This is a genomic window from Corynebacterium cystitidis (assembly GCF_900187295.1).
GTDB lineage: Bacteria > Actinomycetota > Actinomycetes > Mycobacteriales > Mycobacteriaceae > Corynebacterium > Corynebacterium cystitidis.
Genome location: NZ_LT906473.1, coordinates 460,208 through 517,878, shown reverse-complemented (window position 1 = coordinate 517,878; position 57,671 = coordinate 460,208). Strand labels below are relative to the sequence as shown.

Annotated in this window: 53 protein-coding genes and 1 pseudogene (2 of these 54 running past the window's edge); 31 read left to right on the top strand and 23 right to left on the bottom strand. The window is 59.7% G+C overall.

From position 1 onward, the window contains the following. Positions 1-2,033 carry the 5' portion of a M3 family metallopeptidase gene (locus CKV99_RS02405; protein ID WP_092260718.1) on the bottom strand. 31 nt of this gene lie to the left of the window's left edge, so 2,033 of the gene's 2,064 nt are visible here — the first part of the coding sequence; its start codon is at positions 2,031-2,033; its stop codon lies beyond the left edge, outside the window. Between the two features lie 183 nt (positions 2,034-2,216). Here CKV99_RS02405 and CKV99_RS02400 point away from each other — a divergent pair, with 183 nt between their 5' ends. Together CKV99_RS02400 and CKV99_RS02395 are read left to right on the top strand one after the other, a co-directional pair. Next, a complete protein-coding gene (locus tag CKV99_RS02400) occupies positions 2,217-3,512 on the top strand; it encodes a carboxylesterase family protein (RefSeq protein WP_092260716.1) in 1,296 nt (431 codons plus the stop codon). Positions 3,513-3,578: 66 nt separating this feature from the next. After that, a complete protein-coding gene (locus CKV99_RS02395) occupies positions 3,579-4,700 on the top strand; it encodes a phosphotransferase (RefSeq protein ID WP_092260714.1) in 1,122 nt (373 codons plus the stop codon). Between the two features lie 43 nt (positions 4,701-4,743). Here CKV99_RS02395 and idi read toward each other — a convergent pair whose 3' ends face one another. Further along, on the bottom strand, positions 4,744-5,292 hold the full coding sequence (gene idi / locus CKV99_RS02390) for an isopentenyl-diphosphate Delta-isomerase (protein ID WP_092260712.1): 549 nt from the start codon (positions 5,290-5,292) through the stop codon (positions 4,744-4,746). A 34-nt stretch (positions 5,293-5,326) separates the two neighbouring features. Then, the gene (locus tag CKV99_RS02385) at positions 5,327-5,911 is read right to left on the bottom strand and encodes a hypothetical protein (RefSeq protein WP_092260710.1); all 585 of its coding nucleotides are present in this window, start codon (positions 5,909-5,911) and stop codon (positions 5,327-5,329) included. A gap of 154 nt (positions 5,912-6,065) precedes the next feature. On the opposite strand from CKV99_RS02385, the pseudogene CKV99_RS02380 reads away from it, so the two are divergent. The 6 genes and pseudogenes from CKV99_RS02380 to CKV99_RS02355 all read left to right on the top strand — a co-directional run bounded on the left by CKV99_RS02380 (position 6,066) and on the right by CKV99_RS02355 (position 14,636). After that, a pseudogene (locus CKV99_RS02380) lies at positions 6,066-7,931 on the top strand (ABC transporter ATP-binding protein). 33 nt (positions 7,932-7,964) lie between these two features. Then, entirely contained in the window at positions 7,965-9,119 is a 1,155-nt protein-coding gene (locus CKV99_RS02375; RefSeq protein ID WP_092260709.1) for a MalY/PatB family protein, read from the top strand. Between the two features lie 10 nt (positions 9,120-9,129). Beyond that, positions 9,130-10,887, top strand: a complete 1,758-nt coding sequence (gene treS / locus CKV99_RS02370) for a maltose alpha-D-glucosyltransferase (protein ID WP_092260707.1) — start codon at positions 9,130-9,132, stop codon at positions 10,885-10,887. A gap of 9 nt (positions 10,888-10,896) precedes the next feature. Beyond that, positions 10,897-12,030, top strand: a complete 1,134-nt coding sequence (locus tag CKV99_RS02365) for a trehalose synthase (protein ID WP_092260705.1) — start codon at positions 10,897-10,899, stop codon at positions 12,028-12,030. Positions 12,031-12,127: 97 nt separating this feature from the next. Beyond that, entirely contained in the window at positions 12,128-13,507 is a 1,380-nt protein-coding gene (gene brnQ / locus CKV99_RS02360; protein ID WP_092260703.1) for a branched-chain amino acid transport system II carrier protein, read from the top strand. Positions 13,508-13,610: 103 nt separating this feature from the next. Further along, positions 13,611-14,636 (top strand): LLM class flavin-dependent oxidoreductase, encoded by a 1,026-nt coding sequence (locus CKV99_RS02355; RefSeq protein ID WP_092260701.1) that lies wholly within the window; start codon positions 13,611-13,613, stop codon positions 14,634-14,636. 74 nt (positions 14,637-14,710) lie between these two features. Here CKV99_RS02355 and CKV99_RS02350 read toward each other — a convergent pair whose 3' ends face one another. The 3 genes from CKV99_RS02350 to CKV99_RS02340 form a co-directional block, all read right to left on the bottom strand. Further along, positions 14,711-16,333, bottom strand: coding sequence for a hypothetical protein (locus CKV99_RS02350; protein ID WP_092260700.1), 1,623 nt, complete (start codon positions 16,331-16,333; stop codon positions 14,711-14,713). Between the two features lie 140 nt (positions 16,334-16,473). Continuing rightward, positions 16,474-17,154 (bottom strand): DUF3558 family protein, encoded by a 681-nt coding sequence (locus CKV99_RS02345; protein ID WP_092257876.1) that lies wholly within the window; start codon positions 17,152-17,154, stop codon positions 16,474-16,476. Between the two features lie 112 nt (positions 17,155-17,266). Beyond that, the gene (locus tag CKV99_RS02340; RefSeq protein ID WP_092257873.1) at positions 17,267-18,181 is read right to left on the bottom strand and encodes an AEC family transporter; all 915 of its coding nucleotides are present in this window, start codon (positions 18,179-18,181) and stop codon (positions 17,267-17,269) included. 538 nt (positions 18,182-18,719) lie between these two features. Between CKV99_RS02340 and CKV99_RS02335 the strand changes: the two genes are divergently transcribed. Continuing rightward, the gene (locus tag CKV99_RS02335; protein ID WP_092257870.1) at positions 18,720-20,267 is read left to right on the top strand and encodes a glycosyltransferase; all 1,548 of its coding nucleotides are present in this window, start codon (positions 18,720-18,722) and stop codon (positions 20,265-20,267) included. Positions 20,268-20,461: 194 nt separating this feature from the next. Here the strand turns inward: CKV99_RS02335 and CKV99_RS02330 are convergent, their stop codons facing one another. Beyond that, positions 20,462-21,631: a nucleotide sugar dehydrogenase gene (locus CKV99_RS02330; protein ID WP_092257867.1), complete on the bottom strand. Its 1,170-nt coding sequence runs from the start codon at positions 21,629-21,631 to the stop codon at positions 20,462-20,464. 350 nt (positions 21,632-21,981) lie between these two features. Between CKV99_RS02330 and CKV99_RS02325 the strand changes: the two genes are divergently transcribed. The 3 genes from CKV99_RS02325 (at position 21,982) to CKV99_RS02315 (ending at position 25,698) form a co-directional block, all read left to right on the top strand. Continuing rightward, positions 21,982-22,884, top strand: a complete 903-nt coding sequence (locus tag CKV99_RS02325) for a UTP--glucose-1-phosphate uridylyltransferase (protein WP_092257864.1) — start codon at positions 21,982-21,984, stop codon at positions 22,882-22,884. Positions 22,885-22,947: 63 nt separating this feature from the next. Then, entirely contained in the window at positions 22,948-24,198 is a 1,251-nt protein-coding gene (locus CKV99_RS02320) for a polysaccharide deacetylase family protein (protein WP_092257861.1), read from the top strand. 705 nt (positions 24,199-24,903) lie between these two features. After that, positions 24,904-25,698 carry a GntR family transcriptional regulator gene (locus tag CKV99_RS02315; protein WP_092257858.1) on the top strand — a complete coding sequence of 265 codons (795 nt, stop codon included), beginning with the start codon at positions 24,904-24,906 and terminating at the stop codon, positions 25,696-25,698. A 34-nt stretch (positions 25,699-25,732) separates the two neighbouring features. Here CKV99_RS02315 and CKV99_RS02310 read toward each other — a convergent pair whose 3' ends face one another. Next, positions 25,733-26,590, bottom strand: a complete 858-nt coding sequence (locus CKV99_RS02310; RefSeq protein ID WP_231910216.1) for an alcohol dehydrogenase catalytic domain-containing protein — start codon at positions 26,588-26,590, stop codon at positions 25,733-25,735. A gap of 300 nt (positions 26,591-26,890) precedes the next feature. Between CKV99_RS02310 and CKV99_RS14665 the strand changes: the two genes are divergently transcribed. The 10 genes from CKV99_RS14665 to CKV99_RS02275 all read left to right on the top strand — a co-directional run bounded on the left by CKV99_RS14665 (position 26,891) and on the right by CKV99_RS02275 (position 34,835). Beyond that, positions 26,891-27,142: a GntR family transcriptional regulator gene (locus tag CKV99_RS14665; protein ID WP_231910144.1), complete on the top strand. Its 252-nt coding sequence runs from the start codon at positions 26,891-26,893 to the stop codon at positions 27,140-27,142. Continuing rightward, entirely contained in the window at positions 27,076-27,261 is a 186-nt protein-coding gene (locus tag CKV99_RS14940; protein ID WP_331712843.1) for a UTRA domain-containing protein, read from the top strand. The genes CKV99_RS14665 and CKV99_RS14940 overlap by 67 nt, the downstream gene beginning before the upstream one ends. A 20-nt stretch (positions 27,262-27,281) precedes the next feature. Further along, complete coding sequence (locus CKV99_RS14935; RefSeq protein ID WP_256232202.1) at positions 27,282-27,431, top strand: hypothetical protein; 150 nt, start codon at positions 27,282-27,284, stop codon at positions 27,429-27,431. Between the two features lie 35 nt (positions 27,432-27,466). After that, positions 27,467-28,981, top strand: coding sequence for an ABC transporter substrate-binding protein (locus CKV99_RS02300; protein ID WP_092257852.1), 1,515 nt, complete (start codon positions 27,467-27,469; stop codon positions 28,979-28,981). Further along, the gene (locus CKV99_RS02295; protein WP_092257849.1) at positions 28,978-29,919 is read left to right on the top strand and encodes an ABC transporter permease; all 942 of its coding nucleotides are present in this window, start codon (positions 28,978-28,980) and stop codon (positions 29,917-29,919) included. Before CKV99_RS02300 ends, CKV99_RS02295 begins: the two co-directional genes overlap by 4 nt. Continuing rightward, positions 29,916-30,761 (top strand): ABC transporter permease, encoded by an 846-nt coding sequence (locus tag CKV99_RS02290; protein WP_092257846.1) that lies wholly within the window; start codon positions 29,916-29,918, stop codon positions 30,759-30,761. The genes CKV99_RS02295 and CKV99_RS02290 overlap by 4 nt, the downstream gene beginning before the upstream one ends. Further along, positions 30,748-32,127: an ATP-binding cassette domain-containing protein gene (locus tag CKV99_RS02285; protein ID WP_092257843.1), complete on the top strand. Its 1,380-nt coding sequence runs from the start codon at positions 30,748-30,750 to the stop codon at positions 32,125-32,127. The genes CKV99_RS02290 and CKV99_RS02285 overlap by 14 nt, the downstream gene beginning before the upstream one ends. A gap of 176 nt (positions 32,128-32,303) precedes the next feature. Continuing rightward, positions 32,304-33,482, top strand: a complete 1,179-nt coding sequence (locus CKV99_RS02280) for a hypothetical protein (RefSeq protein WP_143063418.1) — start codon at positions 32,304-32,306, stop codon at positions 33,480-33,482. A gap of 528 nt (positions 33,483-34,010) precedes the next feature. After that, positions 34,011-34,172 carry a hypothetical protein gene (locus CKV99_RS14205; RefSeq protein WP_157728345.1) on the top strand — a complete coding sequence of 54 codons (162 nt, stop codon included), beginning with the start codon at positions 34,011-34,013 and terminating at the stop codon, positions 34,170-34,172. A gap of 303 nt (positions 34,173-34,475) precedes the next feature. Beyond that, positions 34,476-34,835 carry a VOC family protein gene (locus CKV99_RS02275; protein ID WP_092257837.1) on the top strand — a complete coding sequence of 120 codons (360 nt, stop codon included), beginning with the start codon at positions 34,476-34,478 and terminating at the stop codon, positions 34,833-34,835. Between the two features lie 127 nt (positions 34,836-34,962). On the opposite strand, the gene thpR is transcribed toward CKV99_RS02275, so the two are convergent. Continuing rightward, entirely contained in the window at positions 34,963-35,556 is a 594-nt protein-coding gene (gene thpR / locus CKV99_RS02270) for an RNA 2',3'-cyclic phosphodiesterase (protein ID WP_092257834.1), read from the bottom strand. Then, entirely contained in the window at positions 35,553-35,822 is a 270-nt protein-coding gene (locus CKV99_RS02265) for a hypothetical protein (RefSeq protein WP_143063417.1), read from the bottom strand. The genes thpR and CKV99_RS02265 overlap by 4 nt, the downstream gene beginning before the upstream one ends. A gap of 21 nt (positions 35,823-35,843) precedes the next feature. On the opposite strand from CKV99_RS02265, the gene CKV99_RS02260 reads away from it, so the two are divergent. The 4 genes from CKV99_RS02260 (at position 35,844) to CKV99_RS02245 (ending at position 39,035) form a co-directional block, all read left to right on the top strand. Then, positions 35,844-36,773: a ribokinase gene (locus CKV99_RS02260; protein WP_092257828.1), complete on the top strand. Its 930-nt coding sequence runs from the start codon at positions 35,844-35,846 to the stop codon at positions 36,771-36,773. Positions 36,774-36,834: 61 nt separating this feature from the next. Continuing rightward, positions 36,835-37,572 carry an aldose epimerase family protein gene (locus CKV99_RS02255; protein ID WP_092257825.1) on the top strand — a complete coding sequence of 246 codons (738 nt, stop codon included), beginning with the start codon at positions 36,835-36,837 and terminating at the stop codon, positions 37,570-37,572. Between the two features lie 31 nt (positions 37,573-37,603). Continuing rightward, on the top strand, positions 37,604-38,242 hold the full coding sequence (locus tag CKV99_RS02250; RefSeq protein WP_092257822.1) for a hypothetical protein: 639 nt from the start codon (positions 37,604-37,606) through the stop codon (positions 38,240-38,242). A gap of 100 nt (positions 38,243-38,342) precedes the next feature. Beyond that, positions 38,343-39,035 (top strand): YoaK family protein, encoded by a 693-nt coding sequence (locus CKV99_RS02245; protein ID WP_143063416.1) that lies wholly within the window; start codon positions 38,343-38,345, stop codon positions 39,033-39,035. A 14-nt stretch (positions 39,036-39,049) separates the two neighbouring features. On the opposite strand, the gene lepA is transcribed toward CKV99_RS02245, so the two are convergent. Then, on the bottom strand, positions 39,050-40,906 hold the full coding sequence (gene lepA, locus CKV99_RS02240; RefSeq protein ID WP_092257815.1) for a translation elongation factor 4: 1,857 nt from the start codon (positions 40,904-40,906) through the stop codon (positions 39,050-39,052). A 193-nt stretch (positions 40,907-41,099) separates the two neighbouring features. Between lepA and CKV99_RS02235 the strand changes: the two genes are divergently transcribed. The 3 genes from CKV99_RS02235 (at position 41,100) to CKV99_RS02220 (ending at position 43,210) form a co-directional block, all read left to right on the top strand. Continuing rightward, the gene (locus tag CKV99_RS02235; RefSeq protein WP_231910143.1) at positions 41,100-41,702 is read left to right on the top strand and encodes a hypothetical protein; all 603 of its coding nucleotides are present in this window, start codon (positions 41,100-41,102) and stop codon (positions 41,700-41,702) included. 280 nt (positions 41,703-41,982) lie between these two features. Beyond that, on the top strand, positions 41,983-42,246 hold the full coding sequence (rpsT, locus tag CKV99_RS02225) for a 30S ribosomal protein S20 (RefSeq protein ID WP_092257809.1): 264 nt from the start codon (positions 41,983-41,985) through the stop codon (positions 42,244-42,246). Between the two features lie 73 nt (positions 42,247-42,319). Next, the gene (locus tag CKV99_RS02220; RefSeq protein WP_231910142.1) at positions 42,320-43,210 is read left to right on the top strand and encodes an alpha/beta hydrolase family esterase; all 891 of its coding nucleotides are present in this window, start codon (positions 42,320-42,322) and stop codon (positions 43,208-43,210) included. Between the two features lie 38 nt (positions 43,211-43,248). Here the strand turns inward: CKV99_RS02220 and CKV99_RS02215 are convergent, their stop codons facing one another. The 12 genes from CKV99_RS02215 to CKV99_RS02160 all read right to left on the bottom strand — a co-directional run bounded on the left by CKV99_RS02215 (position 43,249) and on the right by CKV99_RS02160 (position 53,597). Next, positions 43,249-43,896 (bottom strand): LysE family translocator, encoded by a 648-nt coding sequence (locus CKV99_RS02215; RefSeq protein WP_092257925.1) that lies wholly within the window; start codon positions 43,894-43,896, stop codon positions 43,249-43,251. Between the two features lie 5 nt (positions 43,897-43,901). Continuing rightward, a complete protein-coding gene (locus tag CKV99_RS02210) occupies positions 43,902-44,303 on the bottom strand; it encodes an ankyrin repeat domain-containing protein (protein ID WP_092257807.1) in 402 nt (133 codons plus the stop codon). 27 nt (positions 44,304-44,330) lie between these two features. Beyond that, the gene (gene holA, locus CKV99_RS02205; RefSeq protein WP_092257805.1) at positions 44,331-45,263 is read right to left on the bottom strand and encodes a DNA polymerase III subunit delta; all 933 of its coding nucleotides are present in this window, start codon (positions 45,261-45,263) and stop codon (positions 44,331-44,333) included. A 16-nt stretch (positions 45,264-45,279) separates the two neighbouring features. Beyond that, on the bottom strand, positions 45,280-46,920 hold the full coding sequence (locus CKV99_RS02200) for a ComEC/Rec2 family competence protein (RefSeq protein WP_331712842.1): 1,641 nt from the start codon (positions 46,918-46,920) through the stop codon (positions 45,280-45,282). Positions 46,921-46,965: 45 nt separating this feature from the next. Next, positions 46,966-47,643 (bottom strand): ComEA family DNA-binding protein, encoded by a 678-nt coding sequence (locus CKV99_RS02195; protein ID WP_092257804.1) that lies wholly within the window; start codon positions 47,641-47,643, stop codon positions 46,966-46,968. An 84-nt stretch (positions 47,644-47,727) separates the two neighbouring features. After that, positions 47,728-48,543 (bottom strand): DegV family protein, encoded by an 816-nt coding sequence (locus CKV99_RS02190; RefSeq protein WP_092257801.1) that lies wholly within the window; start codon positions 48,541-48,543, stop codon positions 47,728-47,730. Further along, positions 48,544-49,212 (bottom strand): histidine phosphatase family protein, encoded by a 669-nt coding sequence (locus tag CKV99_RS02185; protein WP_092257798.1) that lies wholly within the window; start codon positions 49,210-49,212, stop codon positions 48,544-48,546. A 2-nt stretch (positions 49,213-49,214) separates the two neighbouring features. Beyond that, on the bottom strand, positions 49,215-49,691 hold the full coding sequence (gene rsfS / locus CKV99_RS02180; RefSeq protein WP_092257775.1) for a ribosome silencing factor: 477 nt from the start codon (positions 49,689-49,691) through the stop codon (positions 49,215-49,217). An 80-nt stretch (positions 49,692-49,771) separates the two neighbouring features. After that, complete coding sequence (nadD, locus tag CKV99_RS02175; protein ID WP_231910215.1) at positions 49,772-50,347, bottom strand: nicotinate-nucleotide adenylyltransferase; 576 nt, start codon at positions 50,345-50,347, stop codon at positions 49,772-49,774. Between the two features lie 195 nt (positions 50,348-50,542). Continuing rightward, positions 50,543-50,983 (bottom strand): hypothetical protein, encoded by a 441-nt coding sequence (locus CKV99_RS02170; RefSeq protein WP_092257772.1) that lies wholly within the window; start codon positions 50,981-50,983, stop codon positions 50,543-50,545. 132 nt (positions 50,984-51,115) lie between these two features. After that, complete coding sequence (locus tag CKV99_RS02165) at positions 51,116-52,051, bottom strand: hypothetical protein (RefSeq protein WP_231910141.1); 936 nt, start codon at positions 52,049-52,051, stop codon at positions 51,116-51,118. 241 nt (positions 52,052-52,292) lie between these two features. After that, positions 52,293-53,597, bottom strand: coding sequence for a glutamate-5-semialdehyde dehydrogenase (locus CKV99_RS02160; protein WP_092257769.1), 1,305 nt, complete (start codon positions 53,595-53,597; stop codon positions 52,293-52,295). Positions 53,598-53,699: 102 nt separating this feature from the next. Here CKV99_RS02160 and CKV99_RS02155 point away from each other — a divergent pair, with 102 nt between their 5' ends. Further along, positions 53,700-56,507, top strand: a complete 2,808-nt coding sequence (locus tag CKV99_RS02155; protein ID WP_092257766.1) for a PD-(D/E)XK nuclease family protein — start codon at positions 53,700-53,702, stop codon at positions 56,505-56,507. Next, positions 56,507-57,671, top strand: partial view of a UvrD-helicase domain-containing protein gene (locus CKV99_RS02150; RefSeq protein WP_092257763.1) — the 5' portion only. Its footprint extends 2,195 nt past the window's final position; 1,165 of the gene's 3,360 nt are visible here — the first part of the coding sequence; it begins with the start codon at positions 56,507-56,509; its stop codon lies beyond the right edge, outside the window. The genes CKV99_RS02155 and CKV99_RS02150 overlap by 1 nt, the downstream gene beginning before the upstream one ends.

The window sequence follows — 57,671 nt, the reverse complement described above, 5'->3', positions numbered from 1 at the left end:
ACGAGCAGCGGGCGAACGTCCTTGGAGCGCCCGCGGAACGCCTGGTAGGCCTCAGCATAATCGCTAGCCGCACCGCGCGAAAGGATTGTGTCGCGGAAGAGTTGCCCAGTCTCGCGGTTGATGCCTTGTTCTTCTACTAGTTGGTAGCCGTCGGCGTCCAAGGCCTCAGCCCAGAGGTAGGAGTAGTATCCTGCGGAGTACCCACCAGCAAAGATGTGATTGAACCACGTGGAGCGGTAGCGCGGTTCCAGTCCTTCCACGTCCAGTCCTACCTTCCGCAGAGCTTCCTGCTCGAAGGTGGCGATGGCATCAGTACCGGTGGGGATGTCGTCGGAAAGCGAATGCCAAGCCAAGTCGATGGCGGACGCTGCGAGGTACTCGGCGGTGGCAAAACCTTGGCCGAATTTCCGCGACTCGGTCACTGCGGTGAGCAGCTCGTCGGGCAGCACCTCGCCGGTGTCGATGTGGCGGGCGTAGTTGCGCACGATTTCGGGCGCGAACGCGTAATTTTCGTTGATCTGGCTGGGAAATTCCACCCAGTCGCGGGGCACGTTCGTGCCGGACATGCTGGGGTAACGCACATCAGACAGCAGGCCGTGCAGCGCGTGGCCGAATTCGTGGAAGACGGTGGTCACCTCGTCGATGGACAAAAGCTCGTCGGTCACACTCATCACATTGACTACTACTGGTTTGGTGCCGGCCAGCCGCGATTGCTCCACGAACGAACTCATCCACGCCCCGCCGCGTTTCGAGGGCCGCGCCTGGTAATCCGTCAGCAGCAGGCCAAGCCCCTCACCGGCGCGGTCACCGTCGCCTTCGAGCACTTCCCACACCTGCACGTCTTCACGGTATCCGTGCAGGTCGTCGCGCTTTACGACGTCCACTCCGTACAGCTTCTTCGCGGCAAAGAACACCCCATCGCGCAACACTTGTTCCAGCGGGAAGTACTTGCGCAGTTCTGCTTCATTGATGTTGAGCTCTTCCTCGGCGCGCTTGGCCTGCCAGTACGGCCAATCAGCGCCATCGAGCTCAGCGGCGTCCTGTTTGCCGGCTTCTGCTGCGAGCTCGGCGGCTAGTTTACGCTCTGCCTCAGCGTTTGCTGCGGCAGCAGGTGCCAGATCAGCTATGAGGTCGCGGGCGGCTTGTGCGCTGCCAGCGGTTTCTTCAGCAATCACATAGTCTGCGTGCGTTTCATAGCCGAGCAGCTGCGCGCGTTCTAGTCGCAGTCGCACAGATTCCAGCACGATGTCGTGGTTGCTGTCCTGCCCGCGTTTACGCGAGGCTTCAAATAATGCGCGCCTGCTTTCCGACGATTCCAGCTGCGACTGCGCCGACTGGGTGGTTGGCAGCTCAATGGGCAGTATGTATCCCTCGAGGCCTTTGTCAGCTGCAGTCTGGCGGGCCGCGTCGATGCGTGCCGACGATAACCCCGCCAACTTGTCTGCCGTGTCAAAGTGCACCGCGAGTTTCTTGGTGTCTGCCAGTAGGTTGCGGCCGAACAGCTCAGACAACTCAGAGAGCCGCTGGTTGATCGTCGATAAGCGTGCTTTGCCTGCGTCGTCGAGGTCGGCGCCGCGGCGTTTGAAGGCGCGCAGTAACTTATCGTGCAGGCGCTGGGCCTCAGCAGCATCGGCGGCCTCAGCAGCATCGGCGGCATCGGCAGGGTGATCTGTACCTGGAGGGGTGACTGCCTGGATGCGTCGGTATAGCTCGGCGTTGTGGTACATGGCATCCATGTGGGCGGACAGCTCAGGCACCCAGCGGTCGGCTACGCGATCAAACTCGTCGGAACCGTCGGTACCTTGCAGGTTGAAAAACCAGGAGGTCACACGATTAAGGTCCCTACCAGACAGTTCGAGAGCCTCGACAGTATTTTCCCACGTCGGCTCGGCCTCGGCTAAGATCTCGGCAACTTCATCACGGTGGCGCTGCAACGCGGTAGGGAATGCGGCATCCGCATCGGCCACTGTAATTGAGGCGAAATCGGGGAGATTGTAGGGAAGGGTCGAGTCCTGCAGCAGTGGATTAGTCATACGGCCATGGTACGCGGGTGGTGATGGAACCTCGTTCTAAATCCTCGTCAGTCCGCTAGCTTACCCGGGAAGCTAGCGGTGCGGCCACTGGCTACAAAGCTGGCCGCCCACTCCAGGCCCACCAAGAACGCAGCAGGCTAGAACGACCACGCCAACAGCACTGCCACACTACAGTGTGATGGTATGCACACCGCTGAAGTGACCTGCCCAGCCGGCACCATTATCGGCCGTTCCGACGGCACCGTGGACATCTTCCACTCAGTGCCCTACTCACACATCTCCAGCGACTTTGCCGACGCGGAACCTGCCCCACGCGGACTCTTCATCGATACCACCGCGCCACAGCCAGACACCATCGCACTCACCATCACCCGGCCGGCCAGCGCGAATGACTCCGACGACCTACCCGTCATCGCCTATATCCACGGCGGACGCTTCGAACACGGCACTCATGAAGATCCCCGCGCCGCCGGCTACGCCAACGCCACCCAAGGCATAATCCAGGTTCAAATCGGCTACCGCATCCGCTTCGAAGGATTCGCACGCTTCCACGACGACGAACCCAACCACTACCGTGGCATCGACGACTGCGCCCTCGCTCTGGAATGGATCCAACACAATATCGAATCATTCGGTGGCGACCCCACCAATGTCACCCTCGTCGGCCAGTCCGCCGGCGCTACTGCAGCGCTCTGGCTCACCCGACGCGACCACTATCGCGGCGCGTTCCGGCGCGTACTCGCCATGAGCCCCAGCTTCCCCCGCGCGTCCTACGAGCAACGCCGCCCGAGTGTCCAAGCGGCCTTTTTCGGCATGGTGGTCACCCGCCACAACCTAGAGAAGACATCGAAGGCTCGTCGAAAAGCGGCGTACAAGCGATACCGGACACGCCATATCCTCGACATCGCGCTCGGGCCTGCGCCACTGACCCCACGCGATATGGCAGAAGTAGACGTGGTGGTGTCGTCGACGCGCGACGAGTTTTATACCCAGGCCTTCGCCGCCCAGGCCGACCGGCTGGGTCAAGGAGCCGCGATGGTTCGAGCCATCGGCCCCGCTATGGGCCTGAAACGCGACACCGCCAGCTACTGGCTCGACCACGCCCGCGCCATCGACCCGAAACACCTCGCGGGACGGTTCGTCGGCGACGCATCCGTCCGCCGCTGGGTCGACCACGTCGCTGAACACGCGCCGGGCAGGGTGTGGCAGATGGAGCTTGTCGACGACGCTGTGACGCCCGCCTACCACTCCCGCGACATCAGGCCAATGTTTGGTAACAACCCCTACGTTGCCGGCGATGGACTCAATGGTTGGCTTGTCCACTACGCCCGAACGGGGGCACCAGGCTGGCCTTTTTATGACGCTACAGGCGCAAGACTCGTACGACGCGTCAACCTTTCAGGTAAAAATGACACAGAAACCAAAAATCCGTTGGGATATATCCGTGACTCGTTCACGGACCTCCCGCCGGAGGTTTAAATTTCATATAATTCATAACTAACTAAAACAGGTCTCGCAGGCCATAGTGCAAAGTGAAGGAAAAGCATGAATCAGGAGGGCTCGCTCGGAGAATGGCTCCGCAAGCAACGGTTCTACCGAGGAAACCCAAAGGAGGACCCTCAGGTTCGCGTAATCAAGAAAAAGCCATTCCTCACGGGCCACCATTACTTCGTCGACACAGTGGCAGGCGTGTACCAATTCTTCCTCGACGACAACGGCAACGACCTCACCGCCGAAACCGTTGAATGGATGCGCCAAGACGCACACGGCGGAATCCCCCTGTCCGACGGAGCCACATTGCACGGCGAACTTCCTAAGAATTTCACCATCGCGCCCGTGGCCAACCCTACTGGACGCAACCTGCACTACCGCATGACCGACATTGACACCGGCAAGCATTACATGGTGCGCGTCTTCCACTACCTGACAGAGGGCCTCAGCAGTGAAATCGACTTGCTCTCGCAACTAACTGGGGCTCACTTCCCAAAGGTAGAAGGCTACGTCACCATCGAGCTCGACGGGATTGATTACACTCTCTCAGCGATCGAAAGCTACGAATCCGGCGAACCCGGCAGCGTCATCGCGAAGCAAAACGCCAGCGCCGGCTTTTACCACCACACCGAATTAATCAACCTGGGCCAAACGGTGCGCTACATGCATGACGCGCTGGCCATGGCCTTCCCGACCGGGCGTCGGCCCACCAATTTCATGGGCGACGCGTTAAAAGATCTTTTCGAGGAGCTTGCCGACGATTACCCCCACCTCGAGGAGCACCGCCAACGCATTGACCATTTGGTGGCCGCGATGCCCGATGATTTCCCCGTCCAGCGGATCCACGGGGATCTCCGCCTAGAACTGACGCTCTTTCACAAGGGGGTATGGGTCATCGTCGATTTCAACGAGTCCATCCCCCACCCCGGCGCCTACGAACTACGCAGTCCGACCGAGGACGTGGCCGGCATCGTCGCCTCTCTGCGCGAGCACGGTGCTAACAACCCGGTCTGGTGTGAGAATGTCGTCGATAGTTTCCTGGAGGGGTACGGGTTGGACATGATCGACGCAACTTTCAGGGCGTGCCAGGCGCGCCGTGGCCTGCTCATGTTGTCCACGGCAGAAACGGAAGCCCAGCGTGTGCAGGGCAGACGCCTCCTCAGTCTCGAGGGGTGAGTGAGCTGGCGCTCACCGGAGGGGAGGGTGAGTGAGCTGACGCTCACCGGCCCGCGAGGACGGAGCGCAGCCGCGGGTCGAATAGTTCTCCGACCATCCAGTCCGAAAATACCCACGGTGTGGTTTCCACGCTGGCTAATACCTTGCGCGGATCGGCCCAGACGTATGCGTCGATCTCACTGGGTTCCGGGCCGATCAGCGCACCGTCGTGCAGACGGACCACATACACGGGGCAAATCTCATTTTCTACAATGCCGTTGACATCAGTGGCGCGATAACGGTAGTCCGGAATTACCTCACGGATCTCGCCGATATAGTCTGCTGCGATCCCGGCTTCTTCGCGCCCGCGACGACGCACCGCGGCCGTAATCTCCTCACCCGGTGCTGGGTGGCCGCAGAAGCTATTAGTCCACACACCGGCAAAGGTTTGCTTGGCTAGGGAGCGGCGGGTGATAAGCAGGTCCCCGTCTGCGTCGAATACCCACGCAGAAAATGCGAGGTGCAGGGCCGTATCGGTGGTGTGCACCTCCGCTTTGTCGGCTTCGCCGATGGCGGCGCCGTTGTCGTCGAGAAGTACTACACGTTCAGACACAGAAGGTTCCTTTAGCTTTCCACTACTGATTTTGTTAATTGTTCAGGTTGCCGGAGAAGGTGACGTTACCGATGGTGAACTCGGCATCCCACAGGTTGCCGGATGATACGTCGAACGCGTAGTGCACGTTGGTCGTGGCACCCGCGCCGAGCGGGAGGTCGAGGCCAACCTTGTCAATACCCGCTTCCTCCGCTGACTTTGAGTCCACAGTCACGTCATTAGAGGACGCCCCCGGCGAGTATTTCAGTGTTGGTTGTCCGAGCACCTCCGGTGGCATGGGAACCGTATCGTTGTTTTTCACCGCCACGGTCGCTACCGTGCCACCGTTCGGGGCATACGATGTACCCTGCCAGTGGTAGGTGACCTTCATACCAGGATCGTCAACGCCTGTGCCATCAGTTTTTTCACTGACAATTGGGGCTACCTCACGGGTTTCAAAATCCGGTTCGATGGACTCGGTGGGGGTGGCCACGCCTGTGGTGGGGGTGATCGTGTCATCCCCGTTGCCCGCCGCGCCGTTGCCAGTGTCGTCTGCGCCGTCGCCAGAGCATGCGACAGTGCCCGCAGCAAGGCTGAGCGCGGCCAGTACTGTGACGGTGCGGGAAAGTTTCGAAGACATGAGGGCCTTTCGGTTCGCGGGGTTCACGGGGTTCGCGGGGTTTCGCGTTGTCTTCGCACCACTTTAGCTGGTCTTCGGCACGCACTGCGAACCCGGCGCGTGGCGACGCTGCACTGTGGCACCACACAACCTTTGTTGATAGCATCAACATTCTATGCAATCTCTTACCCGTGTCCTTCGTAGTGCGTCCGCCTTGTGGCCGTTGTACGCAGCCATCATTGTCTTCGCGGCCGTTCAGGCGGCGCTGACACTTGTCAGTCCGTTTATCCTGCGTGAGGCCACCGACACAATTGTGGCAGCGGTGTCTGGCCACACCACCGCACAAGCGGTGACGCGCACGATTGTGTGGCTGTCGATCGGCCTGTTTGTGGCTGATCTTGCTTCCACTGTGGCGACGAATATTGGCGGCTATTTCGGCGATGTGATGTCGATGCGTCTGCGCCAGATCTTGTCAACGCGCTACTTCGCTAAGCTTCTTGCACTTCCGCAGCGTTATTTTGATGGGCAGATCACGGGCACGGTGATTGCGCGGCTGGATCGTTCGATCGCGGGCATGACGCAATTTATCCAGTCGGCATCGAACTCGTTTCTGCCGATGATGTTGCAGGTAATCGCGGTGTTGGCGATCACCACGTTCTACTATTGGCCACTGACTGTGCTGCTGGCTTCGCTTTTCCCTATTTATATGTACCTAACGGCGCTGACCTCGAAGCGTTGGCAGCGCATGGAAGACGAGAAAAACGCTGAGATTGACGCGGCGAACGGCCGGTTTTCGGAGGTGATCGGCCAGGTAAAGGTGACCAAGTCATTCGTGGCAGAAATCCGCGAGCTCAACGGCTTTGGCACCCGCTACGGCCGTACTGTCGAGATCACTCGCCCGCAGTCCAGCTGGTGGCATTGGATGGATACTGCCCGTGGCGCGGCGATGAACGTGATTTTCCTGGTGATTTACCTCATGCTATTTCTGCAAACCCTGCACGGTACCTTCAGCCTTGGTGACATGGTCATGCTGATCACGCTGACGAACATGGCGAAGCAGCCGGTGTTTATGATGAGCTGGATCGTGGATACAGCACAACGTGCGATCGCCGGCTCGAAGGATTATTTCGCGGTGCTGGACGAGCGCGTCGAGCCCACCGCGAATTAGCAGCTCGTCGCCGCGACAGAAGCGTCGGGGGTGCCGGAGCTTTCCGACGAGCCCCCTGCCCCGCTGCCACCTGCGTCGCCAGTGGTGCGTTTCGACGACGTTTCCTTCGGCTACGACGACGATGAGATGGTGCTGCAGGGCATTTCTTTTACCGCGCATGAGGGTGAGCGTGTGGCCCTGGTGGGCGAGTCAGGTGGTGGCAAGTCGACGATTATCAACTTGCTTTTAGGCCTCTACCCCATCGATTCAGGCGGGCTTATGGTGTGCGGGCGCGGCGTCGATACGCTCACGAGTGAGCAGCTGCGTGCATCAGTCGGCGTGGTGTTCCAGGAGCCGAACCTGTTTTCTGGCTCGATCCGTGAAAACATCGCCTACGGTAAGCCGGATGCCACCGATGCGGAGATTGAACAGGTCGCGCGCCGGGCCAATGCGCATGACTTCATCATGGGGTTCGCCGACGGTTATGACACGATTATCGGCGAGCGTGGCCTGCGCTTGTCCGGCGGGCAGAAGCAGCGTGTGGCGGTGGCACGTGCAATGCTGAAGGACGCTCCGTTGCTGCTTCTCGACGAGGCCACCTCGGCGCTTGATAATAAGTCGGAGCGCCAGGTCCAGGCCGGATTGGATGAGTTGATGCGTGATCGCACGACGTTGATCATTGCGCACCGCTTGTCGACGATCGCCGATGTGGACACCATCATCACCCTTGATGGCGGCCGCATCGATGAGATTGGTTCTCCGGATCAGTTGGCGGGCTCGGGCGGTATCTATTCGGAGTTGTTGGCGCTGACTGCGTCCACCTCGGAGGCCGACCGCGCCCGATTGAAGAAGTTCGGCTTTGTTACCGACGACGCTGAGGGCGCCGAGGCCTAGCTTCGCTCGCGCACGCGGACTACGCTATTTGCCATGCAGTTTCCCAGCCTTGAGACCTTGAAAGCCCGCGGCACCCGCAAATGGACCCAGTATGCCAGCGCCGATCCTGCGTCCGACGTGCTGCCACTGTTTATCGCCGAAAGCGACTTCCCCACCGCCGCCCCGGTGTTAGAGGCGATCCAGAAGTGCGTGGACAATGAGACCTTCGGCTACACCCCGGCGCACTCGCAGCTTCCGGAGGCCGTAGCGCAGTTCTACAACACCCGCTATGGGTGGCGGCCCGACCCCGCCCGGATTTTTACCTGCGCCGACGTGGTGCGCGGCATGCTGCTGGGCATCCAGTACTTCACGCGCCCAGACAGCCCAGTGATCGTGCCGGTGCCCGCCTACCCGCCGTTTCTCGAGTTGCCGGAAACTGCGGGACGTAAGCGGATTGATGTCAGCGCCAGCGCAACCGGCCTCAACCTCGACGAGATCGAGGCCGCCTTCACAGCTGGTGCTGGCTCCATCCTGCTGGCCGCCCCCAACAACCCGTGGGGGTTCACCTACGGTGAACCCGAACTCAAAGAGTTGACTGAGTTGGCCGCCCGCTACAACGCCCGCGTGCTTGTCGACGAAATCCACGCCCCCATTGTGCTTGATGGCCAGCACGTCTGCGCCGCTGGAATCTCAGAAACCGCAGCCAACGTGTGTGTCACTGTGACTGCCACCTCCAAGGCGTGGAATATTGCCGGGCTCAAATGCGCCCAGATCATCTTTTCCAACGACGCTGACGTAGACACCTGGAACAGCTTGACAGGCGTGGCCAAAGACGGCACCGGCACCCTCGGCGTGTATGCGGCAGAAGCCTGCTACCGCCACGGCACAGAAGCCTTGGAACAGCAGCTGGACCAATTGCGGCAGAACCGCCAGTTGATCGTCGAAAAGCTGCCTCAAGCTGTACCCGGGATCCAATTCACCGAACCTGCTGCAACGTACCTGATGTTGCTTGATTTCTCCGCCACGGCACTGGCGGAGGAAAAACAGCCGGCGGGATGGCTTCGCAGGCACGCGAAGGTGGCCTTGAACGAGGGCACCAGCTTTGGCCCAGGCGGAGAGCACAAGGCACGTCTCAATTTTGCAACAAGTCCGGAAATTTTAAACGAAGCAATCGACCGAATAGGTGCAGCCATCGCGCGTATTGCCTAACCTGGTACGCATGGAAGAAACCATTTACCAATCGGATACTGACCACGAAGGTCGCCTCGTCGAGCCCGACGCCGGAGACTACGACACCCCAGCACCCGCGCCCGGCAACGAACCCTGGCAACGGCCCGACCCCGAATGGTACAAAGATGCCGTCTTCTACGAAGTGCTCGTGCGCGCCTTCTACGACCCCGACAACACCGGCGGTGGCACGCTCAAGGGCGTGATGGAAAAGCTCGACTATATCCAATGGTTAGGCATCGATGCGATCTGGCTGCCACCGTTCTACGACTCGCCACTGCGCGACGGCGGCTATGACATCCGTGACTTCCGCAAAGTCCTGCCCGAATTCGGCACAGTGGAAGACTTTGTGGAACTGGTCGACCAGGCACACCGCCGCGGCATCCGCATCATCACCGACTTCCCCATCAACCACACCTCCGACCAGCACCCCTGGTTCCAGGAATCACGCCGCGACCCGAAAGGCCCCTACGGCGACTACTACGTGTGGAGTGATACCGACGAAAAATATTCGGAAGCGCGCATCATTTTCGTCGATACCGAAGACTCCAACTGGACCTATGACCCGGTGCGTAAACAGTACTTCTGGCACCGCTTCTTTTCCCACCAGCCGGATCTGAACTACGACAACCCTGAGGTCCAAGACGCAGTTCTCGATGTGATCCGGTTCTGGCTGGACCTTGGCATGGACGGCATCCGGTTGGATGCTATCCCCTACCTGTTTGAACGCGATGGCACCAACGGTGAAAATCTTCCGGAAACCCACGAGTTTATTAAACGTGTTCGCCGCATGTTCGACGAAGAATACCCCGGCCGTTTCCTGCTGGCCGAGGCCAACCAGATGCCGGAAGAGGTCGTGGCCTACTTCGGCGCGCCTGAAGCCGGTGGCGACGAATGCCATATGGCGTTCCACTTCCCCGTCATGCCACGTATTTTCATGGGCATCCACCAGGAGTCGGCGCAGCCAATCATTGATATTTTGAACGAAACCCCTGCGATCCCTGACTCGGCGCAGTGGGGCATGTTCCTGCGCAACCACGACGAACTCACCCTCGAGATGGTCACCGATGATGAGCGCGACTACATGTATGAAAACTTCGCCAAAGAGCCCCGCATGAAGGCCAACGTGGGCATCCGCCGCCGCCTTGCCCCGCTGCTGGGCGGCCACCGCGGGCGCATCGAGTTGGCGCACGCGATTTTGCTGTCGCTACCCGGTTCCCCATTTTTGTATTACGGCGATGAGATCGGCATGGGTGACAATATTTGGCTGCCGGACCGCGACGGTGTGCGCACCCCGATGCAGTGGTCCAATGACCGCAACGGTGGTTTCTCCCGCGTGGAGCCGGAGCGCCTCTACCTGCCGGCGATCCGCAACGACCAGTACGGTTTCCAAACCGCTAACGTAGAAGCGCAGATGTCGCGGGATAATTCGCTTTTGCACTGGGTGCGCCAGCAGGTGCACATCCGTAAGCAGTATAAGGCGTTCGGCCGCGGCGACTTGCGCTTTGTGCACCACGACAACGCGGGCGTTTTAGCGTTTATCCGCGAGTATGACGGTGAATCAATCCTGTGTGTGAACAATATGACCTCGCGCCCACAGGCCGTGGAGATGCATCTGGGCGAATTCAACGGTGTGACCCCGCGCGAGTTGAGCGGCGGCGAGCACTTCCCGACGATCGGCGAGCTGCCGTGGCTGGTCACGCTCGGCCCGCACGGTTTCTTCTGGTTCGACATTTCGCAAGGCAGCTAGGTGTTCAGCATGGATATTTCCCAGGAACGTTTTTACGGCGCGAAGAATGAGCCGATCGACAACGTCACTGTCACCGCCTGTGCCGACGCCGGGGCCTACCAGTGGCAACTACTCGAGGTGTCTCACGGCGGGGTGACCGACACGTACCAGGTGCTTGTCGACGAGCACCTGGGCCGCGACGCGCTGGCCACCGAGCAGGGGGCGCAAGCATGGTGGGACCACCGCGAAAAATTTGGTGAGCTCCACGGGGATCTCGTCGGCACGCACGCAACCCCCATGGGCGCTGAACAGTCCAATACCAACCTCATCGTGACCGACGATGATGGCGAAGACTGGGTGGTCAAGGTCTTCCGCAAGCTCGAAGACGGACTGAACCCCGATGTGGAGCTACTCAGCCAGATCGGGGACTGCCCGCATGTGGCGGGAGTACGCGGTTGGCTCACCCGCGACGGGGCGACCTTGGCGATGATGCAGCAGCGCATTGTCGACGGGCGTGACGGGTTCGAATTGCTGCAGGCAACGCCGTCGGAATCAGAAGCCGGCGAGCTGGCGTTTGGCCTGGGCCGCGCGATCCGGGTGGTCCACGACCGCTTGGCCACCGACTTTCCCACCCGCGAGGTAGCGGTGGCAGACCTGTTTGCCACCCTGCACAACCATGCTGACGAACTAGCCGCCCAGTCGCAGGTGCTGCGTGAGCGTCTCGACGACATTCACGCGCTATACCACGACATCCAGCGCACCTACCTCGACGCCTCCGGAGATAAGACTGCCACCGTGCAACGCGTCCACGGAGACCTCCACTTAGGTCAAACGCTGCACACCCCGCAGCGCTGGTACCTCATCGACTTCGAAGGCGAACCCGCCCGGCCCCTGACCCAACGCGTGCTACCAGACCACCCCATCCGCGACGTGGCCGGCATGGTGCGTTCCTTCGGCTACGCAGCAGCAATGTCGGACAAGGGCGCACAGTGGGAACAGGTGGTCGTCGATAAGCTTCTGGAAGGCTATCACCCGGACAGCCTGGCCCTGCTCAACGCATATGTGGTGGACAAAGCGGCCTATGAGGTTGTGTATGAGGAAAATAACCGCCCCGACTGGGTACACATCCCTATGCGCGCAATCACAGAACTTTTACAGGGGTAATCTAGGTCACCCCCAGTTCTAGTGAGAGGAACCTCCAGTACTAGTGTTAGGTGCAACTATTCTCTGCACACGACACGATATTGACTGGAGGTGCGGCATGTCGACAGCAACAACGACCACCGCGAACAAGTCCGGGTTTTTGACCATCGCAGTCACAGCCCTCATGCTCTTTTCCATGTTCTTCGGCGCGGGCAACCTGATCTTCCCGCCGATGATCGGTGTCGAATCAGGCACCAGCTTCCTGCCCGCCATCCTCGGCTTTTTAGGCACCGGCGTGCTGCTGCCGGTGCTCGCCGTGATTGCGATTTCGCTATCGGGCAACAACGTGCGCGACCTCGCACGCCGCGGAGGCGCCATCTTCGGTTTCTTCTTCCCGATCTTGGCCTACCTGTCCATCGGCGCGTTCTACGCCCTCCCGCGAACCGGTGCGGTCTCGATGGAAACGGCCGTCACGCCACTGACCGGCTGGTCGGGGCTGCTGGCATCCGGCATCTTCAACACGCTGTTTTTCGGCATCGCTCTGATCCTGTCGTGGAACCCCAACAAGATCGTCGATACCCTCGGGCGAGTCCTCACCCCTGCGCTGGCGGTGCTGCTGATCATCCTGATCACCCTTGCTGTGACCACCATGAACGGTGAGCCTGGCGCACCAACCGAGAAGTACGCGGAGGCACCATTTGCTACTGGCCTGCTCGAGGGCTACCTGACCATGGACTCCATCGCAGCGCTGGCGTTTTCCATCGTGGTGATCTCCACCCTGCGCTACAAGGGGATCCCTGAGGGCAAACCGCTGGTTCAAGGCACCATCCTGGCCGGTCTCGGTGCCGGCCTGCTGCTGGCCGCGATTTACTTAGGCCTTGGCATGATCGGCCAGGTCATCGAAAACGGCGCCCAGTTCGACAACGGCGCGCCTCTTCTTTCCGACGCCGCCTTGCAAACCATGGGCCAGCCCGGCCAGATCATCTTCGCGCTGATCGTGCTGCTGGCCTGCATGACCACCGCGGTGGGCCTGATCACCTCCACGTCAGAATTTTTCAACACCATCTTCCCGGGCGTGTCCTACAAGGCGTGGGCGATCATTTTCACTGTTGCCTCCATCGCGATGGCCACGCAGGGTCTAGACCAAGTCATGGCGATCGCAGCACCAGTGATTACGTTTTTGTACCCGCCAGCGATCACCCTCATCTTCGTCGCCCTGATTGAGCCTCTGTTCCGCTCACGCACCTACTTCTTCTGGGCCTACCGCCTGCCAATCTGGGTTGCGATCATCTGGTCTGCCATCACCGTGATCATTTCTTTGGGCTGGGGTGCGGATGTTCTGTCACCGCTGGTGGGCTGGTCGCCGATGCAGGATCTGTCACTGGGCTGGGTCCTACCCGTTGTTGTTGCTTTTGTGATCGGCCTTGTTCTGGACTTCGTGCAAAAGCGCGAGGCCCCTACCGACGAACGTTCCTTCCTCGCCCGCATCACCGCATAACGTAGCCGGTTGATGGTGGGGTGGTCGTCGTGAAGCGCTTCAAAGCGCACTACAGGTGGTTTACGTAGGGTGGGAGCTAACCCCCGCGAAAGGAATAATCCCCATGTCACGTTTACCTCTCTCCTTGATCGACTTCTGCACCATCTACGACGATGAGTCCGCCGGAGAGTCCATGCAACGTTCCGTGGAGTTGGCGCAGCGCGCGGAAGAGCTGGGATATTCACGGATTTGGTACGCGGAGCACCACAACATGCCTACGATCGCGTCGAGCTCGCCGGCGGTGTTGATCAGCCACATCGGCGCGCGCACGCAAAAAATCCGCCTCGGCGCCGGTGGTGTAATGCTGCCGAACCATTCTCCTTATGTGATCGCGGAGCAGTTCGGCACCCTCGGCGAGCTTTACCCAGACCGCATCGACCTGGGCTTGGGCCGCGCGCCCGGCACCGACCAGAACACGCTGGGCCGCGCTTTACGACGAGACCCCCGCGCCGCCGAAAACTTCCCCAATGACGTGGTAGAACTGCACGGCTATTTTCGTGGCCGCCCCACAGTGCCGGGAGTAACCGCCGTGCCGGGTGTCGGGGTGAAAATGCCACTGTATATTCTCGGGTCCTCCATGTTCGGCGCCACCCTAGCGGCGAAATTGGGACTGCCATACTCGTTTGCTTCCCACTTCGCCCCGCAACACTTAGTGCAGGCCACGACGTATTACAAGGAAAACTTTGAGCCGTCCGAGGTGCTCGATCAACCCTATGTGATCGCCGCCGTGAACGTTACCGCGGCACCCACCCGCGAGGAAGCCGAGGAGCAAACCGTAGGCGTACACCGGGCGCGGGTAAAACGCATGATGGGCAGGCAGGGACGCGTGCTTAACGACGAACAACTCGACCAAGTAGTCGACTCCTACCAAGGCCAGCAGATCATTGACATGCTGCGCTTTACCGGAATCGGAACTGGTGATGAGGTTGTTGAGTACCTCGAGGAGTTTGCAGAGCTGGCCAAGGCTGATGAGCTGATGATCTCCCTGCAGGGCCGCACCAACGACGAAGCCATGCAATCCATGGAGATCCTGGCCGAGGCGTGGGAGCTGTCGCCGGAAACCATGGTGGGTGCGCCCGGCAACTTCTAGATGGCCTGTTGGGCGCGTTGGCGTGGGGCGCAGCGCTGGTGTGCTGCCCTCGCGCTGTATCTCGCGTTGCTGTGCTAGCGGTCGTTGCGGGGTTCACGCACCCAGGCCCCGATCACACCCGGGATCACTTCGGGGCCTTCACCTAGCAAGGCTTTGAGATTGCCTTTACGCTCGACCGCACTGGTTTTGATACCACGCACAGAACTCGACTTCACACCCTGCTGGCCCGTACCCCTACCTGCGGCTCTACCTGCACCTGCACCCATCATCCCACCGATAGGTGCACCACCACGACCATGACTTCCCACACCAGTAGTCGCACCAGCACCTGAACCAGCACCAGGGCCTGCGCCAACACCAGGGCTAGGACCAGCGCCCACACCAGACCCAAGACCTGGCCGAGACCCTACACCAGAACCACCGGCACCACCCGTGCCACCAGCACCACGCCCGGAAAGCCCCACACCCCCGCCAACACCAGAACCACCACGGTTGCCCGAACCATAGCCAACACCACCCAACGCAGCACCCCTGCCAACAGCACCCCTGCCAACAGCACCACTAGCGCCAGTGCCAGCACCAGCACCCACCCCAGCACCACCAGTTCCTACGCCCCCAACCATGCCTGACCCAACCGTGCCTGACCCAACCACAAACCCTGGAGTCGATCCCACAGTCCCCACCGGATTCACACTCGGCGACAGCGAAGGACCACCCACCGACGCCGTGCTCGTCGGCACAGCACCAGCAACAAGCGCATCCAAATCATCCCGACCCACACGCACAAACTCTTGGGCCAACTCATACGGATTACGCATCCTCGCCTGCTCTACCATCCCCACCTGCTCCATCGCCTCCTGAACTACCGCTGGAAACGGCAAATCCTGCCACATACTCAACCCCACACCCGGATCACCACCACGAAAAGCCCCACCACCACTGCCTGCCGACACCCCCGAAGGATCTAACGCCGACGGCAACAACTGCGTAATCGACGGAATCGACGGCGGCAACGCAGCCGCCACCGTCGCCGGATACGACGCCAAAAACGCCCGCTCAAACACACCAGCCACATCCGGACGCGTCGCCAACAAGATTCCATACGCCTTTGCAGCCATCACCACCTGCTGACCCAACGCAAAACTCCCCGTCCCCAAATTCGTCGTCGCAGCCCCCATCGTCAAGGTATTAGCACCAAACACCGAACCCGCCGACTGAAGAGCCCGCACAGCCCCCATAGCATTAGCAATCGCCTCAGTATCAGACGAACTATCCAAATCCGCCAACACACCATCAAGACACTCAACAGCATCCGACACCTTCGCCGACAACGCCAACCACTGACCCGTCATCGACTCCGGCACCCCAAAATTCGTCGCAGCATACTGCGAAGCCAACACAGACAAACTACCCACACCAGCAACAACCGGGACGGTCATCACAAACGCAGCAGTCTCAGTATCAACCACATCAGCACCATGATCCCTCGTAAAAAAATCAAAACCACCAGAAGCAGGCAACCCCACCGCATCAATCAACTGACCAATACGAGTATCCGCATTAACCACATCCGCCACATTCTGACGCAACTGGGCGGCAATATTAGCAAACCGATCCGCAAACGCCCTCTGCGACTCCACCCCATTAACCCTCAACACCCCACCATGCGCCTCCCCCACCTCACACAACCCCGACACAGGTGAGAAGACTGACGTGGTCGAAAACGCGAACTGGTTCCCCGACTGACCTAGAATCTCTGCTGGCTCCGCTAGTTTGGTGATAGCGGCAGCAACATCCCCTAAAACAAGATTGAGATTATTTCCCCCGACTGACATTTCTAACTCCTTGCTAAATTTTCCAAAGTTTGAATTGCATTTTTACAGTGATCGTCCTGGCTGTATGCGTTGTAACCATCGATCGAAAACGCCATAAAATGACCCCGCTCTGTCGATACCGCCGCGACACAGTTTGATTGTTCTACCCCGTCTTCCCGGTACTTAAACATTCCGGTCACTTCCGAAGAGACATTTTCCCCTAGTAAGGTGGTTGTAAGAGCTAGCTCATCTTTTGTGATCAGATTTCCCGCAAGTATTACGCTCATGTGACTGGTTATCTGGTCTGGCAACAAGACACACGAAAGTGCTGATCCATTGGCTAGCGGAGTGGTGACCCCGTCGGTCTTAAATCCTGCGGCGGCGAACTCTTCAGCCGAGATCTCCTGGCACGGATCAAACACATCCGGATAAACCTCAAGAGGATCAAAAGGCCCAATCTCCAACGTGCCCGAATCAAAATGAAACGCCCCCACCGCCTCACCCGATGCAACCGAATCAGCCTGCCCCCCAGCACCCTCCGGAACACTTGACCCACCTGACTCAACCCCGGCGGGTTCGTCTCCACCAGCCCCAACAGCAGGACCAACCGGCACCAGCCCCACATCAGGCACAACACACGACGACAACAACGCAGCAACCACAACTACCCCCACCACTGCCACAAAACGAGCCCAACAAACCATAGTCTCCCTCCTCGTGCGATGAACCGGCAACAACAATCATGACACACCACACAACACCCCGCAGAACTTACCACAGCAACGCCCTACGAGATTGATCGTCGAAAAGCGAAATCTATACCCCTAACACGAGCCCGATCACGATCAGTACTGGCAGCGCCAGCAAGGTCGAAGCCACACCGGTGTCGCGGGCCAAGTCAGTAGCGGTGCGGAAACGTACGGCATAGGTGTATACGTTCTGCGCAGTAGGCAGCGCGCCTAGGAAAGCGGCAGTGTATAGCGCTTGTCCCTCCATGCCGAAGAGGAAATGTGCGAGAAGCACCGCGATGATCGGGTGCACAATATTTTTGAAACCGGCGGCAAGGGCAACACCGCGGGTCAGGCGCAGCTGCGCGCCATGCAGGCTCATGCCAAACACCATGAGGGCCAGCGGTACGGAGGCGCCAGCGAGGATACCGATCGGCTCCGAAATAAGCGGCGGCACCTCCCATCCGCTCAGCGCCAGCACAAGGCCGACGACAGCTGCGATTAGCATCGGATTTGTTAAAGCGACGGAGATATTGTTCCGCCAGCCAGAATCAGTGGCTTCTGAAGTAGAAATGTCCAGCAACGTCAACGTCACCGGCGCATAAAACGCCACCTGAAACAAGATCACGGGCACAACCACCGCGCCGTCGCCGATTAAATATACAGCCAGCGGAATACCTAGGTTGCCTCCGTTGGCGTAACTGGCGGAGAGCTGGCCCACCATCGACGAGGGCGTGTCCCACCCGCGCAAGCGAAACGCGGCAAACGCAAGCAATCCGACGATCACGGCCGACGCTGCAACGATAGCGAAGTGTGGCCCGAGCACAACACGAGGGTCGGTGTTGAGTAGCTGGTCAATAAGCAGGGCCGGGGTGGCCACGTTATAAACAACGAGAGCCAGCGGACGTGAGCCATCTTTCCCTAGCACATTGCCGCGAGCAAGAAAGTAACCGACGGCGATGACGATGACCACCACGCCGAAACCTTGCAAAACCGCGAACATTGCTCCCTTTCATCGAAAAACAGCCAGCCTAGTTATAGACAGGCATACGCTTAACGACGACGCACTGCCACACCTCTCGATGGTGAGAGAAAAAGGCCTTTGTATTAATCCTAGGAACCCACGGACTCGTAACAAACTGCACTAACGGGGGTAGTGGGAATACCCCCGAATGTTAATGAGCGGACATGTCCCACAATGATGACCCCCGGTCACCTACCGGAGAGAAAAAACGCAACGCTGCAGCTTGTAAGCCTTATCAACGTCGCCAGGATAAATCTGATCCGAAAATGAAAAACACCTTAATAGCTATTAAATAGGAAAGATTGATTTGATCGAAAAGAATGTATGCACAAAAGAAGAAGCCCCACTAGCCTAGTCCCTGATCCACAGAGTTGATTGTATTTATAACTATCGGGTGGGGAGAGATGGCAATCCAAGCCCCAACGATTGCGATACTCGCAGTTAAGCCCGTGCTCGCTCGGATCATTTCGGTACCGCAATAATATCAATACAATTTCTAACCTTAAGGGGTGGTCCCATGCTTGCAGCAGATTCCATCGCGTTTCCGCTCATTGCAACCGCGTTGGTCATACTGGGCGCAATCATCATCAAGCTACTGTTCCAACGGGACAAAGAGCTGCCGAATAGCTCAGACCTCAGGCCTGCCGCCAGGTTCCGCAATGGCATCTTAGTACCAGGAACTTTAGTGTTCCTCGGTCTCGGCGCTTATATCGGTTACCAGTACCTTTCATTTGTTGACGGCTACGTCCCGGAGTTGAAGCCATTCTTCCTCTTGTTCGGGGCTACATTCTTCTTCCAAATCATCATCGCCGTACTAAGCAGAAAGTTCACCCGCTCTAGCTTTTCGTCGCAGCAGCTGAAGGACGTTCCCGGTGCACATATTCCCGCTCAGGAAACGTTGCGGCCAATTGTGATGATCCCGGTGTATAACGAAGACGAGACTTCTCTCACTAACAACTTACGCGCCCTATTCGACCAGACAGTACCCCCAGCTGAAATCCACGTCGTTGACGATGGCTCCAAAAACGACCTCAGCCAGGTCGAAGCATGGTTTTTAAACGAAGCTGTCGCACATAATATCGCTGTCACCTGGACCCGGCAGGAAAACCAAGGCAAGCGGATGGCTCACGCGACGGCATACAACAACATTATTGATCGAACCAATGCAATCATCGTCACCGTGGACTCTGACGGTGTGCTTGATAAAAACGCACTCGAGGAAGGTTTGATTCCCTTCGAACGCCCCGAAGTGTACTCCGTAGCTGGAGTTGTCGTAGCGTCGAACGCTCAAAAGAACTTCCTGGCACGCATCACCGACATGATTTTCGTTGCTGGGCAACAGCTCGTCGACCGCCAAGCTCAGTCGGCGTTCGGCAACGTGATTGTCAACAGTGGCGGATTAGCCCTTTACCGTATTGCTGCCGTCGACGCCGCCATGGAGACTGGATACACCGAAGAGGACTTCTTCGGCTCCCACGTTGTGTTCTCAGACGACTCATATTTCACACTAATGGCACTCAAATTGGGAAAGACAGTCCAGCAACCATCTGCAATCGTCTTCGCTGACATGCCGGAGAACCTCAGCCACCACGTTCGCCAACAACTGCGCTGGGCGCGAGGCTCATTCATTCGTGGGTGGTGGCGTGTCAGGCACCTTGACCCCTTGAGCTACGCCTGGATCCGCCAAGTCCTTGGATATGTCCTCTTTTTCAGTATGACTGTGGTCGTCCTTCAGATCGTTTTATTCAAGCCGATCGCTACAGGTGAGCTGCCTCCCTGGCAGTTCCTCTTAATTCCGGCCTTCCTGTCCTATATTCAGGGAGTGCGCTACTTCGCCATCGAACGCAGCGACATGTCGAATTCGAGCCAGTTCCTTACCTATCTGCTTAGTCCTTTCTCCATCCTCTGGTCGATGTTTGTCCTGCGCCCTATCCGGTTATGGGGCTTTATCACCTGCCGCAAAACAGGATGGAATACCCGACAATCTGTCGAAATCGTCCACGAAACACCTCAGCCCTCTGGATTTGTGGCTCCCGGCGGGGCCGGGACGATCGCGGCTGGATAAGCTACAGACTGCTCAAATACAGGCTGTCGAGACAGGCAAAACTCCCATAGGGTGCGGCGCTGAAGCAAAGCGCATACTATGGGAGTCGAGTAGTTTCAACAAGGCTGGGACCTCTGAGGTCGGCCCCACAAGGCCAGGCCCCACAAGGCCAGGCCCCACAAGGCCAGGCCCCACGAGGCTAAGTCACTAACGTATCAATCGCGAGAGTACAGATCTGCAGTCAGCACCTTATTCGCATAAGGCTCCAGCTCTGCATCCCACCGATTCGCAAGGATCACGTCGTGGTCGCGGGCAAAAGTATCAAAATCCGCGTACACCGGATACCCATCCACAGACCCGTCGTCAAGCGATGGTTCATACACACCAACGGAAACGCCAGCGTCCTTGACCATCTTCATCACGTCATGGATCGCTGCGCTGCGAAAGTTATCCGAACCGGACTTCATGGTCAAGCGGTAGACGCCCACTGCAGACGGTTGGGAACGCAACGCAGCATGCGCCACAAACTTCTTCCGAACACGGTTTGCCTCAACGATCGCTGTGATCAACGTCTGTGGCGTCCCATCATAGTTTGCGAGTAACTGCTGGGTATCCTTCGGCAGACAGTAGCCGCCGTAGCCAAAACTCGGGTTGTTGTAGTGGTCTCCAATCCGGGGATCAAGGCACACGCCTTCAATAATCTGCTCCGGGTTAAGCCCTTTGATACGGGCAAAGGTATCCAACTCATTGAAATAAGCTACCCGCATTGCCAAATAGGTGTTTGAGAACAGTTTGATACTTTCTGCCTCAGTTGTATCAGTCAGTAGGACTGGAACATCATCGTCAACCGCGTTGTCAGCCAGAAGTTGAGCAACGGTGGCAGCATGCTCACGGTTGCGTGAAGCAGCGATGATCCGGGAGGGATGTTGATTATCAAACAGCGCCTTACCCTCACGCAGAAACTCCGGACTAAACACCAGATTCAACGTAGGGAATTCCCGGCTGATCTGCTCGGTGAAACCAATAGGAACGGTGGACTTGATCACGATGATGGTATCTGGGGCCAGTTCCGAAATCTGCTGGATCACGGCCCTTACGGACGATGTGTCAAAGCTGTCTGAATCTACTTTGTAATCAGTAGGTGTTGCGATGAAAGTGACATCAGCACCTTCCAGAGCGTCTGCCGCATCGGTTGTAGCACGCAGATTGAGTGTTTCCTTTTCAAAAGCCTGAGTCACCTCCGTGTCAGCGATTGGAGAAATATGATTGTTTACCTGATCCACTTTCTCTTCGATGAGGTCAACCGCCACCACCTCGTGGCGCGATGCGAGCAAGACAGCGTTGGCGAGACCTACATACCCGAGTCCAAAAACTACAATTTTCATACATCCTCTTTATCTACCGAATTGTGAGTGCGTCTAGCGCGATGATAATCCAAAACAGGCAATAATGTCTTGACAACTTAGAGGGTGGGAGAGTTTCATAGATTTTTCCACGAACAATTAGGCCCCTCCAAGGCAAAGCACAAGAAGCGTCCAACCTACGAAGCCGCCTCAAGAAAAAAAGTTCACACCCGCCAGCCATGAATTGTCCATACATTCAGGCTAGTGTGGGACATGATCCTTCAGGTAAGCATATTCAATGAAAGCTGAGGAAGTATTGAAGTGACAGTAAGTTAGCGTAAGAGAAATTAATCAGCTCAACACAGATACACACAAGATGAGGAGTGACCTACATGGATCAAGTACCCGTCGGTAAGGTCGTGGTTCCTTCTGCAGGCTTAGGAACACGCATGTTACCCTTCACCCGCAGTGTCGCCAAAGAACTACTACCGGTAGTCAACAAACCAAGTATCCAACTCATCGCAGAAGAGGCAGCTGCAGTAGGGGCATCCGACCTAATCATCGTCCGCTCCCCACAGAAGCAGTCAGTGCATCAACACTTCTCCGCGAGCAACGATCTTGTCAATCATCTCCGCAACAAAGGAAAAGATGCTTTAGCACAGACAGTAGAAAATATTCCGAACATTATCCACGTGACCAATGTCGTCCAGCAAGAGCCATTAGGCCTCGGGCACGCAGTGGCACAAGCCGAAGAATTAATCGGAGACGACGAATCTTTCGCTGTCGCCCTTCCCGATGACCTCGTGATTCCAACTGATGTTTTGGCGAAAATGGCCACGATTCGAGCCCGGCTCGGCGGTTCAGTGCTGTGCGCCATTGAGATCGAGCCCCAAGATTCCAGCAAATACGGCATTTTTGAGGTGGAAGATCCCCAGCATATTGATGGCTGCGAAGTACGGCGCGTGCTCGGGATGGTAGAAAAACCAGATCCAGCTGACGCCCCCTCCAATCTGGCCGCTGCTGGGCGCTACGTGCTAAGCCGCGAGGTTTTTCCCGCACTCCACAAGGTCCAACCAGGAAAAGGTGGAGAAATTCAACTCACCGATGCCATCGCGGATCTGAGCAAACAAGGCCATCCCGTCCACATCCTTGTCCACAAAGGAATGCGCTTGGATTTGGGCACTCCTCACGGATTTATCATTGCCAACGTAGAAATGGCGTTAGCCGAGGACTCCGGTCTACGCGACCTTGTTTTGTCTGACCTCCACCACATTATCCGGAGAGAAACCAGTTAGTTCTACAACACACCTCTCCCTTCATACATTTAATCCCAAACATTTACTCCCAAAGGAGAACCTATGTCGCACCACAAGCCCCACTCCCGCACCGTCTCCCGTCGTTCTTTCCTCACAACTAGTGCTCTCACAACAGCCGCGATCGCGGGCCTGTCCACATCACCAGCTCTGGCTTCTAGCCGTCTGAGCAGCAACCTTGGCCTTTCATCATCGCCGTGGCCAACGCCTGATCGCCCCCAACCGACACCGACACCCACGCCGGGTCCCATCCCGTCAGGCCCCGGACTATTACCCGAAACTATCTTCCTCTCCACCAGCGGTATCGCAGGCGAAGAAAGCGTGTTCGAGCTGACCGGCCCATTTGATTTTGCCGGCCAAGATTTCTCTTTTGTGATTGACGCAGGCAACTTTAATCGGATCGAGTCATTAATACTGCAGGCCTACACAGATTTAGGCAGCTATTTTCGCGTCGACATTGTGCGTGACTTCCGAACATTCCGGGCCGGAGGCGACAATATAGTCACCACCACAAAATTCAATATACGTTCGACAGCGGGAAGCCCTGACTGGGCCTCAATCGAGCGCATCGAGCTGAAGGTTTCCGGGCGTGGTGGTGAAAACACTGTCATCTTCCGGCACATGAGCACTATCCCTGAAGCAACCGCAGGTGTGGCAACCGTAGTATTCGACGATGGTTGGCTGAGCGACTACACCGTAGCGCTACCCATCATGCAGAACTATGGGATACGTACCGGCGTTTCGTATGTGATCCCAGAAAGGGTTGGGGAAGCCAACCGAATGAGTATTAGCCAAATTCAAGAGCTGCAGAATGTGCACGGGTGGGATATCGGCAGCCACGGCTCTGTTCCTTTGACCAGTTTTTCCCCAGGCCACCTCGCCACAGAACTGGCAAACACGAAAAAATACATGGTAGATAACGGGATTAGTCGAGGCATGAATCACTTCTCCTATCCGCTTGGCCGCTACAACCGAGAAGTTCTTGAAGTAGTGCGTACCCACTTTGACACAGCCCGCACCATTGAGCATGACAATGAAACAGTGCAACCCGGCGACCCATATCGCCTGCGAGTGTTTTATGTGATCAGCTCTACTACAGTGCAACAAGTGCACAACGCCCTTGCTCGCGCGGTAGCTAACAAAACCTGGCTGATCATGGTGTACCACAATCTGATGGACAGCTCGGATGGTGTGCCCGAGACAGTCACAACCGCTGACTTTACTGAGCACATGCGCCTGCTGTCAGAATCTGGCCTGCCAGTGCACACCATTCGTGAGGTTTGGGAAAGAAGATAATACAGCCCCGTCCACACACATCCCGCCGACCACATTTAGCCGACCGCATTTATACGCCCTGCGGCCCTGCGCCCTGACCGAGTTCCCTACCAACCGCACCCATGCAGGTCTGCACTAGCTAACACAACTTTCGTACGCCTTCTGTCCATGCTGACGAAAAGCGCCGACTATAGGCGCTGACGGTGTTCGCGCTTGCTTCTGCCACCTTACTTCGGTGGCAGAACAACTTTTTGCACCCGTTCTCGTAAAGATAGCGCCGACAAACCATTGCATAGCTGCCCCTGCCAGCCTTCCCCACCCCTGCGCTAATGAAAAACGAATGCAATAGCCGTAGCACATTAGAGCACTTATTTAGCCACTTAACCGAAGAACACCCAAACGTGAGCACCCCCCTTTAGGGCTAGCTTTTCCCAAGGTAAAGGCTATCAGCTGCCCCCTAATACTCCCGGGGTAATGGAAAAAACACCCCTGCCAGCCCAGACACAGGACATTCAAGCAACAAAATCACCCCCTCCCGATGAGAATATGATTTTCATTATTAATTGCGGAATCACGTTTTTTCCCTGGCTATAAAAAGCAGTACAATCAATAAGCGATAGATGCCATGGAAAGCTTTACCGTGTTGCTCTACACCCGTGAAAAAATGAAAAGGGTGGACCAGACACCAGAACACCGGTGCACCCAACATTGAGAAAGAGGATAAATATGTCGAGACTCAGGCCACCCCAGCAACATGAGGAAATCGCGGAGTTCATCAGGCAGGAAATCTTCACGGGCCGCTACCAACCCGGTGATCCACTACCATCAGAAGCCGAATTATGCCAACAATTCGCTTCCTCACGTGGCCCCGTACGCCAGGCGATGTCCACGCTACGGTCAGAAGGTTTGATTTCCTCAGGGCGCGGGCGCCGCTCCATCGTTTTAGAGAACACCCCCACTGAGTCTTTCGACGCTGTCTTCTCCGTCACTGCCTGGCTCAAAGCGCTGGGCAAGAAACCTGGTCAGAAAACCCTAGGCATGACACGCCAGCCGGCGTCCGGCGAGATAGCTGAGGCGCTCGAAATGAGAAAGGGTGACGCAATTGTCTCAGTGCACCGCGTGCGCAGTGCCGACGGCGAACCTGTCATGGTCGAACGCATGCACTTCCCCGCCGACATCGGCCGCCACCTATTAGATTTCAACACTGACACCGGCTCCATCCACCGCCATCTGCTGCGCTTGGGTGTGGACTTCAATAACATGTCACGCACTCTGGTTGCTATTCCAGCTTCGAAAGAAGACGCAGAGGCCCTCGAGGTAGAACAGGGCTACCCACTGTTTCGCATGCTGATGCGCTGCTATACACATTCGGGCCAGCCGATCGAGCTCGCGGATTACCGTTACCGCAGCGACAAAATTCAATTAGGCATGAACAATGTGCGTGGTTCTTCCTCGCCGCTGTGGGTGAACATCCCCACCGACTACGACCGGAACTTAGAAAAGGCCGCGGTACGTGCCTGAGCCACCCGGCCAGCTGGGGCACCGTCCCCAGAAATTAGAGCTTAACGACGACGCGTAGGTGATCGTCGTTACGCGTAAAAGCAGCGGGCAACTCCTCCAAAGTGATCGGGCTAGCCAAGATGGCATCCCAGGGCAGATCCACCTCAGCGAGGAACTCCGCGGCTTGGTCGAGGTGATGCGGCTCATAATTATGGACACCTGTCACAGTGCGCCAACCACGGACGATCCATTCGGGGTCTAGTGGCACCTCCGCAGTCGGAATCACCGAACCCGCCAAGACCGCGGTACCGCCGACGTTCAGTGTCCCCAACGCGTCGATCACGCCCCGGCGGACACCCGAAAGTTCTAAAACAACATCGGCGTGAAGGCCGACCGCGGTGGGTGCAAGACGGTCCGCCACAGCGACAAGCCCAAGCATGCCCACACCGTTGACTAACACGGTGCGGCCAGCAACGGGCCCTGCCGCCTCCATAACTGCCATGACTGTTGCCACGGCGCATCCTGCCGTTGCCGCCACCGCATCTGACACAGTGTCCGGCACGACAGAAGCTTTTTGACCTTTCACCACATGCATGTGAGTAGCGAAGGTTCCTGACAAAGGCCAGGGCCCGTCGAAACGTTCGTGACCTGCCTTAGCAACCGAGCGACACTTCGCGGTTAGCCCACGCTGGCAGTTGTCGCAGCGCCCACAGACTGCGGCTACAGAAAACACCACGCGCTGGCCCGGCTCACACACGTCGCGCCGCGACTCGATCACGGTTCCAACCCCTTCGTGCCCCAGAATGGACGGCCTTGGCGCCGATCGACTTCCAGACACGGTGTGCCGGTCCGACCCGCAGATCGTTGCGGCGGTCATCTCGACGATCAACTCATCCGGACCGAGTTCTGGAATAGGAACGCGGACTAACCCGAAGTCTTGGTTACCGTGCTACACCAGCGCGCCTGCATCCATCTATGCCATGACCTCATGGGCAGGCAGATCCGCTGCTGAACTGAGCACAAGATCAGCACCATACTCCGTGAACTGCTCAGCCGTCACATGACCGGTGAGCACTCCTACCGACGTCGCGCCCGCCCGCTGGGCTGATTCCAGTTCAGTAGGGATAGTAGGGATAGGCCGGAAATTCTGGGCCGACCTTCGCTACGATCAATCGTGTGAGGAAGGAATAGACAAGTCGTAGAAGGAAGCACCATGAGCCACGTGACCAACCAAGACATTGCTGCCTACCTTCGTTCGGCGATCCGCGACGGCGTTTATGCCCCCGGCGACGCAATCCCCTCCGAGTCCGCGTTATGCCGCCAATTCGGTACGGCGCGAGGCACAGTCCGACAAGCTGTAGCTACGCTGCGATCCGAAGGACTTGTCACCTCCGGCTCATGGATGGCGAACCAGCCATGGTCGAACGACTCAACTACAACCTGGAAACAGGCCAGCACCTCATGAATTTCGACACCGATTCTGGTTCCATCTACTCCCGGCTCCTCGCAGCCGGCGTAGACATCGACCATGTGACGCGCACCATCGATGCGATTGGCGCTACCGATGAAGACGCCCTCCTTTAGGGGTGGATTCCGGCACACCAATGCTGCGAGTTCGCCGCCACGCATTCACAGCCGACGGCACCCCCATTGAGTCGTCGGATGACCGCTACCTGTTCGATAAGGCGAGTTTCGCTGTCACTACGCCACGCGGAAATCCGCAGGCGATCTCAATGATGCAAGTCTGCGAATAGGTTTCTTCCGCCGGACCATATTATTGTGTTCAGCCATGGCAATGAACAGGGTCGCCCGCAGCTCCGCCCGCACCGTTCCTCGCGTTGCCGCAGCGTTGACCGCCGCCGGTATGCTAGCGTCATGCTCTGCTGGTTCCACGGCCACACAGGTGGGACGTGTCGCGGGTGCGGGAGTGGTCGTCGGCACATCCGGCGCCCCCGCCAGCCTGGATTTCACCACCACAGGTGGAGCCGCAATTCCACAAGCACTGATGTCTAACGTCTATGAAACGCTGGTGCGTATCGACGAGCACGGCCAACCCGTCCCCCACCTCGCCGAACGCGTCGAGCGTGACGACGATGGCCTGCGCTACACCTTCCATCTGCGCCACGGGGTGCAGTTTTCCAATGGTGACGAGTTCACTGCTGAAACAGCCGCGTTTTCCATTAACTATGTGAAAAACGAGTGGACCAATGGTTTGAAGGCGCACATGGACCCGGTTGCGTCGGTAAATGTCGTCGATAAGCACACTCTAGTGGTCACGCTGAGTGCCCCATCAAACCGGTGGTTATGGTCGATGGGAACACTGACGGGGGCGATGATGACGCCTGCGGGCATCGACACCTTAGCCACGGATCCGATCGGCACCGGGCCCTACACGGTGGACCGTTTCAACGTGGGCGAGTCCATCGTTTTTTCCGCCCGCGACGACTACTGGTCTACACCTGCGCATCACGACGCCGCCATCCGCTACTTCGCCGACTCGGTGGCCAGCGTCAACGCTTTACGCGCCGGCGACGTAGACGTGGTGTGGGCACTCCAAGCCCCGGAGCTACTGGATTCCTTGCCAGACGAATACGGCGTGCAAGTCGGCTCCACCAACGGCGAGGTGATCTTCTCCATGAACAATAACCTCGCCCCGTTCGACGACCCCACCGTGCGACAGGCCGCCGCCTACGCCATCGACCGCGACGCCCTCAACCACGTGGTCTACGAAGGCATGGGCACCAACACCGGCGGCGCGCCCGTGCCACCATCCGACCCGTGGTTCACCGGCCACGACTACTACCCGTTTGATCCCGCGCGTGCCGACGAGCTCTTGGCCGGCCGCACACCAGAAGTAACCATCTCAGTACCCAGCCTGCCGTACGCGCAGAAAGCCGCCGAGCTGATCTACTCGCAGCTGACCGAGGTTGGTTTCCGCGTAAGCCTCGAAACCGTTGAATTTCCGGCGGTGTGGCTCGGCCAGGTGATGAATCAGCAGAACTACCAAGCTTCCATCATCGCGCATGTGGAACCACGCGACATCCCCACATTATTCGGCAACCCGGACTACTACCTGGGCTACGATTCAGCCAACGTGCGCAAATACCTTAAGCTCGCCGACCAAGGAGACACTACAACCCAGATCACTCACATGGAGGCAGCCGTGGACCAGATCATGGCCGACGCAGGCGCGTTAACGCTGGCCAACAGCCCCAATATTGTGCTCACCGCGCCAGGGGTCACAGGCATTAAAGCAGATGTGATCACCGACGCGCTACCGCTGGCGGGGGTGAATCGCCCATGAAAGTTATGCGCCTTGTTGTGCGGTTTGCCATCATGCTGTTTCTGGCCAGCGTGATCATCTTCGTGCTCCTGCGCGCAATCCCGGGCGACCCAGCCCGCATCGCACTCGGAATCACCGCCACCGACGAGTCAGTCGCGGAGCTTTCCTCCCGCCTCGGCACCGACCGCCCCCTGATCACCCAATACCTCGACTGGGTCGGCGGGCTTCTCACCGGCAACTTCGGCATCTCGCTGGCCAGCCAACAAAACATCACCACCCTAGTGCTCGACCGCGCCCAAGTCTCCCTGATTCTGTGCGTGGCAGCCATGGTGCTCTCCCTACTTGGTGCCATCCCCACCGGCATCTACTTAGCCCGGCGCGACGGCCACCCTGATGCCACCGTGGTCTCCGCAGGCACCCAGCTGGGTATTGCGGTGCCGAGTTTCCTGGTGGGCATACTTTTAGTCGCGGTTTTCGCGGTGCGCCTGAACTGGCTGCCCGCTAACGGCTGGACCCCACCCAACCAAAATTTCGGCGCGTTTGTGTCCCACCTGATCCTCCCCGTGATCGCGTTATCGCTGGTTCAGGCCGCAATCCTGACCCGCTATGTGCGCAGCGCCATCATCGAAGAGTTGCACAAGGACTATATCCGCACAGCTCGGGCCAGTGGTGCGTCGATAAGCGACGTGCTCTACCGCCACGCCCTGCGTAACGCGGCACTACCCGTGCTGACTGTGACGGGGCTGCAGCTGACCAGCCTGATCGTGGGCGCGGTGGTGATCGAGCGTGTCTTTGTGATCCCGGGGCTGGGCTCCATGCTGATTGACTCGGTCGCCAACCGTGACCTGACCACCGTGCAGACTGTGATGATGTTGCTGGTCGTGTTCACCCTGACGGTCAACTTCGTGGTGGACCTGCTGTACCGCGTTATCGACCCCCGCGTCAGGAGAGTCGCATGAAAACTACCGGTTGGATCGGGGCGGGCATTGTCGCCCTCGTCGTTGTGATGGCTGCGGTCTCGCTGGTGTGGACCCCCTATGACCCCACGCGTGCGCTTGTCGACGACCGACTCGCCAGCCCGAGCGCCACCCACTGGTTGGGAACCGACCAGTTTGGCCGCGATATCCTCTCCCGCATCATGGAAGGTGCCCAAATCACGCTGGCCGTGGGGGTGGTGGCGGTGGCGATCTCCGCGCTGATCGGCGTGCCACTGGGCATGATGGCAGGCCAGCGCGGCGGGTGGGCGCAGCGCCTGATCATGCGCGGCGCTGATCTCCTACTTGCTTTCCCCGCGCTGCTTCTGGCCATCGTGTTCACCGCGGTATTCGGGGCGTCCACCGGCATTGTGATGCTGGCCATCGGGATTGCCGGCATCCCCGGGTTCGCGCGCGTGGCCCGGGCCGGCACCCTGCGTGTGATGACACAGGACTATATCCTTGCTGCCCGCATCTCCGGAGTATCCAGCCCGGTCCTCGCGTGGCGGCACATCCTGCCCAATATTTCAGGGGTGATCATTGTGCAGATGTCCGTCGCGTTTGCTTTGGCCATCCTGGCGGAGGCCGGCCTGTCATTTCTGGGCCTGGGCACGCCCGCGCCCTACGCCAGCTGGGGCCGCATGCTGCAATCCTCCCAAGGTTTTTTGTCCTCCGCCCCGCACCTGGCGATCGTGCCCGGGGTTGCCATCGCACTGACCGTGCTGGGCTTCAACCTGCTTGCCGACGGGCTCTCGCACGCGGGCTCTCACAAGCGGGCTCTCGCAAGCTCGAGCCCGAAGGGGAGAGGAATAAATGATCAGCGTTAACAACCTCACCATCACCGCAGGCAGTACCACACTAATCGACGATCTCTCCTTTACGCTTGCCCCCGGCCAGCGCCTTGGTATCATCGGTGAATCCGGCTCCGGCAAATCCATGACAGCGTTAGCACTCATGGGCCTAGTACCCCAAACTGTGGAAGCGAGCGGCGAAGTGCTCGTCGATAAGCACAATATGCTCACCGCACGCGAACGCACCAAACGCGGCGTGCGCGGGCGGCGGATCGCCATGATCTTCCAAGAACCCATGACAGCGCTTGACCCGCTGATGCCGGTGGGCAAACAAGTCTCGCGAGACGCCGCGCGTGCCGACGAGCTACTGGCCGACGTGGGGATCACCCGTGCCGACGCCTACCCCCACGAACTGTCCGGCGGGCAACGCCAGCGAGTGCTGATCGCCAAGGCGCTCGCCGGGGAGCCTGATGTGCTGATCTGCGACGAACCCACCACCGCGCTTGATTCCACCACCCAGGCCCAGGTACTGGATCTGATTGATCGGCTGGTGGCTGAACGAGGCATGGCGCTGCTGTTTATTTCCCATGACTTGGCCGTTGTGCGCCGCATGACCGAGCGCGTGCTGATCATGCAGCGCGGCCGTGTTGTGGCACCTGAGTCCGACTACGCTCAGGCCCTGCTCGCCGCCTCGCGCCCCGGACCACCTGCGGTTGCCCGTCCACTCGGCGAACCAGTGATCCAGCTTGCCGGGGTAAGCCTGCACCGCGGGGGTACTCTAGCTGTCGATGATGTGACCCTGACCGTGCGCCGCGGCCAACGGTTGGGCCTGGTCGGCGGGTCAGGCTCCGGTAAGACGTCGCTGCTGCGGCTGATCGCCGGGCTGGATCAGCCTGACTCTGGCACCGTGCGCGTGGACGGGCGGTTGCAGATGGTGTTTCAAGACCCCGCAGGCTCGCTGAACCCGCGGCTGCGGGTGGGCCGCTCCATTGCTGAGGCGTGCGCCAGCCGCGGTGAGCGTGTGGCCGAAGTCCTTGAGCAGGTTGGCCTGCCTGGGGTGGCCGAGCGTTTTCCGCACGAATTTTCCGGCGGCCAACGCCAACGCATCTCCATCGCACGAGCAGCTGCGCCCCGGCCTGATATCCTGCTTGCCGATGAGCCCGTCTCCGCCCTTGATGTCACCGTCCGCGCCCAGGTGTTGGGCCTGCTGGACTCGCTTGTCGACGACGATGGCCTCACCCTTGTCTTCGTCTCCCACGATCTTGCAGTGGTGCGCGCGGTGTGCCCCACGCTGGCCGTGATCCACGAGGGCCGCATCGTTGAGGCCGGCGCCACCGAAGAGATTTGGGCCGACCCCCAACACGAGTACACCCGCCGCCTGCTTGCCGCCGTCCCCAGCTAGCCCGGCCAGCCCGGCCAGCTCCGCGGGCGCGTTATCATACAGCACCGCGCGCGGCCCGCAACCGAAAGGATATTCGGTGCCGTTTTCTGTGGATAAAAATGTTGTTTTCCACAGATTTCGGACATTTCTCGCCCACCCCTGGCGCAGCTGGCTGCCGCGACCCTAATGTGTGGGCCATGAACCTTCGCCAGTACTTGATCGCGTCCGGCTCGGCAGCCATGACCATGCTTGCCGACGCCGCCGAACTCGCACCCCGCGAGCTGATCGACGCTGGCGCAGAACCAACCCACCTCGACCGCATCGTCAGACTCCACAACATCTACTACGGCCCCACCAAATCCCACCGCCGCCAGCGCGGTGCCCGCGACCACGCCACCAACAATAGGCTCGGTTTCGACAGGTTGGAGGCCATCGAGGGGTTCGTCGACAAGCTCTACGACAAGTCGAAATCCTGGGCGTTACGCCATGACCTCACACGCTTCAACGGCAACCACCACGACTTTCGGGCACACGCCAAAGAAAAGTTGGCGGCGTTAAACGTCGATAAGCCCAAGCGGAAACGGGAGACCTCCGTCAAGGTCACCCACCACGAAGGCACCACGAAATCCACGCTGACCTTGTGTGCGGACTCCGCCTCCATCCGCGAGATTGAAGCTACCGCCCGCGCTGTTGCCGCAGAACATGACACCACGATGGCGCAAGCGCTCGTCGATACGTTCTTTTCCGGCACCAGCGCGCCCACATACCGCATCAAAGTGCTAGTCGCGCTCGAGGACATCGAACGCATCCTGAGCGGCGAAGGCGCCGACGTGCTCGTTCAAACCACCAGCGGCGCCGTCATGACCGGTATGGACTTGGTGCGCAAAAAGCTTGACCCGATCGCCGAATTCATTGGCGTGACCCCCATGCATGGGGCGATCACGATCGGCACAGGGCGCTGTATTGTCAACACCCGCAAGGAGCTTAACGACGAACACCGCCGCCGCGCGACACACGGAGAGAAACCGGTCCCTGCGGCGGCCGTTGACAAGGCCACCGCCCGGCACGGCACCTACAAGGACCGCTGCCTGCTGGAAGCCACCCAAACCACGTGTGCCGGGATGGACTGCTCGGTGCCCGCAGCCTACTGCGAGATCAACCACAACGTGCCGTACTCGCGCGGCGGACTCAGCCTCCTGTCTAACGAAAGTCTGCTGTGTTCTTATCACAACGGCAAAGCCGGGGCGAAGCAGCGGTACCGTAACATCCGTGGCAGACCGTACAGAATACTGCCCGGCGGGAAGCTCGCGCTCAACCAACACCCGCTGGCCAGATCCTCCCCAGTAGAGAAGATACTGGCGCCCGCCGTGGCCTAACAGCCCGGCGCCGGCCGAGCCGAGAGTCCCGGCCCACAAACCGAAACACCAGACAAACCCCAGCCTTCCAGGAACTCGAATCCGAGTTGGATCCCGTTAGTACGACGGGTTGGGGTAGTTTGGCATGAGTTTTTGGATGTTAGCTGGAATCGGTGTTTGGCATGGAGCGTTTCATCGGCTTGCTGGTCAGGCTGCACTGTTTCTTTTAGAGAATCATAACACGCCAATCGGACGCGTCTGACCAACATCATCTGTACTCCCCGCAAGGTCGAGTACCAGTTGGCGTTGCCCCACTGGCGTTGGCGCGATAATGCGGGAAAGCGGCTGTGAGTTTCAGGGGGTTCGCTACACTAGGCGGTGCGCGTCTCCTAGGGGTGGGAGACCACTTCACTGACGGGGGACGTGTCTTTTCTGCTCTTGAGTGCAGTGTTTTTGTTGAAAAACAAAGGTCAACTGCACACAAGTGCGGTTGACCATTCCTGCGCGCAGGAATGCCACCAACCGACAACAAGAGAGAGGAGGACCGACATGTCAGACTCTTCCGATCGCGCAGATCACGCACGTCGTGACAAGCACGAACGTAAGAAGACCCACCCAGCGAGCGCATTCGCGGGGCGGGTCCTGGCCGGAGTTATATCCAAACTCCTTGTGGATCTAGTCCACAAGGCAATCACCTGGATTGACTCCTAGGTCAAAGGGGTAGTCACATGTTGGAGCATGTGACTGCCCCGTTTTGCTGAAGTGCCCGTCGACACGCCTCTTACCTTAATCACACTGGCAGCAAAACGCTAGCGTCCGGTGGCCGACGGCAGAGCGAACGATCGCCGCAGCAGGTGCGCCAGGTGTAGCCTCGCGTTACGCTGGGCTTGTTGCGGAAGGGTTAAGAAAGAAAAATGAATTAATACGGTCGTGCTCAATCACTTGGCTTTCTCGCACACTTTAAACACTCAAAACACCCACAACACTCAAACCAATTCTTGGAGAACAACGTCGATGACCGACAAAACCCGCTACCTCGATAGTGTTTACGCTGTCACCGTCGTCAAGGACCTGTCTGCAACCCGTGCCTGGTACGAAAAGCTCTTCGGCCCCGCCGCTGTGGACCCAGAGCCCACCACCGCTGAATGGAAAATCGCGGAAGGCTCATGGCTTCAGGTGACTGAAGACGCAGAAAGAGCAGGCAAGTCCATCGCTATTATCGGCACCACCGATCTGGATGCCCAGCTGAAACTCTGCGAAGACAACGGCATCGCAACAGGCGAATTACAAGACTACGGTTTCATCCGCCTTGCCATCGCCGAAGACCCAGAAGGCAATCAACTTCAGTTCGTTGAAGAAGTAACCGACAGTTAATCGCCGTGCCTGCGGCAAGCCTCTAGATTGCGGAGCCTCGGTCACGCAGATATTTGCGCTTGCGACTCGTCGTAAGTGCTCACCGCTGCGCGGCACGCAAGGCCACGAGGCCCGCGCGGATGCGGTTTTAGAGTTCTACTTCGCCGATGAGTTCGTAGCGCGGCCCGCCGGAACGACCCTCACCCAAAAACGACTCATACAAGCCCACGGAGGTAGCGCGCCACTGGGGCCCGCGATACACGCTGAGCGCGTGGGTGAGGTCACCAAGCAACCATGGATCTTGCAGGCGGTTGTGTGCGCGGGCGACGGTGAGGTGCGCGCGCTGCCGGGGCCGCTGCTGTTCGCCCGACGTTCTGCCGGCGCGCCCAGCGGAGAAATCCTCCAGCACGCAGCCAGCCATCAGCGCCCGCAACCTTTTCGTGGCCCCGCCAACACCAATCCACAACGTGCGCGAGGAAAACGAGCCGGCACCCGACAAGTACAAGTCGAGCGAACCGCCTGCACGCCCGGCGGCCCCGGTGGCTGCAGCAGCGAGGTGGCCGAGCAACCTCTCCGGGTCCTCGGCAGTGTCACCATAGAAAGCGCAGGTGATATGCCAGTTATCGGGGTCGGTGAAGCGCAGCACGCCACCGTCGCGTTCGCGGATGGGGCGCAGGGTGGTAACGAGGTGTTCGCGGACGTGGTCTGGCACGGCGAGCGCCGCGAAGAGTCGCCTGCTCATCGCTGTGCGGCTGGCTCAGAAGCGTGCTCCACAGCACGTGTGCGCGCGCCGGGATAGAACACCAATTCAACTCCCTCCACGAACCACGTTGCGCCGGTGTGGTCGTCGTTAAGCGAGACCTGCCCGTCGACGAGCTGAAAGCCGCAATCCTCGGCCACCGCGCGCAGAGCCGGGCGCGGGTGCGGGGAGGTGTCCAGCAGGGTTTGCAGGTCGGTGCGGCCGGCGGCGAACTCGGCGGCGATCCATTCGGCGATCATGGTCCTCACCGTAGCGGTTAGACTTAAAGCATGCAGAAGTTATCGCACAAGATCGTAGTCGTGGGTTCTATTAATGCGGATTTGACGGTGCAGGTGGAACGCCACCCGCAGCCCGGCGAGACACTGTTGGGCCGGGGCGGCGAGGTCACGCCGGGTGGGAAGGGGGCGAATCAGGCGGTGGCGGCGGCACGATTGGGTGCGGACGTTGCGTTGGTCGGCGCGGTCGGCGATGACGCGTATGCCGGGCCTGCCACCAGCATCCTGCGCGAGTGCGTGACCACGAGCACCATTGCGCGTGTCGACGAAGTAACCGGCCTGGCCGTGATCACGGTGGCGGCTGATGGGGAGAACACGATCATTGTGGCGCCTGGGGCGAATGCGCGGGTGGATTCTGCGCTGGTGGCCGGGCATGCTGAGCTGATTGGTGGTGCTGAGATCGTGCTGCTTCAAGGCGAGATCCCCGCCAGCGGGTTTGCCAAGGCCGTAGAGCTGGCGCGGGGGCGTGTGGTGGTGAATTTGGCGCCGGTGATTGAGGTCGATCATGCCGCGTTGCTCAAGGCTGACCCGCTGGTGGCCAACGAGCACGAGGCGGGCTTAATCTTGGCGCAGTTCGGTGGTGGCGCTGATGCGACGGCGGCGTCGCCGGAGGCTATCGCGCGTGCACTGCTGGAGTGTGGTTTTGCCTCGGTGGTGCTCACGCTGGGCAAGGCTGGTTCGCTGGTGGCCACCTCTGAGGGCTTGACGACGATCCCCGCCGCGCACGTGCCACCCGAAGACACCGTGGATACCGTCGGCGCTGGCGACGCGTACACCGGTGCCCTGTGCCACCGGCTGGTGGAGGGTGACACTTTAGTGGAGGCGGCCCGGTTCGCGGCACGCGTGTCGGCTTTTGCGGTGACGCGGACGGGGGCGCAGCCGTCGTATCCCACCGCCAGCGATGAACTTCCCCCTCTGGATTAGCGGCGACTGCGTGGCCCGCATCTTAACCCCCAGTAGGTTGCGGAAGCGTTAAGCTGGGGGCATGAGAATCCTCGATTTTGGTGCCCATGTCTTGTCCGCCCCTACTTCCACCGGCGATCTCTTTTTCGTCTCGTCCGCCACCGCCCTCGACGGCAGTGCACCTGTGCGCGGCGGCCTGCCGATCATCGCGCCGTGGTTCGCCAAATTCCTCGGCGAGAAGCAGCACGGCTGGGCGCGGTCCAGCGTGTGGGAGATGGACGGCACCACGGGCACGCTTAACGACGACCACTTGGCCCTCCGCTTCTCCGCCACCCCTGTTGGCGACGAAGCAAACGCCGACGGTTGGCGTTTTGAACTGTCGTGTACCAACACGGGGGACACCGTGCGTGAGATTCAGCTGGCGTTCCACCCTTACTTCGCGGTCAGCGCTGTAGAGGATGTGGTGGTCGATGGTATCGACGGGGTCAATGTGTGGGACCGTGTGGACCACGACAAGGCGGTGCACCGCGGCGACTTCACCTTCTCGGGCCTGACGGACAGGATCGCCCTAGCAGCGCCTCAGGTCACGGTGCGCGATGCCAACCGCAGGCTCACCATTTCTGCTGAGGGTACCGACTCGACGGTGTTGTGGAATCCCGGCGCAGAAGCCGGCGCACGCATCGACGACCTCGGCGAAGGTGAATGGGACAAGTTCGTCTGCGTCGAGCCTGCGCTGCTGGGCGACAACGCGGAGGGAGTGTTGCTGCCCGGCGGTGAGACAGCGACCATCGTGATGACGGTGACCGCCGCCGCAAACTAGCGCGGGGTACCAGCTCTTTGCTGTCGGGGTTGTGGCGCCCGACACCGCCAACTTGCCGGCGGGGGCATCGAACGTGTTGGCATCTGCTCCACTTGGGCCGGGCGGAGTCGGGTTCTTCGGCGCGTCAGGGGTCAGCGCGAAAGCTGCGCTGGTTAGCGGTTCGTCGCGCTTAACGACGAGCGCCCCCTACCCCACCGTGACAGCTGACGGCGGCGTGGTGGAACAAGACCCGAACGAATGGTTGCGCGCCGTAGCCGCTGTGACCAAGGATTTACCGGGGCCTTACGATGCGGTGACGCTGACCGGCCAGATGCAGAACTTAATCCGCTACCGCGGTGGGAGGAGTGGACGGGCAACGAGCAATCAGCGACGAGTAACGCTTCGCCGGTGGCAGGTGCACCCCGAGGTCGTAGCGGCTACTGGTATCGAGCCCAGTGCGCTGCCCCAGATCTCACAGGGCTTGCTTGGCGGCACCACTACTCACAAGCTGGGCATTCCCGCGGGCACACCGGTCTACCTGGCGGTGGGGGCGACTACGACAGGGATCGTCGGCACGCGTGCGTCAACGACGGGAGCTGACATGTACCGGGCAGTGATGGAGGTGGACGCTTTTTCGAGCCGGAAGAGCAGGAGTCTTTTAGCGAGGCGCTCGAGAGGCAGCGGGCGTTAACGGAGTTCGTGCTGAAGCTGAACAGTTTCGGCGCGGCGGCTGCTTCTAGATTACCTGCACCCTCCCTGAGTTTTCCCAGGCCGTGGCCTATACTGCGGGCATGTCTGCTGTCAGTCATAGCCCGCGCCAACTCATGGCGGGGACCGGTTTCGCCTTTGTCGCCGGTTTTGTCGATGCGCTTGCCTTCATGTTCCTCGGCGGCGTGTTTTTGTCCTTCATGTCCGGCAACGTCACCCGCATCGCGGCATCTGCGGTGACGGGAGATTGGGCGACGGTTCAGCTCGCGGCCACGTGTGTGGTCCTGTTTTTGTTGGGTGTGATGGAAGGCGCGTTGGTTCGCCGGCTCGCTTCACGACGAATACCTCGCGTGTTTGTGAAAAATGCCGTGGTGGTGAATATGGCGTTGCTGTTCACCGTGGCGTGCGTGTTTCTGGCGGCGGGGTGGCCGCATGTGGCGGTGGGGTTTGCGTCGCTCGGGATTGGTTCGATGAACAGCATCTTTGAGCGCCGCGGTGAGGTTTCTTTGGCGCTGACCTACATGACGGGCACACTTGTCAAGATGGGCCAGCGGCTTGTCGATACGCTTTTTGGTGGATCTCACGCGGCCTGGTTGCAGCACTTCTTGATCGCGTCAGCCTTGGGGGCTGGGGCGCTTGTCGGTGGGTTCTGCTACTTGTTGCTGGAACTCAACGCCCTCTACCTGGCCACCGCCTTGGTCTATGCCATGACGGTGTTCACGGTGACGTGGCGGCTGCGCAGCCACGTCATTGTGGCCTGGCAAAACCCGCGCTAAGCGACGCGCCTCCGCTACTCCTCGTCGGTGGACAGCGCTGCCACGAACGCTTCTTGTGGCACGGTGACTGAGCCGATGGATTTCATGCGTTTCTTACCGGCCTTCTGCTTCTCCAGCAGTTTGCGCTTGCGTGAAATATCGCCGCCGTAGCACTTGGAGAGCACGTCCTTGCGCAGCGCGCGGATGTTTTCACGCGCAATAATCTTGGAGCCGATCGCTGCCTGCACCGGCACTTCGAATTGTTGGCGCGGGATGAGCTCTTTGAGCTTTGTGGTCATTTTGTTGCCGTACCACTGGGCGTTGTCGCGGTGCACGATTGCGGAGAACGCGTCTACCGGCTCACCCTGCAGCAGGATGTCCACCTTCACCAGGTTCGCTTCTTGCTCTCCGGCTTCCTCATAGTTCAGCGATGCGTAGCCTTTGGTACGCGATTTCAGCATGTCGAAGAAATCAAAGATGATCTCACCTAGTGGCATGATGTAGCGCAGCTCAACGCGGTCTTCAGACAGGTAGTCCATGTTTTTCATCTGGCCCCGCTTTTTCTGGCACAGCTCCATGGTTGGCCCGACAAACTCGGCAGGCACGATGATCGTCATGTTCACAATCGGCTCGTACACGGACTGCAGTTTGCCCTCCGGCCAGTCGCTGGGATTGTGCACGTACTGTTCGGTGCCGTCTTCGGCCACAACCCGGTAGGTCACACTCGGCGCGGTAGAGATCAGGTCCAGGTCGAATTCGCGCTCGAGGCGGTCGCGGGTGATCTCCATGTGCAACAGGCCCAAAAAGCCGCAGCGGAAACCGAAACCTAGCGCGACTGACGTTTCTGGCTCCCAGGTCAGCGATGCGTCGTTAAGCTGCAGCTTTTCCAAAGACTCGCGCAACGCCGGGAAGTCTTCCTGGCTGACGGGGAACAGCCCGGAGTACACCATGGGTTTGACGTCCTCGTAGCCCTGCAGTGGCTCTTCCGCGCCTTTGGAGTCGCTGGTGACGGTGTCGCCGACTTTGGTTTCGCGCACGTCTTTCACGCCGGTGATCAGGTAGCCCACCTCGCCGGGGCCCAGGCCAGCCACCGGGGTGGCGGTGGGCGAGACCACACCAATTTCCAGCAGTTCAAGGGTGGTGCCGGTGTTCATCATGCGTAGTTTCTGGCCCTTTTTCAGGGTGCCGTCGACCATGCGGATATAGGTGACCACGCCGCGGTAGGTGTCGTAGACGGAGTCGAAAATCATGGCGCGGGCGGGCGCGTCGGCACCGTTGGGGTTATCCGGCGCGGGCACCATGTCCACCACCACGTCCAGCAGCTTTTCCACACCTTCACCGGTTTTGCCTGACACCCGCAGGACGTCTTCCGGCTCGCAGCCGATGATATTGGCGATCTCAAAGGCGTATTTCTCCGGGTCGGCCGCCGGCAGGTCAATCTTGTTGAGCACCGGGATGATCTCCAGGCCCTTATCAATCGCCATATACAGGTTCGCCAGTGTTTGCGCCTCGATGCCCTGGGCTGCGTCGACAAGCAAAATCGCGCCCTCACATGCCTCGAGCGCGCGGGAGACCTCGTAGGAGAAGTCGACGTGGCCGGGGGTATCGATCATCTGCAGCACGATTTCTTCGCCGGCGTGGTCACCGGTGTGTGGCACCCATGGCAGGCGCACGTTTTGCGCCTTGATGGTGATGCCACGTTCGCGCTCAATGTCCATGTTGTCCAGGTATTGGTCGCGCATGTCGCGTGCTTCCACTACGTTGGACAGCTGCAGGATGCGGTCAGCCAGGGTGGATTTCCCGTGGTCGATGTGCGCAATGATGCAGAAATTTCGGATCCGGGCGGGATCCGTGAACGTTGACTGGGCGAAGTTTCCCGATTTCCTAGCCATAAAATCAGACTCTACCCTGTGGTGTCACCTGTGCACGAAACGCTGGTCGCGCACGCGTAACGACGACCGCCCGCCCCCTATTACCCCCGTTAAGGGAGGTCCTCCTTTTGGTTGATTGTGGGGTGCGTGATCTAAACGTTACAGTTGTGAATGTAAACCCACCGTACCGGGACTAAATCTGGACCACATACTTATGAGCATTCTGCGTCTTCGCCAGTCGAGAAGCATCGACGCGAGTGAGGCGACGGGCAAGAGCACCCCCTCCCGGTTCTTTCTGCGCCGAAAAGAGCGTCGTCGCCGCGCCCGCGAAAGAAAAGCTGCCACCGAGACGGACGATCTGGATCTTGGGCTTGCCAAGCTGAATCAGCGACTGGGCGGTAATAATACTGCCTCGCGCCCACGTGTTGCCCGGTCGCTGCGTGTGGAACCAACGGCTCGGCTGGCTCGCTCCATCTACTACTCGTCTGACCTCGATGGGCATGCCGAACCGGGCGAGGTTGTGTGGGTGACAGTGCCTTCGCACCCACCGCAGGAACGCTCCATGCTGGTCATTGGTCGCCAGCAGCATAAAGTGTTGGGCTTGTTAATTTCGTCGAACTCGCAGCATTCTGCCGATAGCAGTTGGCTTGAGATCGGCAGTGGCGAGTGGTGCGGCGACAGTGCACGGTGTTGGCTCCGCCTCGACAAAACGATGATCGTGCCTGAGATTGAGGTGTCCCGCCGCGGCATTTTGTTTCCGCAGCGTCGCTTCAACGTGGTGGCGAATCGTTTGCGCAGCATGTTCAACTGGGCCTGAGCCCGTTGCCAGCCGCCCGTTGCCAGCCCTGTGTGGCACCCTTAACGTGGCCGTCGATTAGGCCGTCGATTTGGGTGTCGACAAGCTCGCCTGCTAAAGTCGCGGTGTTGTTCACACCCGCTTTTCTGGGTGATCCGGCAGCGCGGTCACGTACCTTGGGTCCGCGTAGTGCTACATCGCAACCGTGTGGTTTGCAGTAGCGCGTGAGTGCCTGGTCAGCAGTCCCATGTGCGGGTAGATCGACTGGTTTATTCAACATCGATTTCCAAGAGGTATCGCAATGGCAAATATTAAGCAGCAGAAGAAGCGCGTTCTCACCAACGAGAAACGCCGTCAGCGCAACAAGTCCATCCGTTCCGCAGTCCGCACCGAAATCCGCAAGTTCCGCGAGGCTGTCGAATCCGGCAACAAGGAAAACGCACAAGCGCAGCTGCGCGTCGCGTCCCGCAAGCTGGACAAGGCTGTGACCAAGGGTGTCTTCCACCGCAACAATGCGGCTAACAAGAAGTCCAAGATGGCTAAGGCCGTCAACAAGATGGATTAACTTCCACTCATTTTCCACTTCAAGAGCCTGCGCCCGTATGGGTGCGGGCTCTTTCCGGTTTATAGTATGGGGCATGAAACTTCGAGCTTTCGCTGCCGCCGCAGTTGCCATGACCGCTCTCAGCCTGTCCGCCTCCCCTTTTGCTACCGCACAGTCGTCGGACGCGGCGTCGGCAAGCTCGCACCTATCCAGCATGCTGCCGGAACTCCTTCCCGCACCGACCGGGCACACCACAACCACCCGCACGCTGGCTAGCGGGCGCGAATTCCTCCTGTCTGTTCCCCACAACTACAACCCGGCGACCGCGTACCCGGTGGTGCTGGTGTTTGGCGGGTGGCAGCACACCGCGGGCGGGACACGCGATTACGCCCAGGTTGAGCAGGTGGCCAGGGACGCGATCGTCGTCTATGCGCAAGGCGTGAACAATGCCTGGGCGGGTGCACCGTACGCTCAAACATCGCTTTTCGACGACATCTCGTACACCCGCGAGGTTGTGGACAACGTGGCTGCCTCGCACACCGTGGACCGCCAGCAGGTTTATGCAACAGGCCTGTCTAATGGTGGCGGCATGGCGCTGGCTCTCGGGTGTCATGCGCCGGATCTGGTTGCGGGCGTGGCCGGAGTGGCGGGTGCTTACTACAACCCGACGGTGTCCAACTGCGCAGCAGGTGTAGTACCCACCATGATTATCCACGGCACCGCTGATGACGTGGTGGCCTACGAGGGTGGTGTGCGCCACGGCGCGCCGTATCTGTCTGTAGACCAAGTCACTACCACGATGGGGCGCAAGAATCAGTGCGTGCTGCCGAACACCCGCGTCACCGAGACCGGCGACACGACGGTGTTCGAGCTGGAAAAGTGCAAGGCAGGCACCCGCGTTGTGCGTGTCAACGGTGGCGGCCACACGTGGTTTATATCGCCGTCAGCGACTCAGTTGTCGGTCGATTTCTTCCGGGCACAGTAAACGCGGACGCGGGCCCGGGCGCTGCTGCCTGGGCGCGGCTAGTTAAGCAGCCCCGCCACCCCGCGCCACACCAGTACTACCGCTGCGATGACGAAGAAGACCCCGGCGGCGATGTCGATATATGGCCCGGCGCGCAGCAAGCGGTTGCGCACCGCATGGGTGGACACGAGCGTGGCCAGCCCGGCTTGGAGCAGCATCGACGGAATCCACAACGCCACAATCACGATCATGGACACTGCCCACGACGGGTTCGGGGGCAGCAGTGGTGCCACAAGCGCCGCCAAGAATAACACGATCTTCGGGTTGGAGAGGTTCGTCGTTAAGCCCTTGGCAAAGGAATGGCGCAACCGTCCGAGGCGGGCTTCGGCTTCTGAAGTGTCGCGTGGCGGGTTGTGGCGCTCAATCAATCCGCCGCGGACGGAGCTTGCGCCGAGGTACATCAGCCAGGCCCCGCCGATGATTTGGATGAATTCCAGCACCCACGGAAACGCGGTGAGCAGGGCTGCCGCCCCAAGTACGGTGAGCGTGCACCACATCAGTACCCCGACTTGGATGCCGGCGACGGTGGCGAGCGCGTGACGACGCGACCGTGTGGCAGTGCGGGTGATCAAAATGATGTCGGGGCCAGGTGAGGCCGCACCTACTAGGTTGACAACAATGATGGCCCCAAGATCGGCCGGGTTGATCACGCTCACTTGGTGAACTTTTCTACCAAGTCCTCTCGCCCGAACATGCGGGCGGTGTCAATGGAGTTCGGCTGGCCTGCCAGCGGGTCGGCGCCGGCGGCGAGCAGGTCGTCGATAATTGCTTCTTCTTTCTTAAAGATCACGCCTGCCAGCGGGGTCTGGCCACGACTATTGGTTTTGTTCACGTCGGCGCCAGCATTGATGAGCTGCGTGACCAGCTCGCGTTGGCCGGAGTAGGAGGCGAGCATGATAAAGGTGTTTCCGTCCTGGTTGGTCAGGTCGACGTTGACGCCTTGGTTAATGTAGTCAATCAGTTGGGTATCACCGGTACGCGCATAGTTGAACAGGCGGGCGGCGAACTCTTGGACGTCGTTAGGCACGTCGGCGTGGTCTTGAGGATTATTCATGGTGTTAACGCTATCACGCAGCCACCGTTACGCAGCGAGTTTAGCGATCCTGCGCACCGCGTTTTCTACCGCGAATTCGGGATCTCCGCCTTGCCCTTTCACTTCGGCGTCGAGCTCGGCGACGAGGATGACGGCGTCGCTGACGGCCTCACCGGACCAGTTGCGCGCGACCTGCATGGTTTTTTTCACCACGAATGGGTGCATGCCGAAGGTTTTCGCCAGCTGGTCGGGGTTGCCACGGGTTTGGTAGAGCCGGGCGATATCGCCCACTTTGCTGGCCAGTGCCGCGGCGATTGCCACCGGCGAGATCCCTAACTGGAGTGCCCGGCGCGTCGACCCGAGCGCCACGCCCAGTTTCCCGGCCACGGCGGCGTCAGCGATGTCGAATCCAGACACTTCGGCCACCCCGGTGTAGTAGGCGCGCACGGTTGCCACGGTGATATCGCCGTCCGCGTCTGCGACCAGCTGGTCGACAGCGCTCGCCAGTTCGCGCAGGTCTGAGCCCACCGATTCTTGCAGCGCGCCGACCACATCTGGCGTGGGCCTGACCCCGTGGCGGCGAAACTCTGCGGTTATCCACTGCGATAGTTGGTTGGCGTATTTTGGTGCGGTGGCCTCGTGGACTTCGGCGATCTTTTTGAACTTGGCTACGTACGCTTTGTTGCGGCCGCCACCGGTGTGGTTGATGATCAGTGTCATTCCCGGCGCCGGATTCACAGCGGCCTGTAACAGCAGTTCGGTTGGCTCTTTGCCTGCCAGCTCGGTGCCGGTGAATACCACGGCGCGTTCCTCAGCGAACAGGGACGGGCTGGTGGCTTGTAAAAGCTCGCCTTCGGTGACTTCGCCAGCTTTGTAGCGCTGCACTTCCACAGTGGGAGGGAGCGTGTCGACGATCGCGTCGGTGGCGCGTTCTTGAAGGAAGGTGTCGTCGCCAAGCACGAGGTGTACCGCTGCATCCATGGATGCAAGTCTAGCGTTAGAACCGGCCGTCAGCGGCATGCTGGGTGCCGTCGATGTGGACGGTGACGGGCCCATCGCGGTTGGGGTAGAGCACGGGAACACGCCCGGTGGTGACGGTGGGCCGGGTGGCGGCAGGGCCTTCGTCGTCAAGCACAATAATGACGGCTATGCCGGGCGGAACCTGCTCGCGCGCTGTGTCGTGCAGGGTGTCAACAACGTGGACGGGGGCGCGCTCCAAGTCAATCGCCGGTGGCAGCGGCTGCCAGCTGGCTGCGAAGTAGGCGCACACGGCCACGGCCACAGTTGCGCGGGGGCGACGCAGCAGGAAGCCGACGATGACCCACCCGTAGCCCAGCAGCGTGTACCACGGTGTGGCCTCCACGGTGGCGATGGGCAGCTGGGCAAGATGAGTACCGACGAAGTTGATCCACCACGTTAGCGGCGTGATCGCAAGGTAGACGAGCTGCTCCAGGCCGCCTGGGATCAGGCTGAGCAGTACCGCCACAAGCCCCAGCACCGTCACGGGCGGCGTGGCGGGGGCGACCAGCACGTTTGCCACCACCGACACCAGGGATACTTCGCCGGCCATCAAAGCAATGATCGGCATGGTGACGATGTCAGCAGCGATCGCCACAGCCAGCGCGCGAACGACAATATCAGGCCAGCCGGTAGGTGCCAGCGCGCGATACAGCAGCGGATGCAGCACAATGATGCCCGCGGTCGCTGCCACAGACAGGGCGAATCCGTAGTTGGCGGCCATGTCTGAATCGAGAAAAACAAGCGCGATGACGGCCAGGCACAGCGCATGAATGGGTTCGCTTGCCGACGACGCCAGCACCGCCACTAACCCCACCACCCCAGTGATGGCCGCGCGCAGCACTGAGGGCTCACCGCCAACCAGGCCCACGAAGATGCCTAAAGCCACAGCCGAGGCCGCCACCTGTCCACGCAGCCCCAACCCCACCAGTCGGGCGGCGATCGCGGCTGCTGTAGTCACTATCGCCACGTTCGCCCCTGACACAGCCGACAGGTGTGACAGGCCGGTGGCGATATACGCGTCTTGTTCGGCAGCGGATTGCAGGCTGGTATCGCCTAGTACCATGCCGGGGATCAGCCCCTGGGAATGCTCCGGCACGTGGGCTGCCACGGATTCCGCAAACGTCGCGCGCACCTGTGCTGCCCACCCCTGAAACCCGGTAGGTGGGGCCACAAGCTCTACCGATCCGCTGATTGTGTGGCCCGCAAGGCTCACCCGGTCCGACTCCGACCACGTGCCAGCCACGTGCACTATGGCCCCGCTGGCCCCACCTTCTGGTTTTGGCAACTCGTCTGTAAACACGGCTACGGTACCGGGGTAGTCGTCGATACACACTGTGAGCAGCCAACTTCCCGAATCCACCTGCTTCGGCGCGGCAGTAAGCTGGGCTACAAACTCGTCGTCAAGCGGCGGGCGCATGGCCAACCGCGCGCTTGTCACCGCCCAGGCGCACGTGCCGACAACAGCTGTGACGATCGCCTGGCCCACGTGGCGCGCCACCGCGAAACCCACCACAACGGCCACAACCACCAGCCCCACCCGTGGCACTCCAATGAGCAGCCCGAGCGTGACTGTCCACGCCACCAGTGCCGCCGGAACTAATCGAAGTTCGCGCACCACTACACCCCTAGCAACCCCACTTGCGGGCGCACACGGACTTGCGCCTCACAGCACAACCTCGCCTTCGAGCTTGGCAAATTTCGCCGGCCCAATCCCGCTGACATCGAGCAGCTGGGCAATGTCGCTGAACCCGCCGATCTCCTCGCGGTGCGCGATGATCGCCGCCGCAGTCGCCTCCCCCACCCCGGGTAGTTCCATCAGCTCGTCAGCGCTGGCATTATTCAGCGAGACGGCCCCATCTCCGCTTGTGCCCACCGCATGAGCTGGCGGGGTTTCACCCACCCGTGGCACCACGATTTGCTGGCCGTCCGCCAACACCTGTGCCAGATTAAGGGCCAGCGTGTCCGCCTCGCCCTGCACGCCTGCAGCCTCAAGCGCGTCAGCGACCCGCGCGCCCTCCCTCAATGTGACAAGCCCCGGATTGTGGACAGCACCTACCACCGAAACCACCACCTCCTGGGGTTGTGTGGCATCTTCTACCGGGCTGTGCGTTAAGCCGGCACCGGCAGGCATCTTCGGCGGCGGGCTCGGCGAGGGCTTAACGACGACCCACCCCGCCAACCCCACCACTGCCACAAGTATTACGATGATGGTCTGCTTTAAGCCGATGTCGAAGCGTGGCTGCGGGTATGTGACGTTGAGGAGGTCTTCCTCACCGGTGGGGCGGGTTAGTTCTGTGATGCGGTCTGTGATGCGGTCTGTGATCCGCTGCTTAGTCTCCATGGCTTGGACGCTAAACGATGAACGCCTTGCCCGCTGGGCCCCGAAAAATATCTGTGGATAACCGCGTTGACACGGCCACAAACGCTATTTTTTAGCCGACTTATCCACAGGCCCAGGCGCTGCGACGACGGCGGACAACCCAATCGCGCCCACCCCGGTATGCACACGTAGCACGCCATTCAGCTCGGTGATCAGCACCGTGGAGTGCTCCGGCAACACGTCCACCAGCATGTCCTCCAGCAGTTCAGCTGCTTCTTTTGCATCAGCATGCTGGACGGCTACGAACGCCGGCTGGCCCCCCGCGCTTTCTTGCACGAGCTCCACCAATTTCCTAAACGCTTTAGTTTGAGTACGGGTTTTGCCTGCTAGTTCTAATTTGCCGTCGCGCACATGCATGATCGGCTTCGTTGCAAGTAAAGCAGCAGATAAGACGGCGGTGGTCGTCGATAAGCGACCAGATTTGCGCAGCTCATCCAGCTGGTGCAGGTAGATCCAGGTTCGGGCCCGGGACAATGTGTCTTCGGCAACGCGTTCGCACTCGTCGAGGTCAGCTCCTTCACGCGCCACCGTGGCTGCAGCCATCGCCGCAGCGCCAACCGACATGCCCACCTCGCCGGAATCAACCACGCGCACCGCCCCGTCAAACACAGCGGCGGCAGCCACGGCCGAGGACCATGTCGCCGACAACTCCTTCGACAGGTGCAGCGCCACCACCCCGTCATCGCCACCACGCTCCAACTGGCGGGCGTATGCCGCAGCCAGCTCCAGGGCGGACAAGCCCGAGGTGGACTGCTCTCCATCATCGCTCATCACGTGCAGATCAATCACGGTGATGTCGAGCTCATTAATGATGTGTTCCGGCAGGCCGGACGACGAATCAGTGACAATCCGCACCGCCATCTAAACACCTATTCCTTGGTTCCACGCGTCCAAATACCACTGCGCATCAGCCACTGTCTCGGGCGTGAAATCGAGCGCCGGCTGCTCTGGATTAAACCTGGGGCGCGCCGTCAGCACCGAAATATTCGTGTTCTGCAACCCCGACAGCAACGGATATTGGTGCGGCTTCAACCCCAGCAAATGACAGGTCACCGCAGCTATCGCACCACCGTGGGCGACAAGCAGCACCGTTTTATTTTCCCAGCCGTCAAATGCGTGCATCACATCGTCGACAAGCGAACGCACCCGCAGCGCAACCTCCAGTCGCGACTCCCCGCCCGGCGGAGCCCAGTCCGGCCGATGCCGCCACGCCGCACGCTTGCCGACGAAATCCCGATCCACTTCCTCATGCGTCAATCCCTGCCACTGGCCCAAATGGGTCTCGCGCAGGCGGGCATCTTCTTCCACCGGAAGGTTCAACGAAGCCGCAACGATCTCAGCGGTGTTTTTTGCGCGCACGAGATCAGACGAGATGACGCGCACCACATCCAAATCCTTAACGAGGAGCGCTGCCGCGCGAGCCTGTTCGACTCCGACGGCGGACAGGTGCGTATCTAGCTGGCCCTGCATTCGCTTCGTGGCGTTGTATTCGGTCTGGCCGTGGCGCAGCAAAACGAGTCGTCGGGACATGATCAGTAGTAGCCTTCGTCCTCGTCTTCCGGCTCCGCACCCGCCAGCGGCAGGTCCTCAATGTCGTCGATCTCGCGCACGTTGACCTCATCGGCCCACTTTCCGGGGGTTTGTGCGGTTTCCACGCCATCAACCGCGATACGTGGGCAGTCCGCGTAGAGGCCGTCGAGGCCATAAAATTCGCGCTCAGCCGTGCGCTGGATGTGCACAACCACCTGGCCGTAGTCGAGCAACACCCAGCGAAATTCGCGGTTGCCTTCGCGGCGTTTCGGCTCGAAGCCTGCCTCGGACATTTTTTCGTCCACTTCGTCGGTGATGGCGCGAACCTGGCGCTCATTATCGCCGGTGATGACGACGAAAATATCGCTGATGGCCATGACATCGCTCACGTCGATGACGGCGATGTCCTTGCCCAGTTTCTCATTAGCAGCTTTCGCGACGATGCTCGCCTGGTTGCGGGACTCTTCGGTAGCAGTCAAATGGGTACTTTCCTTCACGTATGGTATTGACAGGGTTTGAGTAATTAAAGTCTAGTCTCCCACGTGAGGCACGTTTGATGCTACTCAGCGGTGTACAGCTGGTGCTTGGCAATAAACTGCACCACCCCATCAGGCACGAGGTACCACACGGGGCGTCCGGTAGCGCAACGCCGCCGGCAATCAGTCGAGGAGATAGCCATAGCGGGCACGTCAATGAGGTGTACTTTTTCTTGGTGTGCGTCGGGCAGCATGTCTTCAGTAAGCTCGTAGCCTGGGCGGGTGACACCAACGAATTCGGCGAGGTCGAACATTTTCTGCCAGTCACGCCATGACAAGATTGAGGCCAAAGCGTCTGCACCGGTGATGAAAAACAGGTTGTCGTGGGGGTAGATCTGGTTAAGATCGCGCAGCGTGTCGATGGTGTAGGTCGGTCCTGGGCGGTCGATGTCTACACGCGATACGGTAAAGCGCGGGTTGGAGGCGGTGGCGATCACGGTCATTAAATACCGGTCTTCCGAGTCCGATACTGTACGGTCTGCTTTTTGCCACGGCTTACCGGTAGGGACGAAGATGACTTCGTCGAGCTGGAATCGGTCTGCTACTTCGCTGGCTGCCACGAGGTGTCCGTGGTGGATGGGGTCGAAGGTGCCCCCCATCACGCCGATGCGACGGGACCCCACCGGAGCTTGCGCTGGAAAAAAGTGGGCTGTCAGCTGGCCGTTCGCTTCGGGTGTGCTCATGATAGTTCAGTGTAGCGTCGTCACGCGCGCTCGGCGCAGGACTTGCACCGAAAGGATAAACCCCGGCGGTTGAATTGGCTGCGTTGTTCTTGGGTTTTCCCCGGGTTGCCTTTAGGCCAGCGGGATGAGGTTGATGCTCCACGCTGGAACCAGGTAGTTCAGCACTGCGACTAACAGGCCGACAGCGCTGAGCACACCGACGACGGGAATCACCCATGCTGGGACCTGGGAAGAGCTGTCCTGGCTGGATGCGGCATCGGCATCGCTTTTCGACGAGCCTTTGCTCGACGACTCACCAAGCTGCTGCATGCTGCCCCACGCGTCCGCAATAGACTGTGGCGCCTGATGAGTCTGTTCGCCCTTCCTGATGGGGATTCGGTTACCCTTGTCATCCAGGATTGGTTTGTCGTCCTTGTCTGTCTTGTACTCGGTGGTAGTCACCGACGAGCCAAACGGGTTGGGCCGGTTATCGGCGGATGCCACGGTTGTACCGGAGAAAGCCATAGCAGCTGCGGTTGTGGTGGCCAGGGTGATACGGGTGATCTTGTGCACGGGTAAATCCTACTTCTAGTAGAAGTTGGAGCAGGCCGCGATCTTCGCACGAAGCTGGTGTGAAGATGCCACGACCGGCATGAATGGTTTACGTAGGTAGCTTAACTGGTGTAGTGCAGAAGCGAAATTGTTTTAGTATCGGACTTGGTCGACCCAGTGTCCAAACGAGTCAGCCACTTGGTTGTCCCAGTGGGAGTTCCACAGGAAATACCGGCCATGGTTTCCGCCATTGAAGCGGGAGGCTTGGAGAACCTGCGGGGAAGTATCGCACACGCCATCAAGTGGCAGGCAGTAGTTCACACGGTTCGGCGTTGCTGCAGCAGTGCGGGAGTTCAGGGGCATGTTGCCGAGGATGCCACCGGCACCACCGCCAGCGACACCCATCGTCGATGGGTCGGCATGGTTGGTCATAGGGTTTCCCATGTACAGCACGCCAGCCAGCTGACCACGTCGAGCCAGCTCACGTTCGTGTTCGTGAAGCACCATCGCACCTTGGGAGAAGCCCACCAATACGTACGACGGGCGGCATCCAGTGGAGTTTTCGTAGTCGCGGATCATGTCCATCACACCGGTCCGACCATGCTGGACAGAACCGATAAACTCGTTGGCGGCACGGGTTACGGTTTGCAGTGCGGGCATAGCCAACTGGGCTGCAAGCAGGCCGAGCTGGACGACAGTTTGAGGCTGAGCCACGTCAGGAACGGTGTAATCCGGGTATAACGCTGGGTAGTAGCGCGGTTCCAAACCGAGGACTTCAACGTCTTTCATCAGTGAGTTGCCACCGTGGGTGTCCACGTAGCGGTTTTCACTTTTGCGCAGGAAAGCGCGGATGGTTTCACCCTCCCAGCCATTGGACACCCAGGGGGCCTGGTAGGAGTACTGAGTTCGGTAGACCTGGGAGTTCTGGCCGGAACCACGGGCGGCTACTACAGCAACGGCTGGGCAGCGGTGCTGGGCATCCGCTTCTGGTGGATTCACAGCTATGGGCACGATGGTGCCCACAACCGCAGTGATTACTGCCGCTAGAACGACGGGCAGTCGTTTACGGATGGAAAGAGAGTTATGCACGGAGAGACCTTCCATAAAGAGCTGAACGCACGGATTCAGTCGATTTTCGCTCCCCATCTTAAGCTCTCTCCAATGATTTTGGGTAGTTGGGCCCCTCCTCATGCAAAACCAGTGGGACAAGATTCGTCGTGGGGTTGATGTAACCACGCGATAAGCTCGCGTATCCACCTCACGCCAACCGCGCCGCCGGGCTGGCCACGCGTAACGACGCTGGCGCCTGCTGCGCCGTTAGGTTGGACGGTTAGGGGCGTGTGTGCCCGGTGCCTTCGAGGATCCACTTGGTACTGGTCAGCTCGGGCAGCGCCATGGGGCCACGGGCGTGCAGTTTTTGGGTGGAAATGCCGATCTCTGCACCCATCCCGTACTGCTCGCCATCGGTGAAAGCGGTCGAGGCGTTGAGCATCACAGCTGCGGAATCCACCTCATTGGCGAACTTCTGCAGGGTGTACGCATTGTGCGAAGCAATTGCGTCGGTATGCCCCGAGCTCCACTGTGCGATGTGTGCAATGGCACCTTCTACTCCATCGACGATGGCGGCTGCGATATCAAATGACAGGTACTCGTCAGCCCAGTCCGCTTCTTCAGCTTGGACGATTCCCTCAACACCGCGGCCCTCAACACCGAGAGCTTCCAGCTGGTCTTTCTCACCGTGGACGGTCACGCCGGCGTCTTGGAGCGCACGCAGCACCTGAGCTTTGGCGTCGTCGGCAAGCGCGGAATCCAGCAACACTGTTTCGGTGGCATTGCACACGCTCACGCGGCGGGTTTTTCCGTTGAGCAGCATCTCTATAGCGGAGTCCAGCTCTGCGTCCTTGTCAATGTAGAAGTGGCAGTTTCCGGTGCCGGTTTCAATGGTTGGCACCGTAGCCCCTGTCACTACAGCGTTGATCAGGCGGGCAGACCCGCGGGGGATCACTACGTCAACAAGCCCACGTGCCGTTACTAAGTCTTGCACAGAATCGTGGGACTGGCATGGCAGAAGTTGCACAATCTCGCGCGGCAACTCGTGGCTGGCTGCGACTTCCTGCAGGATTTCTACCAGCTTGGTGTTCGAGTGCACAGCTGTCGACGAGCCACGCAGCAGTGCCACGTTGCCGGACTTTATCGCCAGCCCAAACGCATCTACTGTCACGTTTGGGCGGGCTTCATAGACCATGCCCATCACACCCAGTGGCACGCGAACCTGCTTCATCTGGATGCCGTTGGCCATCACCCCGCCTTGGACAATCACACCAACTGGATCCTCAAGGTCAGCGACCTGGCGCAGCCCACCTGCAATGCCTTCGATGCGCCCCTGATCGAGGGCGAGGCGGTCCACCAAAGACTCCGACATTGCGTTGGCACGGCCAGCCTCTATATCTTTGCGGTTTGCTTCTAGGATGTCGTCGGCACGCGCGATCAGCTTGTCGGCCGCGTCGCGCAGCAAGGCATCTTTGGCGCTGGTGGGCAGGGTGGCCAGCGTCGGTGCGACCTGTTTTGCTGCGGTTGCCTTGGACAGGACCTCGTCACGCTCGGCGGCGCGTGCTTGCTCAGTCTGGGTGCTCATGACCACTTATCCTAGCTTGATTTCCCAGCACATCGCACTACTAGAACAATTGTTCGAAGGGCGTGGCGGCGCGTGTCGGGGTGATGTTTTAAGGTGGGCTCCATGACAGCGCACATCCTTGCCACTTCACTTCAGTCTGCGATTGACGCCGCGCGTGCCGACGACCCAACGCGCCCTGTCACCGTGTTGTGCGGGCCGCATGCGCGTAACGACGTGGTGATCGCTCTTGCCCACACTGGGCCCCACGTGGGCGTGAGCGTGTCCACAGTCGAGGGTTTTGTGCGTCAAGCAGCGCGATCATTGTCACCACGCAGTCCCCTGCCGCGTCGGCGCATCATGACGGAGGTGACACGCATCCTCCTGGATGAGGACTCTGCATTCCGCAACCATGAGATTCATACGGAAACGGCCACCCGCTCGTCGTTAAGCGATATCGTGGGGCGCCTGCTGCGGTTGCCGCCACAGGCGCGGGCCCACGCTGGTGACGCGCAGCTTCCGCGGGAGGCCGCGCGGATCGCTGAGCTGGTGGCCCAGCGCACCCGCGACGATTATTACACGCGGGCTGAGGCCTTTGCGATCGCAGCAGCGGCGGCCTCTGAACAGTCCGGTCACACGGCGTTTATTAGCGCGGGCGTCATCCCAGCTGATCCACAGGAGGAGGCACTCATTGAAGCATTGTGCCCCACCCTCGTAGCCACGACGGTGAATCCGGAACCACAGCCCGAAATGATGACGTATATGGATCCATCCGAAGAAATTGAGGCAGTCTTTTCGGATGTTGCTGCACGCGCGCGTGCCGACGACACCCTAGCAGCTGGTGACGTCGCCGTGGTCACCCCGTCTGCCGATTATCTTCCCGAGCTGGTGCGGCTAAGTCGCAGCGCAGTGTTCCCGGCGCGCGTTCCTGCGGTGTCCCGGTGGGCTCAGGACCCCGCGATTCGCACCGTCCTTCGCCTCGTGTCTTTGGATTCTGATTCCACGCCGCGGCGCGCCGTGGCGGAACTGTTGGAAAGCGGGTACGTGGCCAACGCGCCGTCGGCCTACGAGTTCAACCGGTTTACGCGCGACCGCGACATGCCGATTGATTCTGGTGAAGATTGGAATATTGCGCTTACCAGCGGCGAGGACTCATCTGTTTTGCAGTGGCGCAATGCGCTGCGGGCCGGGTTGCAAACGGTGTGGAGTGCGACTACCTGGACTGATCTCGCCGCGCGACTGCGTAGCCTTTTATTACAGACTCTCCGAATCGACGAGCTGCCAACAGCCGGGCTGATTTTGGATACTGTGGACTCGCTTGCGTCTTTTGACGGCGAGCTTGGCGCGCCCACGCAGGCCATGGTCGTGGAGGTGCTCACGGATTTATGGTCCACCCCACGTGCTGCCGAGTCTCAGGGGGAGATGATCGTCGGCACGCTCGACGACATCGTCGGCAAGCAACTGCGCCACCTGTATATCGTTGGCGCTTCCGACGCTGCGCTGCCCGGTTCCTTCACCCCAGACCCAGCGATTACTGCGAAACAATCCGGGGTTGATGCCACGTGGTATAACGAGCACACCCGCTTATTGTGGGAGGCGGCGCTACGGTCTGCGACGACGGTGCAGATTTCATTTTCGCGCAGCTCGCTGGACGGGGTGCTTACTGGACAACCGTCCGGCTGGGTGCTGCAATATCTTCCTTCTACACCTGCCGACTATCCACGCTTCGAGCGCAGCACGCTGGTGCCGCTGACTGAGCAGGGCCTGAAACGCATCGCCAACGGTGTCACACGCCCACGCACCCGGTTTGGGCAGGTGGCCGCCGCCCGCCGCGGTGGTGAACGTACCGAGCTGAACGGTTTTGTCTCCACCCCACTATCTGAAGACTGGTTTGACAACCCTGTTTCTGCTTCTGCACTTGAGCTGTACACCGAAGACCCCCAGGAGTTTTTCTTTCACTACCTGCTGCGTTCGAAAAGGTTGGAGGACCCGGCGCCTGCCGCCCAGGTTTCCCCTGTGGAGCGGGGCACGGTGTACCACCGCATCTTCGAGGACTGGACGCATCAGGTTCGCCTCGGCGACAACATCGGCACTGTCCCCGATGAAGACGAGGCCCGCGCCGTGCTCGACAGGATTGTAAAGACGCACCTGGGTACTCGCGATGAACGCTACTCCGCGACCACATGGGAGGCGTTTACCCAAGACGTCCGGGGCAACGTGGCGCGCTGGTTTGAACGCGAAATGGCCGATATCGCCGACGGGTGGATCGCTGTGGGTGCTGAAACCCCCTTCGGCACTTCTGCCCCACCGGTGCGAGTTCCTATCACCCCACGGGTTGGCAGGCACCGCGAAGTCCTCTTGCGCGGTGCGATTGACCGGATTGACTTAAGGATTGACGATGAGGGCGGCGTGCACCTGCGAGTCACCGACTACAAGTCCGGCACTGGCAAGAAGTACGCGGAAAAATTGGATATTTCCCCGGTTGGTGGGCCCAAGGACCACGAAGCCGACAAGGGCGGATACGCCATCCAGCTGGCTATCTATGGTGCAGCGGCGCAGGCCTCCATTGGCCACGGCGCACACTCCACCCACGCGCCGCTAGCACCGTTGCCCGAGATCATCTCCCGATTCTGCTCACCCGGCGCTCCAGTCACGGTGACCTCACGCTATTGGATGTTCCGGGACAGCGACAACCCGGAGGTAGAACTGCTCAACGACGACGCCACCTCAACAGCGCTGCAAGACTTCCTCACCACCACGTATACCGAAATCGTTTCCGGGCATTTTCCTCCCACGTATGAAAAGAAGAACTTCTTCTACGGGTTCAGCGATTCGCTTGTGCTGCGCGGCCCGACACGCTCCAACCAGACTGCTCGAGCCATCGCCCGTGGTGGCGCACACGCGCTCGACTCCTACCTTGAGGAGGACAACTAATGGCTCACCCTGCAGACCATAAATTTCGCACCCAAATCACATATGACACCGACACCTCCTACTTTGTTGAAGCAGGGGCAGGCTCAGGCAAAACATTCCTACTAGTACAGCGCCTGATCACCCTGCTGATCGACGATGGCGTGGCCTTGAACCGTCTGGCAGCCATCACCTTCACCGAGAAAGCCTCCGAAGAACTCGTCAACCGTTTGCGCACTGCACTGACCGAGGTGGAGCAGACGGGGCGGCTGCAGGTCCATGGTGACTACCGCGAATTTAAGGCACCGGATGCCAGGGACCGTGCCCGGCGCGCACTTGGTGATCTGCCAGGGGCTGCGATTGAGACGCTGCACTCGTTTTGTCTGCGCCTGATCTCTATGTACCCGCTGGCGGTTGGTGTTCCGCCTACGGTGCGCAAGTCCAGTGATTTAGGTGCGTCGTTTAATGCGCTGCTGCGCGCCGAATCCACCATGCAGTTTATTGACCAGGTGGTCACCTCCCCAGAAGGGATGGCTGATGAGATCCGCGGCCTCAATATTGGGGTGGAACCTACCGTGGTTGCCGAAGCTATTGACTGGTTATTGGCAGCGGGCATGACCAGTGGGAACATCGAAGAGATAGCCCTGTTCATGGACGATCACTGGGGTGAGCTGTCAACCGACCCCAAGGAACCAGCCTCCGGCGGCGCGTTGCCCGAAAAGCAGGAACTCGACAAGGCCTACGTCACTGAGGTGGTAAGCGACCTGCAGGAAATAGCGGCGTTGTGCACAAACGAAAGCGACAAATGGTATCAGGAGAAGCTTGCGCCGACGATTGACTATGTTGCAGAGCTGATCCGCCAACCCGGCGACTTGATCACCGGGGCGGATCGGGAGCTGTTTTCCAAGGTTGGCCGAGGCGGAGCGAACGGCAACTGGAAAGAACCGGTCAAAGACGTGAAAGCTCGCTTTAGCGCACACGCCGACACGTGGTCACGCCGGGCTTTGGGGCCGGTGAGCTACCACGCGGGCGTTCTACGTCGCCTACTTACCGCTTTGACGTTGCGTGATGCGGACCAACGCCGCCGGACAGGCGAGCTGGAGTACCACGACATGATTTATCTGGCGGCTCGCCTCGTGGATAATCCCGAAGTGTGCAAGGCATTGTCTCAGCACTTCCGGATGATTG

Bases quoted from the DNA above. Each gene is read 5' to 3' on its own strand.
- CKV99_RS02400 (WP_092260716.1), top strand. From the start codon at position 2,217: ATGCACACCGCTGAAGTGACCTGCCCAGCCGGCACCATTATCGGCCGT.
- CKV99_RS02395 (WP_092260714.1), top strand. From the start codon at position 3,579: ATGAATCAGGAGGGCTCGCTCGGAGAATGGCTCCGCAAGCAACGGTTC.
- CKV99_RS02385 (WP_092260710.1), bottom strand. From the start codon at position 5,911: ATGTCTTCGAAACTTTCCCGCACCGTCACAGTACTGGCCGCGCTCAGC.
- CKV99_RS02375 (WP_092260709.1), top strand. From the start codon at position 7,965: ATGCAGTTTCCCAGCCTTGAGACCTTGAAAGCCCGCGGCACCCGCAAA.
- treS (WP_092260707.1), top strand. From the start codon at position 9,130: ATGGAAGAAACCATTTACCAATCGGATACTGACCACGAAGGTCGCCTC.
- CKV99_RS02365 (WP_092260705.1), top strand. From the start codon at position 10,897: ATGGATATTTCCCAGGAACGTTTTTACGGCGCGAAGAATGAGCCGATC.
- brnQ (WP_092260703.1), top strand. From the start codon at position 12,128: ATGTCGACAGCAACAACGACCACCGCGAACAAGTCCGGGTTTTTGACC.
- CKV99_RS02355 (WP_092260701.1), top strand. From the start codon at position 13,611: ATGTCACGTTTACCTCTCTCCTTGATCGACTTCTGCACCATCTACGAC.
- CKV99_RS02345 (WP_092257876.1), bottom strand. From the start codon at position 17,154: ATGGTTTGTTGGGCTCGTTTTGTGGCAGTGGTGGGGGTAGTTGTGGTT.
- CKV99_RS02340 (WP_092257873.1), bottom strand. From the start codon at position 18,181: ATGTTCGCGGTTTTGCAAGGTTTCGGCGTGGTGGTCATCGTCATCGCC.
- CKV99_RS02335 (WP_092257870.1), top strand. From the start codon at position 18,720: ATGCTTGCAGCAGATTCCATCGCGTTTCCGCTCATTGCAACCGCGTTG.
- CKV99_RS02330 (WP_092257867.1), bottom strand. From the start codon at position 21,631: ATGAAAATTGTAGTTTTTGGACTCGGGTATGTAGGTCTCGCCAACGCT.
- CKV99_RS02325 (WP_092257864.1), top strand. From the start codon at position 21,982: ATGGATCAAGTACCCGTCGGTAAGGTCGTGGTTCCTTCTGCAGGCTTA.
- CKV99_RS02320 (WP_092257861.1), top strand. From the start codon at position 22,948: ATGTCGCACCACAAGCCCCACTCCCGCACCGTCTCCCGTCGTTCTTTC.
- CKV99_RS02315 (WP_092257858.1), top strand. From the start codon at position 24,904: ATGTCGAGACTCAGGCCACCCCAGCAACATGAGGAAATCGCGGAGTTC.
- CKV99_RS14665 (WP_231910144.1), top strand. From the start codon at position 26,891: ATGAGCCACGTGACCAACCAAGACATTGCTGCCTACCTTCGTTCGGCG.
- CKV99_RS14940 (WP_331712843.1), top strand. From the start codon at position 27,076: ATGGATGGCGAACCAGCCATGGTCGAACGACTCAACTACAACCTGGAA.
- CKV99_RS14935 (WP_256232202.1), top strand. From the start codon at position 27,282: ATGCTGCGAGTTCGCCGCCACGCATTCACAGCCGACGGCACCCCCATT.
- CKV99_RS02300 (WP_092257852.1), top strand. From the start codon at position 27,467: ATGGCAATGAACAGGGTCGCCCGCAGCTCCGCCCGCACCGTTCCTCGC.
- CKV99_RS02295 (WP_092257849.1), top strand. From the start codon at position 28,978: ATGAAAGTTATGCGCCTTGTTGTGCGGTTTGCCATCATGCTGTTTCTG.
- CKV99_RS02290 (WP_092257846.1), top strand. From the start codon at position 29,916: ATGAAAACTACCGGTTGGATCGGGGCGGGCATTGTCGCCCTCGTCGTT.
- CKV99_RS02285 (WP_092257843.1), top strand. From the start codon at position 30,748: ATGATCAGCGTTAACAACCTCACCATCACCGCAGGCAGTACCACACTA.
- CKV99_RS02280 (WP_143063418.1), top strand. From the start codon at position 32,304: ATGAACCTTCGCCAGTACTTGATCGCGTCCGGCTCGGCAGCCATGACC.
- CKV99_RS14205 (WP_157728345.1), top strand. From the start codon at position 34,011: ATGTCAGACTCTTCCGATCGCGCAGATCACGCACGTCGTGACAAGCAC.
- CKV99_RS02275 (WP_092257837.1), top strand. From the start codon at position 34,476: ATGACCGACAAAACCCGCTACCTCGATAGTGTTTACGCTGTCACCGTC.
- thpR (WP_092257834.1), bottom strand. From the start codon at position 35,556: ATGAGCAGGCGACTCTTCGCGGCGCTCGCCGTGCCAGACCACGTCCGC.
- CKV99_RS02260 (WP_092257828.1), top strand. From the start codon at position 35,844: ATGCAGAAGTTATCGCACAAGATCGTAGTCGTGGGTTCTATTAATGCG.
- CKV99_RS02255 (WP_092257825.1), top strand. From the start codon at position 36,835: ATGAGAATCCTCGATTTTGGTGCCCATGTCTTGTCCGCCCCTACTTCC.
- CKV99_RS02245 (WP_143063416.1), top strand. From the start codon at position 38,343: ATGTCTGCTGTCAGTCATAGCCCGCGCCAACTCATGGCGGGGACCGGT.
- lepA (WP_092257815.1), bottom strand. From the start codon at position 40,906: ATGGCTAGGAAATCGGGAAACTTCGCCCAGTCAACGTTCACGGATCCC.
- CKV99_RS02235 (WP_231910143.1), top strand. From the start codon at position 41,100: ATGAGCATTCTGCGTCTTCGCCAGTCGAGAAGCATCGACGCGAGTGAG.
- rpsT (WP_092257809.1), top strand. From the start codon at position 41,983: ATGGCAAATATTAAGCAGCAGAAGAAGCGCGTTCTCACCAACGAGAAA.
- CKV99_RS02220 (WP_231910142.1), top strand. From the start codon at position 42,320: ATGAAACTTCGAGCTTTCGCTGCCGCCGCAGTTGCCATGACCGCTCTC.
- CKV99_RS02210 (WP_092257807.1), bottom strand. From the start codon at position 44,303: ATGAATAATCCTCAAGACCACGCCGACGTGCCTAACGACGTCCAAGAG.
- holA (WP_092257805.1), bottom strand. From the start codon at position 45,263: ATGGATGCAGCGGTACACCTCGTGCTTGGCGACGACACCTTCCTTCAA.
- CKV99_RS02195 (WP_092257804.1), bottom strand. From the start codon at position 47,643: ATGGAGACTAAGCAGCGGATCACAGACCGCATCACAGACCGCATCACA.
- CKV99_RS02190 (WP_092257801.1), bottom strand. From the start codon at position 48,543: ATGGCGGTGCGGATTGTCACTGATTCGTCGTCCGGCCTGCCGGAACAC.
- CKV99_RS02185 (WP_092257798.1), bottom strand. From the start codon at position 49,212: ATGTCCCGACGACTCGTTTTGCTGCGCCACGGCCAGACCGAATACAAC.
- nadD (WP_231910215.1), bottom strand. From the start codon at position 50,347: ATGGGGGGCACCTTCGACCCCATCCACCACGGACACCTCGTGGCAGCC.
- CKV99_RS02160 (WP_092257769.1), bottom strand. From the start codon at position 53,597: ATGAGCACCCAGACTGAGCAAGCACGCGCCGCCGAGCGTGACGAGGTC.
- CKV99_RS02155 (WP_092257766.1), top strand. From the start codon at position 53,700: ATGACAGCGCACATCCTTGCCACTTCACTTCAGTCTGCGATTGACGCC.